At 39.1% G+C, this 46,949-nt stretch carries 38 protein-coding genes and 1 tRNA gene; 23 read left to right on the forward strand and 16 right to left on the reverse strand.

Annotated features, from left to right (window positions below):
* Both DK861_RS05145 and DK861_RS05150 read left to right on the forward strand, forming a co-directional pair.
* The coding region (locus DK861_RS05145) for a hemagglutinin repeat-containing protein (RefSeq protein ID WP_204101249.1) at window positions 1-3,541 on the forward strand (3,541 nt) is incomplete at its 5' end.
* 10 nt (window positions 3,542-3,551) lie between these two features.
* Complete coding sequence (locus DK861_RS05150; protein WP_109399425.1) at window positions 3,552-4,019, forward strand: hypothetical protein; 468 nt, start codon at window positions 3,552-3,554, stop codon at window positions 4,017-4,019.
* Between the two features lie 229 nt (window positions 4,020-4,248).
* On the opposite strand, the gene DK861_RS05155 is transcribed toward DK861_RS05150, so the two are convergent.
* Entirely contained in the window at window positions 4,249-5,457 is a 1,209-nt protein-coding gene (locus tag DK861_RS05155; protein WP_109399426.1) for an integrase arm-type DNA-binding domain-containing protein, read from the reverse strand.
* Window positions 5,458-5,666: 209 nt separating this feature from the next.
* Window positions 5,667-5,761, reverse strand: a tRNA-Sec gene (locus DK861_RS05160).
* 241 nt (window positions 5,762-6,002) lie between these two features.
* On the opposite strand from DK861_RS05160, the gene prlC reads away from it, so the two are divergent.
* Entirely contained in the window at window positions 6,003-8,045 is a 2,043-nt protein-coding gene (gene prlC, locus DK861_RS05165; protein WP_109399427.1) for an oligopeptidase A, read from the forward strand.
* A gap of 3 nt (window positions 8,046-8,048) precedes the next feature.
* A complete protein-coding gene (gene rsmJ / locus DK861_RS05170) occupies window positions 8,049-8,795 on the forward strand; it encodes a 16S rRNA (guanine(1516)-N(2))-methyltransferase RsmJ (protein ID WP_006534419.1) in 747 nt (248 codons plus the stop codon).
* 73 nt (window positions 8,796-8,868) lie between these two features.
* Here the strand turns inward: rsmJ and DK861_RS05175 are convergent, their stop codons facing one another.
* The 3 genes from DK861_RS05175 to uspA all read right to left on the reverse strand — a co-directional run bounded on the left by DK861_RS05175 (window position 8,869) and on the right by uspA (window position 11,796).
* Window positions 8,869-9,618 (reverse strand): SDR family oxidoreductase, encoded by a 750-nt coding sequence (locus DK861_RS05175; RefSeq protein WP_109399428.1) that lies wholly within the window; start codon window positions 9,616-9,618, stop codon window positions 8,869-8,871.
* Window positions 9,619-9,767: 149 nt separating this feature from the next.
* Window positions 9,768-11,108, reverse strand: a complete 1,341-nt coding sequence (gene gdhA / locus DK861_RS05180) for an NADP-specific glutamate dehydrogenase (RefSeq protein WP_109399429.1) — start codon at window positions 11,106-11,108, stop codon at window positions 9,768-9,770.
* A gap of 256 nt (window positions 11,109-11,364) precedes the next feature.
* Complete coding sequence (gene uspA, locus DK861_RS05185) at window positions 11,365-11,796, reverse strand: universal stress protein UspA (protein WP_072065023.1); 432 nt, start codon at window positions 11,794-11,796, stop codon at window positions 11,365-11,367.
* 405 nt (window positions 11,797-12,201) lie between these two features.
* On the opposite strand from uspA, the gene uspB reads away from it, so the two are divergent.
* The gene (gene uspB, locus DK861_RS05190) at window positions 12,202-12,534 is read left to right on the forward strand and encodes a universal stress protein UspB (RefSeq protein WP_109399430.1); all 333 of its coding nucleotides are present in this window, start codon (window positions 12,202-12,204) and stop codon (window positions 12,532-12,534) included.
* A 66-nt stretch (window positions 12,535-12,600) separates the two neighbouring features.
* On the opposite strand, the gene pitA is transcribed toward uspB, so the two are convergent.
* The gene (gene pitA, locus DK861_RS05195; RefSeq protein WP_109399431.1) at window positions 12,601-14,100 is read right to left on the reverse strand and encodes an inorganic phosphate transporter PitA; all 1,500 of its coding nucleotides are present in this window, start codon (window positions 14,098-14,100) and stop codon (window positions 12,601-12,603) included.
* A gap of 309 nt (window positions 14,101-14,409) precedes the next feature.
* Here pitA and DK861_RS05200 point away from each other — a divergent pair, with 309 nt between their 5' ends.
* Window positions 14,410-15,624: an NAD(P)/FAD-dependent oxidoreductase gene (locus tag DK861_RS05200; protein WP_109399432.1), complete on the forward strand. Its 1,215-nt coding sequence runs from the start codon at window positions 14,410-14,412 to the stop codon at window positions 15,622-15,624.
* 599 nt (window positions 15,625-16,223) lie between these two features.
* Window positions 16,224-16,925, forward strand: a complete 702-nt coding sequence (locus DK861_RS05210; RefSeq protein ID WP_109399433.1) for a pirin family protein — start codon at window positions 16,224-16,226, stop codon at window positions 16,923-16,925.
* Window positions 16,926-17,100: 175 nt separating this feature from the next.
* On the opposite strand, the gene pckA is transcribed toward DK861_RS05210, so the two are convergent.
* The 4 genes from pckA to umoB form a co-directional block, all read right to left on the reverse strand.
* Complete coding sequence (gene pckA / locus DK861_RS05215) at window positions 17,101-18,720, reverse strand: phosphoenolpyruvate carboxykinase (ATP) (protein ID WP_109399434.1); 1,620 nt, start codon at window positions 18,718-18,720, stop codon at window positions 17,101-17,103.
* 204 nt (window positions 18,721-18,924) lie between these two features.
* Window positions 18,925-19,809, reverse strand: a complete 885-nt coding sequence (gene hslO, locus DK861_RS05220; RefSeq protein WP_109399435.1) for an Hsp33 family molecular chaperone HslO — start codon at window positions 19,807-19,809, stop codon at window positions 18,925-18,927.
* Between the two features lie 26 nt (window positions 19,810-19,835).
* Window positions 19,836-20,249 carry a ribosome-associated heat shock protein Hsp15 gene (gene hslR / locus DK861_RS05225; RefSeq protein ID WP_072065031.1) on the reverse strand — a complete coding sequence of 138 codons (414 nt, stop codon included), beginning with the start codon at window positions 20,247-20,249 and terminating at the stop codon, window positions 19,836-19,838.
* 71 nt (window positions 20,250-20,320) lie between these two features.
* Complete coding sequence (gene umoB / locus DK861_RS05230; protein WP_109399436.1) at window positions 20,321-22,429, reverse strand: flagellar biogenesis regulator UmoB; 2,109 nt, start codon at window positions 22,427-22,429, stop codon at window positions 20,321-20,323.
* Window positions 22,430-22,782: 353 nt separating this feature from the next.
* Here umoB and nudE point away from each other — a divergent pair, with 353 nt between their 5' ends.
* Entirely contained in the window at window positions 22,783-23,334 is a 552-nt protein-coding gene (nudE, locus tag DK861_RS05235) for an ADP compounds hydrolase NudE (RefSeq protein WP_109399437.1), read from the forward strand.
* Between the two features lie 46 nt (window positions 23,335-23,380).
* On the opposite strand, the gene mrcA is transcribed toward nudE, so the two are convergent.
* Window positions 23,381-25,915: a peptidoglycan glycosyltransferase/peptidoglycan DD-transpeptidase MrcA gene (gene mrcA / locus DK861_RS05240; protein ID WP_109399438.1), complete on the reverse strand. Its 2,535-nt coding sequence runs from the start codon at window positions 25,913-25,915 to the stop codon at window positions 23,381-23,383.
* A 115-nt stretch (window positions 25,916-26,030) separates the two neighbouring features.
* Between mrcA and DK861_RS05245 the strand changes: the two genes are divergently transcribed.
* The 11 genes from DK861_RS05245 (at window position 26,031) to trpS (ending at window position 35,750) form a co-directional block, all read left to right on the forward strand.
* Window positions 26,031-26,855 (forward strand): hypothetical protein, encoded by an 825-nt coding sequence (locus DK861_RS05245; RefSeq protein ID WP_109399439.1) that lies wholly within the window; start codon window positions 26,031-26,033, stop codon window positions 26,853-26,855.
* Window positions 26,843-27,412, forward strand: coding sequence for a fimbrial assembly protein (locus DK861_RS05250; protein WP_109399440.1), 570 nt, complete (start codon window positions 26,843-26,845; stop codon window positions 27,410-27,412). Before DK861_RS05245 ends, DK861_RS05250 begins: the two co-directional genes overlap by 13 nt.
* Window positions 27,409-27,939, forward strand: coding sequence for a hypothetical protein (locus DK861_RS05255; RefSeq protein ID WP_109399441.1), 531 nt, complete (start codon window positions 27,409-27,411; stop codon window positions 27,937-27,939). Before DK861_RS05250 ends, DK861_RS05255 begins: the two co-directional genes overlap by 4 nt.
* Window positions 27,936-29,039: a type IV pilus secretin PilQ gene (pilQ, locus tag DK861_RS05260; RefSeq protein ID WP_109399442.1), complete on the forward strand. Its 1,104-nt coding sequence runs from the start codon at window positions 27,936-27,938 to the stop codon at window positions 29,037-29,039. The genes DK861_RS05255 and pilQ overlap by 4 nt, the downstream gene beginning before the upstream one ends.
* 578 nt (window positions 29,040-29,617) lie before the next feature.
* Window positions 29,618-30,139, forward strand: coding sequence for a shikimate kinase AroK (gene aroK / locus DK861_RS05265; RefSeq protein ID WP_036914409.1), 522 nt, complete (start codon window positions 29,618-29,620; stop codon window positions 30,137-30,139).
* A gap of 54 nt (window positions 30,140-30,193) precedes the next feature.
* Entirely contained in the window at window positions 30,194-31,288 is a 1,095-nt protein-coding gene (gene aroB, locus DK861_RS05270) for a 3-dehydroquinate synthase (RefSeq protein WP_072065037.1), read from the forward strand.
* A 169-nt stretch (window positions 31,289-31,457) separates the two neighbouring features.
* Window positions 31,458-32,396 carry an SPOR domain-containing protein gene (locus tag DK861_RS05275; RefSeq protein ID WP_109399443.1) on the forward strand — a complete coding sequence of 313 codons (939 nt, stop codon included), beginning with the start codon at window positions 31,458-31,460 and terminating at the stop codon, window positions 32,394-32,396.
* 82 nt (window positions 32,397-32,478) lie between these two features.
* Window positions 32,479-33,294 carry an adenine-specific DNA-methyltransferase gene (gene dam / locus DK861_RS05280; protein WP_072065039.1) on the forward strand — a complete coding sequence of 272 codons (816 nt, stop codon included), beginning with the start codon at window positions 32,479-32,481 and terminating at the stop codon, window positions 33,292-33,294.
* Window positions 33,295-33,338: 44 nt separating this feature from the next.
* Complete coding sequence (gene rpe, locus DK861_RS05285) at window positions 33,339-34,010, forward strand: ribulose-phosphate 3-epimerase (protein ID WP_109399444.1); 672 nt, start codon at window positions 33,339-33,341, stop codon at window positions 34,008-34,010.
* Complete coding sequence (locus DK861_RS05290) at window positions 34,010-34,720, forward strand: phosphoglycolate phosphatase (protein WP_109399445.1); 711 nt, start codon at window positions 34,010-34,012, stop codon at window positions 34,718-34,720. Before rpe ends, DK861_RS05290 begins: the two co-directional genes overlap by 1 nt.
* 1 nt (window position 34,721) lies before the next feature.
* Window positions 34,722-35,750, forward strand: coding sequence for a tryptophan--tRNA ligase (gene trpS / locus DK861_RS05295; protein WP_109399446.1), 1,029 nt, complete (start codon window positions 34,722-34,724; stop codon window positions 35,748-35,750).
* Window positions 35,751-35,825: 75 nt separating this feature from the next.
* On the opposite strand, the gene yiiM is transcribed toward trpS, so the two are convergent.
* Window positions 35,826-36,500 carry a 6-hydroxyaminopurine reductase gene (gene yiiM, locus DK861_RS05300; protein ID WP_006534376.1) on the reverse strand — a complete coding sequence of 225 codons (675 nt, stop codon included), beginning with the start codon at window positions 36,498-36,500 and terminating at the stop codon, window positions 35,826-35,828.
* A gap of 114 nt (window positions 36,501-36,614) precedes the next feature.
* Window positions 36,615-37,238 (reverse strand): superoxide dismutase [Mn], encoded by a 624-nt coding sequence (sodA, locus tag DK861_RS05305; protein WP_072065043.1) that lies wholly within the window; start codon window positions 37,236-37,238, stop codon window positions 36,615-36,617.
* Window positions 37,239-37,610: 372 nt separating this feature from the next.
* Between sodA and acs the strand changes: the two genes are divergently transcribed.
* The 4 genes from acs to DK861_RS05325 all read left to right on the forward strand — a co-directional run bounded on the left by acs (window position 37,611) and on the right by DK861_RS05325 (window position 43,709).
* Window positions 37,611-39,569: an acetate--CoA ligase gene (gene acs, locus DK861_RS05310; RefSeq protein WP_109399447.1), complete on the forward strand. Its 1,959-nt coding sequence runs from the start codon at window positions 37,611-37,613 to the stop codon at window positions 39,567-39,569.
* Window positions 39,570-39,728: 159 nt separating this feature from the next.
* A complete protein-coding gene (locus DK861_RS05315) occupies window positions 39,729-40,040 on the forward strand; it encodes a DUF485 domain-containing protein (protein WP_109399448.1) in 312 nt (103 codons plus the stop codon).
* Window positions 40,037-41,692, forward strand: a complete 1,656-nt coding sequence (locus DK861_RS05320; protein ID WP_072065045.1) for a cation acetate symporter — start codon at window positions 40,037-40,039, stop codon at window positions 41,690-41,692. The genes DK861_RS05315 and DK861_RS05320 overlap by 4 nt, the downstream gene beginning before the upstream one ends.
* A 433-nt stretch (window positions 41,693-42,125) precedes the next feature.
* Window positions 42,126-43,709, forward strand: coding sequence for a phosphoethanolamine transferase (locus DK861_RS05325; protein ID WP_109399449.1), 1,584 nt, complete (start codon window positions 42,126-42,128; stop codon window positions 43,707-43,709).
* Between the two features lie 24 nt (window positions 43,710-43,733).
* Here DK861_RS05325 and DK861_RS05330 read toward each other — a convergent pair whose 3' ends face one another.
* Genes DK861_RS05330 through DK861_RS05340 form a run of 3 tightly spaced genes read right to left on the reverse strand, consistent with a single transcriptional unit; the run spans window position 43,734 to window position 46,573 of the window.
* Complete coding sequence (locus DK861_RS05330) at window positions 43,734-44,423, reverse strand: lactate utilization protein C (RefSeq protein WP_109399450.1); 690 nt, start codon at window positions 44,421-44,423, stop codon at window positions 43,734-43,736.
* A gap of 3 nt (window positions 44,424-44,426) precedes the next feature.
* Window positions 44,427-45,845 (reverse strand): LutB/LldF family L-lactate oxidation iron-sulfur protein, encoded by a 1,419-nt coding sequence (locus DK861_RS05335; RefSeq protein WP_109399451.1) that lies wholly within the window; start codon window positions 45,843-45,845, stop codon window positions 44,427-44,429.
* Entirely contained in the window at window positions 45,836-46,573 is a 738-nt protein-coding gene (locus DK861_RS05340) for a (Fe-S)-binding protein (protein ID WP_072065048.1), read from the reverse strand. Before DK861_RS05340 ends, DK861_RS05335 begins: the two co-directional genes overlap by 10 nt.
* Window positions 46,574-46,949 lie beyond the last annotated feature (376 nt).

The following is a 46,949-nucleotide window of genomic DNA, read 5'->3' on the forward strand; positions in this document are numbered from 1 at the left end:
AAGTTACAGTCGTCTTGTGGATACCGCCCAAGAAAACGTGGTTGGAAGCACCTTTAGCGGACAGCAAGGTGTTGAAATTACCGCCCGTGAGGGTGATATCAATTTAACAGGTAGCACTTTACACAGTGAAAAAGGGGCTGTTGATTTAAGCGCCACACAAAATATTAATCTCAATACCGCGACAGAAACCCATACGGAGTTTTTAGAAGAACATTCAAAGAGTAAAGGATTTTTAAGTTCTAGTCAGACTCATACTCTCCAAAATGATCATGTGACACGTGAGCAAGGTAGCGTCGTCAGTGGAGAGCAAGTCAATATTCAAGCGGGTAAAGATATTCAAGTTACAGGCTCTTCGGTGGTCGCAGAAAACGATGTAAGCTTAACCGCTGGTAACAATGTCGATATCACCGCTGCGACCGAGACCGACTCGCATTATCTCCTCGAAGAGAAGAAAAAAAGCGGTCTAATGAGTAGCGGTGGCATTGGCTTTAGTGTGGGTAAACAATCCTCCCGCCATGAAGTGGATGAAAAAGGCACCACCCAAAGCCAAAGTGTCAGTACCATTGGCAGCACACAAGGTAATGTCAATATCACCGCAGGTAACAAACTGCATGTGGGCGGCGCTGACCTGATTGCTCAAAAAGACTTAACCCTCAGTGGTGACAGCGTACAGATTGACCCGGGCTATGATAAACGGACTCGCACTGAAACCTTTGAAACCAAGCAAAGTGGGTTCGGTGTTGCACTCTCTGGCAGTGCAGGCGGCGCTCTCAATACCGCCGTCAACACTGCACAACAAGCTCGCAAAGAAAGTGACGGCCGTTTAAGTGCCCTGCAAAACACCAAGGCAGTATTATCAGGTGTCCAAGCTCAGCAAGCGATTGAGTTAGATGGGCTGAAAACCGATGCAGCCAATGCACACAACCTTGCCAACAACCTCAAACCGGGCGATGAAAACTATCAAAAAGGCGCCACCAATACAGTTGGTGTCAGTGTGTCTTATGGCAGTCAATCGTCGAAAAGCGAAACCCACACCGACAGCCGTCAATCCCAAGGCAGTACCTTAAATGCCGGACAAAATCTGTCGATTACCGCAACGGGTAAAAATAAAGACAGCAACCCAGACAGTGGCAACATCACTGTCGCCGGCAGTGAGCTCAAAGCCGGCAAAGACTTATCACTGTCTGCCATGCAAGATATCAACCTTGTTTCTGCCCAAAATACCGAGCAAACCACCAGCCAAAACAACAGCAAAGGTAGCAGTGTCGGCGTTGGCGTAGGCGTGGGTGCTGGTGGCTACGGGGTCAATGTCTCCGCCTCCGTCAACCAAGGCAAAGGCCATGAAAAAGGCAATGCCCTCACCCACACTGAAACCACACTGGATGCAGGTAATAAACTCACCTTAAACAGTGGGCAAGATGCCACCCTCAAAGGCACACAAGTCAGTGGCGAACAAGTCACCGTCAATGTCGGTCGTGATCTCACCCTCCAAAGTGAGCAAGACAGTGACCGCTATGAGGCCAAACAGCAAGAAGTCAGCGTCGGTGGCGGTTACACGATAGGTGGCACGCCAAACATCAATATCAGTGCCAGCAAAGACAAGATACACAGTAACTACGACAGTGTGAAAGAACAAACCGGTATTTTTGCCGGCAAAGGTGGTTTTGATGTCAACGTCAAAGACCATACTCAGCTTGATGGTGCGGTGATTGCTTCTACCGCCGACAAAGGCAACAATCACCTTGAAACGGAGACGTTAGGCTGGAAAGATATTCACAATAACGCGGAATTTGAAGCGTCACATTCCGGGGGGACTATCAGCACCGGTGGTCCTGTCGGTGAACAGCTCCTCACCAATGCCGCCGGCGGATTATTATCAAACGCCAACAACAGCGGACAGGCTGAAGGCACTACCCACGCTGCCGTCTCTGAGGGGAAATGGTTAATTCGTGATACAGATAACCAAAAACAGGATATTACGCAATTAAGCCGCGACACCGAACATGCCAATGACGGCAGCATCAACCCAATATTCGATAAAGAAAAAGAACAAAATCGATTAAAACAAGCGCAATTGATAGGTGAAATTGGCAATCAGGCGATGGATATTATTCGCACGCAAGGGGATATCGCGGGCTTAAAAGAAGCTCAAGCGAAACATCCCAACTTAAGTGTGAGTGAACTGCGTGAAACCAAAGAATACAACCATGCGATGGAGCGCTTTGGCACTGGCAGTGATTTACAAAAAGCCGCCCAAGCCGTCACTGGTGCATTAACGGCATTATCGGGCAATAACCTGTCAGGTGCATTAGCCAGCGGCGCATCACCTTATCTCGCCACTAAAATCAAGGAACTGACTACCGTCAATGGTGAAGTGAATGTCGCCGCGAATGCATTAGCCCATACGATTTTAGGTGCTGTCACCGCTGAGTTGAATAATCAATCCGCTGTGGCGGGCGGTTTAGGTGCAGGCGGTGGTGAATTAGCCGCAAGGGTTATCGCCAAAGAGCTTTTCCCTAATAAAGATATCAGTGAACTGACTGAAAGCGAAAAACAGCAAGTCAGTGCTTTGAGTCAACTAGCCGCAGGGCTTGCAGGCGGTATCTCCACAGGTAATATAGAAGGCGCTGTCACCGCCGCACAGACAGGGAAAAATGCGGTTGAGAATAACCTCATGAGTGCCGAAGTTATATTTGGCACTAATGGTGCGAATTACGGGCAATCTGCATTCACACTTGCTGAGCATTTGGATAAGAATGGTTACGACATTCAAGATATTAATGCTGCGCTCAATGATTTTGTGAAAGGCGATCATCCTGAAGGGCAAGACCCTGCGCGAGGATTCCTAGAAGCTTGGGGGAGTATGGTCGGTGTTCCATTAGATGTATTTTGGTCTAATGAGCAAATGACCCCAGAAAAAGCGGCTGAAATATTAAGTGGCACGCCTCCAACAACAGAAGCGAAAGCATTACAATTTGTGGCTGCGAAGGCATATTTAGCTTTTGCGAAAAGTGGGCAATTAGTTCCTAGATTAGAATCTGGGAAAGATGTTGCAAAACCAAATGTGACAACGCTGAAAGGAAATAATGTAGGTTCTATAGATAAAGATGGTGTGTATAGTCCGGAAAATACGGGTACAGTAACTAGTGTTGAAAGAGGCAATGGTAAGTTTGATGGAAATTTATTAGCGGATGATAAAATACCCATAATTAATCCAGCTACTAACCAAGTTGTTACTGAACATATTGTAGTATCTTCTGGAAAAGCACCAAAAACCTCTATGCCAAATTCAGTTTATGAAGTTTCTCGTGCTGATGGAACTAAGAGTGTTACCTATTATGACTCAAGAGGGAATATGTTCTCTAGAGAGGATTATGGGCAACAACGAACTCATGGTGCTTTAGGTTATGATGCTAATGGTAAAGTTCCTCCACATGAGCATAAAGTTGAATATAACTCTAAAGGGCAACCAATAGGTAAGTATTATCGAGAGATTGATAATAATGGTAATGCTGTTGGAGGTTGGGTTAAGGAAAAATGAGAGATTAATTATGTCTAACGATATATGTGGTTATATTGAACCACCATTGAACAAAAAAGCTAGTGATAATTTGAAACGTTATATTGAAAGTCAAAATATAGGGATAACAAATATCTCTAAGGACGAGCTATATAACTTTCCTGATGAGTTTTTACCATCAAAAGATTCTTATATATTTTTAATAAGTGATAGAACAGATTATCCAAATGCAACTTATTTGATTGATTATCTTGATTATGCTCCTGAAGCTGAAATAGGTTTTCCCTGTGGGGCGAAAGAGCGTCTTAATATTCTCCTTGATGTGCTGAATGATATTTTCATAGTAACAAACATACAAAAAATGGTTATTGCGTTGACAGAATGTAACCAAATAGAAAAAGTAAAAAGAATAAAATTATCTGAAATGAGAAAGATTATCCATGCCGATTTTGAAGAGTATCAAGCTCCACCGGATACTCTTTACGAAATAATGGTTTAAACAATTATTTGGTCTTACTTCTCTTTTCACTCCTCAGCTAGCCGGATAATCAACAGTCCGGTTTGGTGAGTGAATGTGTAGTGGGTTACTACCTCAAACCCCGGTTCGTCCAACCATTCTGTGTTCTTACCATATACACTACGTGTAGACCCAACTATCGCTTAAATGTATAAAAAAATAATCAGCATAATAACCTTCTTTACGTCTAGACGTAAAGAAGGCTATTTTGTTATTTAAATTTTACACTCACCACATTATCCAAGCTCGTCTCCAACTCATCCATGTAATCCGCATACCACTGCATCATTTTTCTGCGCCCATCCATATACTGAGCATGATTATACGTACCACGGATCGCGTTCTTATCGATATGCGCGAGCTGAGTTTCAATCCATGCCGAGTTATATCCTTTCTCATGCAATATCGTGCTCATCGTGTGGCGAAAGCCATGTCCTGTCAGCCTACCTTTATATCCAAGCAACTCAATAACCTGGTTTACACTTTCCTTACTGATCGGCTTCCTGTGGTCATTACGGCCTATAAAGACAAGTTCATAATGCCCTGACAGTGGTTTGAGTGAATTAAACAGCTCGATCACTTGTTTTGATAATGGCACAACATGAGGTCGCTTCATTTTCATTACTTCAGCAGGTATCTCCCAAATCCCTTTTTCTAAATCAATATCCTGCCAACGAGCAAAACGTAGCTCCTGTGTTCTGACTGCGGTTAGCAAAATAATTTTAGTCGCTGTTTTAGTGATCACGCTACCTGTATAACTTGCTAAATCTTTCAGGAAATATGGTAACTCTTCAGCGGTTAAGAATGGGAAATGTTGTTTCTTCGGTGGGGTTAATGCTGTTGCCAGATCAGGAGCTGGGTTATATTCCGCTCGGCCAGTAATAATTGCATAGCGAAAGACCTCACCGCAACGCTGACGAACTTTACGCATCTTCTCTAAAGCTCCGCGTTTCTCCATCTTACGCAGAGCTTCAAGTAATTCTAGGGGCTTAATCTCTGCTATCGGACGCTTACCGATATAAGGAAAGATATCCTTTTCAAAAGTATCAATAATTTCATCACGATAACGCAGTGACCAGCGATCCGCTTTAGAAGTGTGCCATTCACGAGCTACTGCTTCAAAGGTACTTTCAGAAGCTAAGTGCTTTTCTAATCGTGCTAATTGCTTTTGCTCACTAGGATCTTTATTTTGAGCTAACAATTTTTTCGCATCATCACGCTGGTTTCTTGCTTCTGCTAATGTCACTTGCGGGTAAACACCTATAGAAAGCATTTTTTCTTTACCTGCAAAGCGGTACTTCATTCTCCAATATTTAGAACCATTGCTATTAACGATCAGATATAACCCACCTGAATCAGAAAGTTTGTAGGGCTTATCTAGCGGCTTTGACGTTTTAATTTTTATATCACTCAGAGCCATAATAAAACCTCCGTAAGCCCTATCTGTTACAAAGAAAATGAGAATTTGGGGGTGCAAGATATACCATACATAAATGCACCCCCGATTAACACCCCCAGCTGGAGGTTGATGTGAGGTAACTCCAGTTGAACCGAGTTGACTATGAATTACTTTTATATTTTGAATTTAAAGGATTTAATTGACTTACGTAGAGTTGTATTGAACTTAAGTGGCGGAAGATCACAGGAGTCGAACCTGCCAAGGACCGCTGGCGGCCCCATCTGGATTTGAAGTCCAGCCGCCCCACCGGGGACGATGATCTTCCATTTTTAAATAGGTCAAAAGGAAATAACAGGATGATTATACGCTGAATTATTTTTAATCCCAAGTGCATCAAATCAATAAAACCCCTTTCAAATAAAATAATCCCGTTTTTGAGTAAAACCTCGGATAATTACCGCGATACTATTGAACTTATACAGTTTCATCCTCATCTTACTATCTATAACGAATAAACTCAGTGGTGTGTTTTACGTCACTGCAAACCCAAATACAGGATGTTTTTTATGTCAAATCCATTACTTAGCACAACGGGATTACCTGCATTTTCCCAGATCAAACCAGAACATGTTGTTCCTGCATTAAAAGAAGTGTTAACAAATTACCGCGAAACAGTTGAAAGATTACTAGCTGAAAATACTCAATTTAATTGGAATAACCTTTGCCAACCCTTAGCAGAAGCAGGCGATAAACTTTCTCGTGTTTGGTCCCCCGTTAGCCATTTAAATTCTGTTAAAAACTGTGCTGAACTGCGTGAAGTGTATGAACAAAGTTTGCCGTTGCTATCTGAATTTAGTACATGGATGGGACAACATGAAGGCTTATATCAAGCTTATAAATCAATTAAAGAAAGTGCTGATTTTAATGCGTTAACTCAACCACAGAAAAAAGCGATTGAAAACGCATTACGTGACTTTGAATTATCAGGTATCGGTTTACCAAAAGAGAAACAACAGCGTTTTGGTGAAATTAGCGCGCGTATGTCTGAGTTAAGCGCTAAATATGGAAATAACGTATTAGACGCAACGATGGGTTGGTCTAAATTAATTACTGATGTAGAAGATTTATCGGGTATGCCTCAAAGTGCTATTGATGCCGCAAAAGCTATCGCACAAGCAAAAGAACAAGACGGCTATCTGTTAACACTTGATATGCCTAGCTATCTCCCTGTTATGACCTATGCGGATAATCGTGAACTTAGAAAAGAGATGAGCATCGCTTATAGCACGCGCGCATCAGATCAAGGCCCCAATGCAGGCCAGTGGGATAACAGTGAAATAATGGCGGAGATCCTCGCATTACGTCACGAACTCGCCCAACTGCTTGGTTTTAAAAATTATGCTGAAAAATCACTTGCTACTAAAATGGCTGAGTCTCCAGAGCAAGTTCTTAGTTTTTTAACTGACTTAGCACAACGCGCTCACCCACAAGGTAAAGAAGAGTTAGCGGAGTTAACTCAATTTGCAAAAGAGCATTATGGCATTGATAAATTAGAATCTTGGGATCTGGCTTACTACAGCGAAAAACAGAAACAACACCTGTTCTCAATCGATGATGAGCAATTACGTCCTTACTTCCCTGAACAGCGTGCTTTAAGTGGTTTATTTGAAGTTGTTCATCGTATCTATGGTTTAACAGCCAAAGAGCGTAACGATATCGACACTTGGCATGATGATGTTCGTTTCTTTGAGCTTTACGATGACAGTAACACCTTGCGCGGTAGCTTCTATCTTGATTTGTATGCACGTGAACACAAACGTGGTGGTGCTTGGATGGATGATTGCATAGGAAGAATGCGTCATGCCGATGGCAAGCTACAAAACCCTGTTGCTTATCTCACCTGTAACTTCAATAAGCCTGTAGGTGATAAACCAGCACTGTTTACTCATAATGAAGTCACCACACTGTTCCATGAGTTTGGTCATGGCTTACATCATATGTTAACGCAAATTGATACTGCCGATGTTGCAGGTATTAACGGTGTACCATGGGATGCTGTTGAATTACCAAGCCAATTTATGGAAAACTGGTGCTGGGAGCCAGAAGCATTAGCCTTTATTTCTGGTCATTATGAAACTGGCGAACCATTACCACAGGCAATGCTTGATAATATGCTTAAAGCAAAAAATTATCAGTCTGCAATGTTTGTGTTACGCCAACTAGAATTTGGTTTGTTTGATTTCCGTTTACATGCAGAATATGATCCAGCAAAAGGGGCTTGTGTAATGGAAACCTTAAACCGTGTGAAAGAACAAGTTTCCGTTGTTCCTTCAACACCTTGGGCGCGGTTTCCTCATGCCTTTAGCCATATCTTTGCCGGTGGGTATGCTGCCGGTTATTACAGCTATTTATGGGCTGATGTACTGGCAGCTGATGCCTTCTCTCGCTTCTCCGAAGAAGGCATTTTTAACCGCGAAACGGGTCAATCATTCCTTGATAATATTTTAACTCGTGGTGGTTCAGAAGAACCAATGGAGCTATTCAAGCGCTTCCGTGGTCGTGAACCGAAACTTGATGCTATGCTCAAAGGCTACGGCATTAAAGGATGATATGTGAATATCTGTTTACTTTGTGAAGAAGGCGCTGATAACAGCGCCTTATCTGATTTAGCGCAACGTTGGGGACTCGTGCACGACGAAACGCAAATCATGGCTTTAGTATTAACATCGACCCACCTTGAATTACGCAAACAAGATGAACCTAAATTAGGTGGCATCTATGTGGATTTCGTAGAAGGCACCATGGCGCATCGTCGTAAATTTGGCGGAGGTCGAGGTGAGGCGGTAGCAAAAGCGGTTGGGATCAAAAAAGACTATCTGCCTGATGTTGTTGATGCGACAGCCGGACTTGGTCGAGATGCATTTGTATTAGCATCTATTGGTTGCAAAGTCAGAATGGTAGAGCGTCACCCTGTCGTTGCTGCATTACTTGAAGATGGCCTAAAACGAGCTTATCGTGATGCTGATATTGGTGAATGGATGCAAGAGAGAATGACATTAATTCATGCCTCTTCGGCTCAAGCACTCACTGAGATCACACCTCCTCCTGATGTTGTCTATCTTGATCCTATGTATCCCCATAAGGCGAAAAGTGCATTAGTAAAAAAAGAGATGCGAGTATTTCAGTCTTTAGTTGGTGCTGATGAAGATGCAGATGCGCTATTAGAACCCGCAATGACTTTGGCGAAAAAACGTGTCGTTGTAAAAAGACCCGACTACGCAGAACCCTTAAATAATCAGGCTGCACATGCCAATGTAACAACCAAAAATCACCGTTTTGATATTTATCCTTGTATTTAAAGTTATCCTTTTATAATAAAGGGGCTATAGAGCCCCTTTATTACACCACCACCGCTTTTCTTCTAATTTCTGATTATTGAATACTATACCCACCATCAATAACAAGATTATGACCATTTATCATATCTGAAGCATTACTTGCTAAAAAAACAGCAGCAGCGGCAATCTCTTCAGGTTCTGCAAAGCGTTGGGCTGGAATTTGAGCTTTCATCTTTTCACCTTTCTCACCTTCCCAAGCTTTTTTACCTAAATCGGTCATCACAATTGTGGGTGATATCGCATTGATTTGTAAGCCTTTAGATGCCCATTCTAATGCAAGAACTTGTGTCATACCGATAACGCCCGCTTTGGTAGCACAATAGGCGATATGCTCGGGCAGTGCTATCACCCCCGCTTGAGAAGCAAGATTGATTATCTTACCTTGTCCTCGCTGTAACATGTGTCGCCCAACTTCTTGGCATAACAAAAAAGTCCCCGTTAGATTCACTGATAGCGTTTTATTCCAATCTTCAAGCGAGAGAGACTCCGCGGGTGCTAATGCTACAATGCCTGCACAATTAACTAAAATATCAATACGATCAAATTCTTCTAATACAGAATGTACAGCTTTTTTTACCGAGTCTTCGCTTGAGATATCACATTGAATACCTACTGCACTATTTAATTGCTGAGCAACCTGTTCCACTTGCTCTGATCTATCTAATAGCGCAACTTTTGCTCCTTTCTCAATAAACATTTTCGCAATAGATAACCCAATTCCTGCTGCTCCCCCCGTAATAACAGCGACTTTATTTGGTAAAGTAAAATCTATCTGCATAGCCATAAATACCTCCCACAAAAATAATCACTTTATAAAGTGCCTCTTTTTTAAGGATAGCAGATGAAAAATGAGATAAAGATAAGATAGGTAAACTAAGGATGGTTCGTCGGGGAGCTGACGGGTGTTAAACACCCGTTCAGAATTAATAAATTTTACAGTACGCCTTGCGCCAGCATTGCATCAGCGACTTTAACAAAACCTGCAATGTTCGCGCCTTGAATATAATTAGTCTGCTTACCTTCACCACCATAATTCACACAAGCATGGTGAATATCTAACATGATGTGATGTAAGCGAGCATCCACTTTCTCAGCTTTCCAGCTTAAACGTGCCGCATTTTGCGCCATCTCTAAACCAGAGGTTGCAACACCACCGGCATTAGCGGCTTTTCCTGGTGCAAAAAGGACACCCGCTTCAATAAAGGCATCTGTTGCTGCAATCGTTGTTGGCATATTCGCACCTTCCGCAACGGCTTTAACGCCATTGTTGATCAAGACTTTTGCAGCCTCTAGATCTAATTCATTTTGTGTTGCACAAGGTAGAGCAATATCAACAGGAACAGCCCAAGGTTGTTGCCCTTCAAGATAGGTTAAACCAAATTCTTTGGCATACTCTTCAACACGACCGTAATTATTTTTAATTTCAGTGAGTCGTGCGAGTTTTTCTGTCGTAAATCCAGCTTCATCAACCACAGTACCAGCTGAATCTGATGCTGTTATGACTTTAGCGCCTAACTCTAAACATTTTTCAATCGTGAACTGTGCAACATTACCTGCACCAGAAACCGCCACACGCATTCCCTCAAGAGACATACCATGACGTTTAAGCATTGCATTAGTAAAGTAGACTAAACCGTACCCAGTAGCTTCTGGGCGGATTAAACTGCCCCCGAATGAAAGACCTTTACCTGTAAATACACATTCATTGCTATTAGACAGTTTTTTCATCATGCCTGCCATAAAGCCGACTTCTCGCGCACCCACACCAATGTCACCAGCAGGAACATCTGTGTTAGCCCCTAAATGGCGATAAAGTTCAGTCATTAAAGCCTGACAAAAACGCATCACTTCCCCATGACTTTTACCTTTAGGATTAAAATCAGAGCCACCTTTTGCGCCCCCCATCGGCAATGTCGTTAATGCATTTTTAAATGTTTGCTCAAAACCTAAGAATTTTAGGATGGAGAGATTGACTGATGGATGGAAACGCATACCACCTTTGTAAGGTCCAATGGCTGAGTTAAATTGGATACGCCATGCACGGTTAACTTGTACTTGCCCTTTGTCATCTAACCAACAGACGCGAAACTGAATAATACGTTCAGGCTCAACTAAACGCTCAAGTAATGATTGTTCACGATATTGTGGATTCTTCTCTAAAAAAGGCCACAAAGTGGTAAAAACTTCACGAACCGCCTGATGATACTCAGGCTGATGAGCGTTATATTTTTCTACCCCTTCTAAAAACGAAGATAAAGAGCCAGATCTATTCATTCAGCTATTCCTTTTTTGTGTAATGTGATGATGATATAACCTCATTTATTCAGAATATTTTTGGGTTTTTGTGAGGTTGATATTGTTTTGCTTCTTGAATATATCATTAAAATGTATTCACACTTCAAGACATTTTTTTCATAATTAGACAAAAAAAAAAGATTGACTCAGTTTAACTGTAAGAAAAATAGGAATTTTAGGCAAAAAAATACCTGCATAAGCAGGCATTTTTTTTGCTTAAACAAGCAATCGATTATTATTCATCATCTTTCAGAGGAACAATTAGCATATCAACATGCACAGTATTAATTAATTGGCGTGCCGATGACATCAATTTGCTCCAGAAGTCTTGGTGATGACCACAAACGACTAAATCCATATCGTATTTCTTAATCGCATCAACCAAAACTTGACCTAAATCACCGCTACCGCTCAGGGTTTCTTGAATTTCATAACCCGATTGATCAGAAAGGTTTTTTAACGCGTTACGGGTTTCATCAGTAATACGTTGTTGCATATCACCGAGGTTGACATCAATAAGACCGGTATAAAGATCAGAGTAGTTAACATCAACGTGAATTAAGGAAACTTTGGCATTATAGGGTTTTGCCATAGATACAGCTTTCTGTACCAAGACGTTACTCTCAGGGGATAAATCAACTGCCACTAGAATATGCTTATAAGCCATCGTGAACTCCTTCCATAAGCTGATTAATCGGTTGGAAAGGCGGTTAAGCCTAAATCCTATGTATTAAATATAACGTTTTAAGATGAAAGTTAGATGTTGCCTTGATCACAACTTATGTCAAATTCATCAAGAAAGCATCTATCGATGAATAACAATATACACCATTTTAGATTAGCACGATGTCATTCACCGATAATATCATCATAATAATGAGAATTGAGTAGAAAAAACAACAAAAACACCCTTTTAGAGTTATTTTTTATTTTTTTTTCTAAAAAAGGAAACAACTTGAAAAAGTCACTTTTGTTTATTGCTTAATTTCACCTAAACTTAAATTAGAGAAAAAGTAACCTTTATTGGTAAAGATTTTCTCATCTCAGAATCTATTATTCTAGGGAGGGGATTATGTTTAATGTCATTGTTGTCTTTTGGGCGCTATGTATTCTTTGCCTGATCAATATGATGCGTTATTTTTCATCTATTAGGGTGTTACTCACAATACTGCGCCAATCCGATCCTTTGCTCTACCAATCGGTGGATGGTAATGGATTTTTTACTATGCATGGGCAATTTTCAAAACAGTTGCGGCTTATCCGCTATATCAACCAACGCCAATACATCAATCATCATAATCCTGAAGTTATTATGCGTTGCGAGCGAATCTATCGGCAATTTTATCTTGTTAGTCGTTTTTGTATTTTGGCTATCGCAAGTTTAATTGCGATGCTTTTCTGGTAGAGACAAAAACAAAAAACGGTGACTAAAAGTCACCGTTTATAAACAAACTTAGGTAAGTTACCGCTATTAGCTATTCACAATAAATGTCAGTGATATCCAATAAAGTAAACCTGATAAACCAATGCTAACTGGTAATGTTAAGATCCAAGCCAGTGCAATGTTTTTCACTGTCTTAGTTTGAACACCACCACCATCAACAATCATCGTACCTGCAACTGCAGATGACAGAACTTGTGTTGTTGATACAGGCATACCCGTATAACTTGCTACACCAATGGAAACTGCTGCTGTTACCTGAGCAGAAACCCCTTGTGCGTAAGTCATACCTTTTTTACCAATTTTCTCACCAATAGTTACTGCAACGCGTTTCCAACCTACCATTGTCCCGATAGAGAGCGCTAATGCCACAGCGATAATGATCCAAATCGGAGCATATTCCACCGTGTTTAGCAGGTCACGACTCAATGTTTTTAAGAACCGTGCATCTTGGGCGCTAGTTTCTGGTAATTTAGCCACTTCTGTTGCGGTATCAGCGATACACATAAGTAATCGACGCATTTGAGCACGCTGGTCTGCTGTTAGCTCGTCATAAGAGCTAATATTTGCAATCATCTGTTCTGTTTGATTCAGAACAATTGGCGTTCTTGCGCTATTACAATGAAAATCTGTATCACTAGCATCAGTTTGTGCTGGTACTACTGGTGTATTATCAATAGCATGCTGTAGCGCTGGCTGATGTTTCTCATAATATTGTTGTAAGTGTACAACTGCATCATGAGTTTTGGTGATATCGTATCCGCTCGCATTCATATTGACGACAAAGCCCGCAGGCGCTACGCCAATTAATACCAACATGATAAGACCGATACCTTTCTGCCCATCATTTGCACCATGAGAGAAACTCACCCCAACTGCTGATAAAATCAGTGCAGTACGGGTCCAAAATGGCGGTTTACGCTTACCATCTTGCTTCTCACGTTCGGCAGGTGTCAGGTGAATACGACGACGCTTTTTCGTACCACTCCAGTAACGGCGCAGTAAGAAAATCATCGCACCTGCAATAATCAAGCCGATAATTGGAGAAAGAATGAGTGACAGGAAGATACTGATCATTTTAGGTATGTTTAACGCATCAACGATAGACGAATCTGTCACGATAGCATTTGTTAAACCAATACCAATGATAGCACCTATTAGCGTATGTGAACTTGATGCTGGGATACCAAAATACCATGTACCTAAATTCCAGATAATGGCAGCTAACAGCAACGAGAAGACCATAGCAAGGCCATGACCTGAGCTCACATTCAGCAGAAGATCTGTCGGTAACAAGTGAACGATAGCATAAGCTACGCTCAAACCACCGAGCAAAACTCCAAGGAAGTTAAATACACCCGCCATCACGACCGCAAATTGCGCACGCATAGCACGAGTATAGATAACAGTTGCTACCGCATTTGCGGTATCATGGAAGCCGTTAATAGCTTCATAAAATAGCACAAAAATCAGTGCTAAAACCAACATTAAACCTGTATGAAATTCTAGGTCAGTAAACAAATGTAGCATAGACGTTAAGCCAGTTAGTTGGACATGAACGCGGCGCATTATCAGCGACAAATGCGAACGGTGGAAGCGAAATTTAACCTTTTTTTGATTTGATAACCAACAAAATCAGAGTCTTTTTAAGATAATTCCTTATATATCATCCAATTAATAAAAATAAAAAAAAAGTAAATTTCTGACAAATTTTTTCCTTGCTAATACGAATTTAGGTGAAAAATACAGATTTCTCCATATAATTTTACAAAAACATGCTGATCTTACGCGAAAATCATTGATTAAGTAGTCAGTAAAAACTAAGAACGAGGCATCATTGTGGGATCATACGATACAGTAATTATAGGTGCAGGTGCCGCGGGGCTTTTTTGTGCATCTTTAGCAGGGCAAGCGGGGCTATCTGTTTTAGTCCTCGATAATGGCAAAAAAGCAGGCCGTAAAATTCTAATGTCAGGTGGTGGACGTTGTAATTTCACCAATATGTATATCGAACCTTCAGCGTATTTATCAGAGAATCCTCATTTCTGTAAGTCAGCGCTTGCTCGCTATACACAATGGGATTTTATTGAATTAGTGCAAAAATATAACATCGCCTACCATGAGAAAACGTTAGGACAGCTATTTTGTGATGATTCAGCACAACAAATTGTTGATTTATTACTTACTGAATGTCAAAAAGGGAAAGTAAGTATTCGCTTACGTAGTGAAGTTACGCAAATCGAGAAAACTGACGTAGGCTTCATTGTTTTTGTTAATGGAAAAACTATCACAACATCTTCAGTAGTCATTGCCAGTGGTGGGCTTTCTATGCCCGGTTTAGGTGCTACTCCTTTTGGCTATAAAGTCGCAGAACAATTTGGCCTTCCTGTTTTACCCACTCGTGCCGGATTAGTGCCTTTTACATTACATAAACCCCAGCTTGAGCAATTAAGCCAACTATCTGGCGTAGCTGTACCGGCCATTGTGACAGCAAAAAATGGGACGAATTTTAAAGAAAATATTCTTTTTACGCATCGTGGTCTTTCAGGCCCTGCTATTTTGCAAATCTCTAGTTATTGGCAACCAGGTGAGTATGTAAGTATTAACTTACTTCCAAGTATTGACCTTGAAAGCCTTCTACAAGAAAAACGTCAAGAGCACCCAAATCAATTATTAAAAAATATGCTTTCTCGCTTATTACCAAAGCGTTTTATTGAAATAATGATAGAAAATAAACAGTTACCTGATATTTCTCTGACTCAACTTAGTAATGAACGCATTACGCAAATTGCAACGTTATTACAAGAATGGCAAGTTCAACCTAATGGCACTGAAGGATATCGCACCGCAGAAGTCACTCTAGGTGGCGTAGATACTCGTGCCCTTTCCTCTAAAACAATGGAAGCCACAAAAGTCAAAGGACTCTATTTTATTGGAGAAGTGGTTGATGTGACGGGGTGGTTAGGTGGATATAATTTTCAGTGGGCATGGAGCTCAGCTTATGCCTGTGCACAGAGCCTTATCTCAACATCAAAATCGACTTTTGTTGAGTAATAATAATTGTGTAAATACTAAAGTTATAAATATTGGTTTTGTAATTCTATAAACTTATAAGCCATATATAATGGAAACTAGCCATCATTAATCAGTGATGGCTTTTTCTTCTGGTATTGCCCTGTAGCGACTCAAAATGCTTTATCCCCCTCCATTTTCTCTGGTTTTTTGCCATATTTTCTCTTCTTTTTCCTATAAATGACCCCATAAAGAATATTGTTAACTATTTGGTTATATTACTATTTTAAAAAATTATTAAAATAAAATAACTCGTTAATCAGTGAGTTAAGACTTTTTTGGCTCTTTTTTCTAATTTGATTAAAAAAAAGGCTTTACAAATGATACTGAGAACCATTATCATTACCATCACTTTCAGATGCACCTCCTTCAGGGTCATATGAAAGAACGACATTGCTCACATTGCTTCCAGTGTTTTACTTTAGCCAGCCGGGTGCTGGCTTTTTCTTTTCTAAAACTTATTCGATGTTTTTATTTTCTCTTATTCAAATTATTTGGATCCTCAGGTTAAATTCCTCCGCTTTTTTACTTTGCGCTATTGAGTAAACTGTGTTCAACAACTTCAGAGAAGGAAACACATTATGATTTATCTACGCAAAGCAAATGAAAGAGGACACGCTAATCATGGTTGGCTAGATAGTTGGCATACCTTCTCTTTCGCAAATTATTACGATCGTGATTTTATGGGATTTTCTGCACTACGCGTTATTAATGAAGATCGCGTAATACCCGGTGAAGGTTTCGGTACTCACCCACATAAAGACATGGAAATTTTAACCTATGTGCTTGAAGGTAATATTGAGCATAAAGACAGCATGGGTAACAAAGAAAATGTTCCCGCAGGTGAGTTTCAAATCATGAGTGCAGGTACAGGCATTACTCACTCAGAATATAATCCAAATAGTGATAAAGGACTGCATTTTTACCAAATTTGGATTATGCCAAATACCGTCGGTATCACACCACGTTACGATCAACGTCGTTTTGATACGACAGCAAGCAAACAGCTTATTTTATCGCCTGATGCTCGTGATGGCTCTTTAAAAGTCTTTCAAGATATGACGTTATGGCGCTGGAACCTGAAAAAAGGTGAAGAAGCACAATATCAAGCCGAAACAGGTCGTCATATTTGGCTACAAGTTGTGAAAGGCAAGATAGCAATTAATGACATTATTGCGACCACAAGTGATGGAATAGCAATTGCTAATGAAGATATGATCCGTTTCGTTGGTGATGAAGATAGTGAAGTTTTACTGTTTGATTTACCTCCTGTAACAGCATAGTTGGGTTATCCACCCTCTAAAGTCACTTTTTCTCTAATAATCTATTTCACTTTATTTTTCTATTCCCTGAAAGCTACTCGCATTTCAGGGATTTTTTTATCTAAGAGATCTCAAATAAAAAAACACCAAAATCACATCCTATGAGATTGGTGTTTTTTATTCATACTAATAAAAATTAACGTTTTGGCCCAACTTTAGTTAACGCTTGACCCGCAGGGGTATCCGTATATTTATCGAAGTTTTTCACAAAACGATCGGCAAGATCATCTGCTTTAGTATCCCATTGCGTTTTATCCGCATAAGTATCGCGAGGATCTAAGATTTCGCTGTTAACGCCTGGTAATGCTGTTGGGATCTCTAAATCAAACACGGGTAATGTTTTCGTTGGTGCTTTATCAATATCACCATTTAAGATGGCATCAATGATAGCGCGTGTATCTTTAATCGAAATACGCTTACCCGTTCCGTTCCAACCTGTATTAACCAAGTAGGCTTTTGCACCTGATGCTTGCATACGTTTTACTAATACTTCAGCATATTGTGTCGGGTGCAGTGATAAAAATGCCGCACCAAAACAAGCTGAGAATGTTGGCGTCGGCTCAGTCACACCACGTTCGGTCCCCGCAAGTTTAGCGGTGAAGCCTGATAAAAAGTGGTATTGCGTCTGTTCTGGTGTTAAACGTGAAACAGGAGGTAGCACACCAAAAGCATCCGCAGTTAAGAAAATAACTTTCTTAGCGTGACCAGCTTTGGAAATTGGTTTAACGATATTATCGATGTGATAAATAGGGTAAGAAACGCGGGTATTTTCTGTTTTCGAACCATCGTCAAAATCAACAGAGCCATCCGCTAAAACAACCACATTTTCTAATAGTGCATCACGTTTAATTGCACCGTAGATATCGGGTTCAGCTTCTTTTGATAAATGGATAGTTTTCGCATAACATCCACCTTCAAAGTTAAACACGCCATCATCATCCCAACCATGTTCATCATCACCAATCAGCTTACGCTTAGGATCAGTTGAAAGTGTTGTTTTGCCAGTACCAGATAAACCAAAGAAAATAGCAACATCACCACTTTCGCCAACGTTTGCGGAACAGTGCATAGAAGCGATGCCTTTAAGAGGAAGGAAGTAGTTCATCATAGAGAACATACCTTTCTTCATCTCGCCACCATACCAAGTACCGCCAATTAACTGAATGCGTTCAGTTAAATTGAAAGCAACGAAGTTTTCTGAATTCAGACCTTGCGCCTTCCAATTTGGATTTGTACATTTCGCTCCGTTCATCACAATGAAATCTGGTGTGAAATTCTCCAGCTCTTCTTGTTCAGGACGAATAAACATATTTTTAACAAAATGTGCTTGCCAAGCAACTTCTGTGATAAAACGAACTTTTAAACGTGTATCCGCATTCGCACCACAAAAGGCATCGACAACAAACAAACGTTTGCCTGATAGCTGGTTGGTTACTAATGATTTTAAGTCATCCCACACTTCTTGTGAAAGTGGCTTGTTATCATTCTTACCTTTCCCCTGATCAGCCCACCATACGGTATCACGAGTAACATCATCACGAACAATGTATTTATCTTTCGGAGAACGTCCAGTAAATATACCTGTATCAACGGCAATGGCGCCTAACGAGGTTTGTGTACCTCGTTCATAACCTGTTAATTCTGGTTTAGTTTCTTCATCAAATAACAGCTCATAGCTTGGGTTATAAATGATTTCACTTGTGTCCTTAATACCGTACTGCTGGAGATCCTTAGGGGTAAGACCTTTAACGCTCATAGTTTCGCTCCTGATAAATAGACCTTTCTACGAATAATATTAAGGTGTTACAAGTAATTAACAGCGATTGTTATCAATATTTTGAAAATTTATAATTTTTTTATGTTAAGAACGAGAACTAATGCACAAAACTAAAGAAAAATTATTGAATAAAAAAGGACGCAAAATAGCGTCCTTTTGATAAAACAGTCTTGCTAAATCGAATCAGTGTAATTCAGAATCATCTAAAGCATTGATATTATTAATATCACTTTCAGTGAAGATGTAATGTGTTCCACAATATTCGCATTCCATATCAATATTTCCCTGTTCTTGCAACAGGTGTTTTACATCTTCTTTAGACAATGTTACTAATGTATTTTCACAGCGTTCACGCGAACAAGTGCAATGAAATTCAACAAGTTGAGGATCATAAAGAGTGACATCTTCTTCGTGATATAAACGATGTAAAATCTCTTTAGTTTCTAGCGTAAATAGCTCTTCAGCTTTGATGGTGTGTGTTAACTGTGTGAGCAGTTCAAAATGTTCCGCTGTATGTTCTGCTGTGAACTCTTCTGAAGCAGGCAATACTTGTAATAACATCCCCGCTGCAGCTGGCTTGCCCGCTTGCATACCACTACGAATAAATACTCGTGTAGGTAACTGTTCTGACTGCTTAAAGTAGTTATCAATACATGCTTCAATAGTTTCACCATCAAGAGCAACAATACCTTGATAACGTTCACCTTTTTCTGGCGTCACCGTGATGACCATAAAACCATTCCCGATCATCTCTTTTAAGCTACTACCTGCTTTAACATCATCCCCAATACGTGCAACACCACGCATTTGTTGATTGTTATTTCCATTGATCACAGCTAATCGCACAGGACCATCACCTTGTATTTGAACTGTAATATCACCTTCAAATTTAAGCGTAGCTGTTAACAAACTGGTTGCCACCAGCAAATCACCCAGAAGGTGTTGAACTGGCTCAGGATAATGGTGATTTTCAAGCATTGATTGATAGGTTTCAGTCACATTGACCAATTCACCACGTACCGCGTTTTTTTCGAATAAAAAACGTGATAAAGAGTCTTTTTTAGACATGATTTTCTCTCATTTCAGGGAATCGGTTAATCCGATTCTTGTAAATTTGTCTGTTTGAAGCGAAGTAAGGTGCGTCTTTCCTTTTTATCTGGGCGACGCTCAGGATGAGGCATTGTTAACGCATTCATTTTTCTTGCCAGAGCCATTTTTTCTCTTTTAGCAATACTCTCTGGTGTTTCACAATAAAGTGCTTGAGCTTGGGTAGCACCTTGTCGCTGTGAACTTACCATAAGAATGGTTACCGTCCGTTCATCATTACCTTGTCGTAGGCGTATTTCAGCGCCCTCTTCAACGATTTTACTTGGCTTACCTCTCACACCATTGTAGTGAACTTTGCCACCTTCAATCATTGTACGAGCGATAGCACGCGTTTTATAAAAACGTGCGGCCCAAAGCCATTTATCTAAACGGACGCCACTTTCTTGCGATGGTTGACTCATCCCTTTCTCCTTAACTTCAACTTCTTTATGAAGGCGATAGTGTAAACACATAGCCTTCCGCAACAAGGGACTTACTGGGGAGGGCGATAAAAACAGTGCTCATAGTAGAGACTGATTTTATTCATGCGTTGGTTATTTTGTCGCCGACGCCGGATGATAAGAAATAGGTTCAATATTAAGAACCCAATAGCGATAAACAATAATAACGTATTACCGATGTAATATAACATCGTCATCGAATCTGGCAGGCTATGTAAAAATATCTGTAACGTACCATTCGCATCAACAACCATGCCCGTTATTACTCCACCCGTATCAAAAGGTGTATGTAATAAAATATCGGATAAACGTTGTAGTTCTCGCCACTGCTCTAACGGAGTAGGTTCAAACACGGAGTTTGAACTTGAAGCGTAATCAACAAGCTGTTTTCTTTCATCACTGATTAACAGCACTCCACCTGGTGGCGGACTGTTTAACAGTATTGCGGCTTTATCTATTTCTCGGTAGATAAAAGAAGATGTGGTGGTGTCGATAAGCTTTTCCAAGGCCTCAGCACTCACTGCACGTAATAAAACATTAGTTCCAGTTAATTTACCACTTTCAGCTCGTTGAACCAATGCATCCCAATCATTGACATTACTTAAGTTAACTAGTGCCATTTTCAGGCGAATACATTCATTTTCTCGTGGACATAAATCCTGTGTTTTCAACACAATACCATCAAAGTTATCTAACAGGTTCATCCCTGATTTAGTGATCGCTTGGCCTAAACTTGGGTTAACTCGGTTATTGGAAACAGGATGTAATTGCTCTTCGACCATATGTAATAAAGCGGCAGCTTTTTCTATCGTGCTCGATTCAGGCATTGGCATTGGATTACTGTTATTCCAGTAAATCCCTGAGCAATCAAAAGGTGCAAAAATTGTTTTATTATTCTTACTTGATAAATTAGGTGGCATGTAGCACATCCCAACCCCTTTCGCTTGGATAATATCCCCGACATGCAAATCAGTTGTTTCCAGCTCAGTAAAATTGGTGACTAAATGAGGTTCTGTATCTTTAAGCCATGAAAAACTGAGTTTCATTGAAAGAGACAGTGGTTGATAAAGATACAACATGCCAATAATAAACAGGCTCCAGAAAACGAAAATAATATTTTTAATATAGCGTTTATATGGATAATTTTTTTCTTCATCATGCAATGAAAGGTAGTTTCCTTGCTTTACAACATGATGATTGGGATACATTTCTAAATAAGTCACCTTATCAATATCGCTTTGAATATAAGGCTCCCAATGAGGCGGATAAACAAGATCAATCCCCCCCAAAGAAACATTCTTTACCTGCCCATGATCAAAATTGCCAAAAAGTCCCCAGCGCTTTAAGCGCCCTTTAAAACAGTGGATTTCTTGTTTACGTGGTTTGATCAGAGGGTTGTGGATCAAAAAAATACCCACAGCAAGAAAAGCCCCCCCAGTCGCCAGGATCCACGGAAGAAAAACTTGGGGCATCATTAAAGCAGTTAAACACAACGTGAACCCTATACAAATAAAAGAGCCATCCCAAAAACCAGATGAGTTATGTAATCGATATTCTTCGTTGGTTTCTTCTCGGATTTGTAATAAGTGAGCCGCATCACCTTCATTCTTTTGAATTGTTGATGAACCATTTGCCAATATAGGTTCAGAGCGCTGTTTTAAACTTAAAGCAGAAAAATGAATTTTTTCATCTTTTAAGAAATGCCCATTCACACCAACAACGATGGGGATCGAAGGGGTACAAACAACATCGAGAACGTTTTCTTGCTGAAGATAAGGAACAAGTAGCGGGGGAATATGGATTTCTACAGCATCAATATAATAACGCCAATGATTTAATCCTTCACTAGAGCCAGCAAAGCGATTGACGATATTTCTTAAAGTCGTAACGACTTCACCTTTAATCGGCATCTCGGGGAAGTTTTGTAATGAATAGCCAGAAGAGAAATCAGAGGTGCCAAAATAAGATAAATAATCACTAATAAGCCCATAGTCATCAGAAGTGAGCTTGCGATAAGTAGGTTTAGCGAGAGAGGGTAGGTGATGTGAGCCATCAAGCCGCCTTCTTTTAAAGAATAGAAAGGCGGCCATTATAAATAGGCTTATCATCAAGATAGCCAATATAATGACTGATAGTCTCATTTTTTCCCCATACTTATACTGATGCTGCGTAGTAACAATAACAAATTTAAAACCCTGCCTAACATAAGGCAATTCCTATTCTTTTGTTCTATTTTTTATTTAAATACAATAGATTATATTCTTTTTGGCGCGTTATCATTTATTTATTTTATCAACTTTATATCCACTAACAACGCGATCTTCAGGTAAAATAGCGGATCAATAAATAATAATATTCTCAAAAAATCAATAAATAACTAGGTTTAGTTGCGGAGTGTACTCAATTTTCACTTAAAAGCTAAATCTAATTGTTAGATTTATTTTGTCATTAATGTGTTAAATTCAGGTTAATCTCTATTCTGCCAGGGGCTGTTATGAAAGAACTTAAAAAACCCAATATATTAAACATTGATAACATCGCCCGTTCTCGATTATTTCAGATCCAATCCGTTAATCTGGAGTTCAGTAACGGGGAAAAACGCATTTATGAACGCATGAAACCAGCAAACCGTGAAGCAGTGATGATTGTTCCGATCATTGATGACAACCTTATCCTTATTCGTGAATACGCTGTAGGTATCGAAAATTACGATTTTGGTTTTCCCAAAGGCGCAATTGATCCTGGTGAAAATGCCCTACAAGCCGCCAACCGTGAACTAAAAGAAGAAATTGGCTATGGTGCCCACTCATTAATAGAAATTGCAAAGCTTTCTATGGCGCCATCTTACTTTTCTAGCAAAATGAACATAGTCATTGCGCATAATCTTTATCCAGAGCAACTCAAAGGGGATGAGCCTGAGCCACTGATCCAAATACGTTGGCCTATTGCAAAAATGATGGACTTACTCGATCACCCCGATTTTACAGAAGCTCGTAGCGTCAGTGCTCTTTTCTTAGCTCACCGCTATCTATTACAAAATAAATAGATAATAAAAAACCGGACTTTAACATCCGGTTTTTATTTTCGATTAATTAGAATAACTCGTTAGATTCGCCATTATCCTCAAAAATCTGTGTTCCTACTTCATTTTTTGCTCTTTCTGTCGGTTGAGTACCTTCAATAAAATATTCTTTCATTGAAGGACCATCACCCGCCAGTTTCCCTGTTTTTCTATCAATTTGAACAGCCACAACACCTTGTGGCATTGGCATCATATTAACAGGTACACCATCTAGAGCCACTTTCATAAAGTCGTTCCAAATAGGTTGAGCTGTTTTAGCCCCCGCTTCGCCACCACTAGCGGCAGTTCGACCTAAACTACGACTACTGTCATCAAAACCAATCCAAGCTGTGGCAACAATATTGGCACCATATCCAGAAAACCATGCATCTTTAGAACTGTTGGTGGTTCCTGTCTTACCACCAATATCTTGACGTTTAAGATCACGAACTGCACGCCAACCTGTACCAGACCATCCCGGTTCACCCACTAGGTTTGTTCTTAATGCATCATGCATTAAGAAAGCCAGTGGTGTACTGATAACGTGTGGCGCATAAGGGCTTTCTTTTACAGTCTCAGCTAACGGTGCTTGTTCTAATTCAATTTCAGGCGTAGCAACTACTGGCTGAGATTTATTAGATTGAGCAACGTTTTCCATATAGTCATCAGATAGAGCGATAGAACGCATGGTATCACCATAAATAACCGGTATATCTGTACAGTCTGGGCATGCTACTTTTGGCTCTGCAGTAAACAGCACTTCACCTTCTGCATTTTCAATACGTTGGATATAGTAAGGTTCAATTAAATATCCACCATTCGCCATCACAGCAAAACCGCGTACCATTTGCATTGGTGTAAATGATGGTGATCCTAATGCTAAAGATTCTGTTCTATCGATATTTTGATTAGGGAAACCAAAACGTAATAGATAATCAGCAGCATAATCCACTCCCATTGCGCGCATTGCACGTACCATCACCACATTTTTAGACTGGCCTAAACCTTGACGTAAACGAATAGGACCGGCATAAGTTGGCGGTGAGTTTTTAGGACGCCAATCGGTACCTGCGCCCGCATCCCAACGGCTAATCGGTAAATCATTAAGCAGCGTCGATAACGTCAATCCTTTATCTAATGCTGCCGCATATAAGAAAGGTTTAATATTTGAACCAACTTGGCGTAACGATTGAGAAACTCGGTTAAATTTACTGATCTCAAAATCAAAACCACCAACAAGCGCAATAATCCCACCATTAATAGGATCTAATGCAACAAACGCCGCATTTACTCCTGGAAGCTGTGCTAATACCCAATTATTTTCGTTATTTTGACGTACCCATATTTGCTCGCCCACATGTACAACGGCATCAACTTTTGTGGGTGTTGGGCCTTGCGAGGTGTCAGAAATAAATTTACGTGCCCAACGCACCGCTTTTAAATCTAGCGTAATATTCTCGCCCGTTTTTAAGATAACTTTGGCTTCTTTCGCATCAGCGGCTAACACAACAGCAGGAATTAAAGGACCATAAGTTTGGATCCCTTTTAATTTTTTGTTGATAGCTTCGTTATCCCATGGCGTTTGCCCTTCACGCCACAGAACTTCTTGAGCACCACGGTAACCATGGCGCATATCATAGTCTATCACATTGTCACGCAAGGCTTTTTCTGCTGCTAATTGATCTTTACGAATAATGGTAGTGTAAATTTTATAGCCATCGGTATAAGCATTTTCACCATAGCGCTCATACATTTCCATTCTCACCATTTCTGTTAGATAAGGTGCAGAGAAATCAATTTGCGGTGCATGGTATTTAGCAACAATAGGCTCAGCTCTTGCACTTTCATATTGTGCACGAGTGATATAGTTCTCTTCATACATGCGCTGTAAAACGATATTACGACGTTTTAAAGCACGATCATAAGAATACAGTGGGTTAAGCGTAGATGGCGCTTTCGGTAAACCAGCAATCACGGCCATTTCATTTAAGCTAAGCTCATGAACACTTTTACCAAAATACACATAAGCCGCAGCACCCACACCATAAGCTCGATTACCTAGATAAATTTTATTTAAATACAGTGCTAAAATTTCATCTTTAGTGAGCTCTTTCTCAATGCGGATCGCCAAAAAGGCTTCTTTTATTTTCCGCATTAATTTCTTTTCAGGTGTTAAAAAGAAATTTCGAGCTAATTGTTGCGTAATGGTACTCGCGCCTTGAGAGGCTTGTCCTGATGTTAATGCCACTACAACAGCACGCGAGATCCCAATAGGGTCAATACCGTGGTGTTCACGAAAACGTGTATCTTCTGTTGCAATAAAGGCATTAATCAGTTGAGGAGGCATCTCCTCCAATGTTAGCGGTAAGCGACGTTTTTCGCCGTATTGCGCGATCAACTCTCCGTCTGCACTAAATACCTGCATAGGGGTTTGTAAACGAACATCTTTTAATGTCGCGACATCGGGTAACTGAGGCTCAACATACTTATACATACCATATATCGAGGCTGCTCCCAAAATTATGCAAGCAAAAACGAAGATGAAAAAATATTTTAAGAACTTCACCTTAAATTTCCCATGTAGTGTGAATTGGGCGGTTTATCAACAAACAGTGTGTAGTATAAAGGTAACGCCTCTTTGAAAATAGGCAATTACTCATCAATAGATATGGATATCTCTTATGGAAACACACAACTATCAGATTGGTATTGAAATTAACACTCATCATATCAATGCAATTTTGATATTTCAGCAGAATAAACAATGGAAAATCAGTACATTTTGGCAATTCCCTTTACCTCTTAATGACGATTTTAATGATATAAAATTAAGAAAAATCCTAATGAGTTGGCGTAAAAATTTACCTTTTATTAATAATGTCACGCTTTCTCTACCAGATAGTTATGAAAGCTATCAAATTATCCCACTGCCTCATGCAATTTCCCTTACATCAGCAGCATGTTATCGATTAGCGCAACTACGAGCCACATCTTACACACAAAATACGAAAATCCCTGTTAATTTTGATTATCGACAGAATAAGGATAAACTCGCCATTCATCTGTGCCATAAAACGATTTTAGATAAGTATATTGACTTATTCTCTCAAATAAATTTAACAATAACGGCGATTGATACCCCTGCATGTGCACTGCGTTATTTAGCAACTTACCTTGACCTATCACCCCAAGATCCACTTTTACACTGTAAAAACAAAACACTACTCTGGGTATCATCTGATGAAAATATGCCTCATTACGGTACTCTCACCTATGAAAACCAACAAGAGCAACAAACTTGTATTTACCAGTTAGTAGAAAAATATCATTGGTCACTAAAACAGTGTTACTTAGCAGGCGATAACGAAGAATATTTTAGCCAGTTGATGCCTATTTGGCCCAATCGTTCCCACAGCTTATTTGAAACAACGTCAGATAAAGATCTCATTCCACTTGTTGCATTGGGTTTAGCATTACGCCCTGAAGAGGTGTTATGTATCAAATAAATTATCTCCCTTGGCGCCACAATTTATTTAAACAAAAAGCATTGTTATGGCTTTATCAAACGCTATCATTGGTCACAATCACTTTCGTTGTATGTAGCTATTACACCTACCATTTGGCACAAAAACGAACACTCATAACAGCGCAACAGCACCAGACTCAACAACAAGAAGATTTATTACTAAAACAACTCGATATATATCAAAAACAGAAAAAACAGACACTTTTACGCTATCAACACTATTCACTCTATTATCAAAACTGGTTACGCTATTTACATTACATTCGCTTCTTTCGAGCTATCGAAACGCATCTTCCCGCAACCGGTTGGATTAGCCACTATGATGAGGCAGATAATCAACGTTCACTGCATCTCACTCTTCCCAATACACAATCACTCTCTTTTATTACCAACCTTAAAAGCCACCCTGTTTTAGCCTCTTTAGCGTTGAATTATTTACAACAAAGCAAAACTGATCCGTCTTACACAGAAGTACATTTAAACGGAAAATTAGAAAAACAAGAGCAATGGAGTGAAGAAGATGGGGAACATCCATGAAAATAAATGCACAATGGTTGTTACTTATTGCGTTTTTACCTAAGTGGAAACTCACTTTACTAAGCTTAATTATACCTTTTATTACCCTGCTAGTTTATTACCTCTTTATCTACACGGACTACCAGCAAGAAATAACCCAACAACACGTAGAAATGGCTCAAAGACGAAAGCGAATAGATCATCATCAAAACACGTTAAACACAATGCCATCAATTAATTCACTAATCACACAACAAATAGATTATGACATTCCATTCGATAACTCACCGGTTAGTGAGCAATTACAACGCTTACTGATGACTTATCATTTTATACCAGAAATTTGGGAAAACACGCCCAACTCGTTATATAAACTCACATTTACTTTGTCTTATTCTCAGTTTTTAACACTGTTGGAATGCCTCAATCAAACAAGTTTAGCACTTATTTCTCTGAATATTTTTCCAATAGAAAACCATCTAATTTCAGTACAAATGAGCCTTATAGAACTAAGTTATCCTCACACAATACAGGATGATATATCATGAAAATAGGTATTTTAATCGCCATATTATCTATGACAACTACCATTTGGGCTCACACCCGAGATCCCTTTTTTCCTCAGAATATCAATAATGAAAAGATATCATCTACCTTTATTGAAGAACGAACATCAGCGACAGAGCAATCTGAAGAATTGCATCACCAACTTTATCCTTTAAATTATGCTGATGCTGAGAGACTAGGTGAGCAACTCACTAATCACACTATTCCATTACTGAGTCAGCAAGGGCGGGTTATTATTGATAGAGAAGCGAATAGTCTTTTAATTATTGATAATAGTAAAACACTGTCTGAAATAGAAGATTGGCTAAAACTACGGGACACCCCACAACAACAAGTTCATATCACAGCGCATATTGTCAGTAGCAGTCAGGATGCTTTAAATGAATTAGGCACTCAATGGGGGTTACAAGCATTAAAAACACAAACCGAAGCAACATCTACAACAGTATCTAATACGATTTCAGCAACCTCCTCACTTAATTCGGCGCTATCAACACCTTCACTCTCTGCATTATCACTCCATCAAAACACCAAAAATCCCCTTCACTATATTGCATTCAACATTGCCAGAATCAATGGACGCCTATTAGAGCTTGAATTAAGCGCGTTAGAACAAGAGAAACAATTATCTATTATTGCAAGTCCACGGCTAACAACCGCTCATGAAAAAACAGCATCCATAAAACAAGGAACGGAGATCCCCTATGTCAGTCGAGATAATGAAATTACACAAGTTCAATTTAAAGAGGCTGTCTTGGGTATGGAAGTCACTCCCATTATTCAAAGAAATAAAAAGATAAGGTTAATACTTAAAATTAGTCAAAACACACCGGGCATTGCACTTGTTCAAAGTGGAAGTGAACATCTGTCTATTGATAAACAAGAGATCAGCACAGAAGTGGCGATTCGTGATGGAGAAACCATTATGTTAGGAGGTATATTTCAGCAGAAACAGCAAGAACACACGGCAAAGATACCCTTCTTATCCTCGATTCCTTTACTTGGCGTACTTTTCAGTCATAAAAGAGATCAACACAGTCGTCATGAATTGGTTATTTTTATTACACCCAAATTAATCTAATTATTTATGTGAAAAATAATTTTCTTATTAAATACAATTAATTATATGTTTTTTACTAAGATTAAATTGAGAGTTATTCATTGTTTTTTCTTATAATCTGTATTTATAGATTTGACGATGAGGACGATTTAGCTTACAAGGGTTAGCTAATTTGAGTGAGCCTGAAACATCACAATAAAAATACGGATACATTTTATGCACTTCCTCTATTCTTGGAGGTAGGGCTTTTTATATGTAATATTGATCGCTTGATGACGAAAAAGACAATATTATCAGATGCGGTTTTCCGACTAAATTGTGTTAGAATCTCCGCATTGCCAACAAAGATAATTACTTTTTAGTAGTTTTTGTTATGTACTGTGGGCAAAGGGATTTTTATCCTATGTTGTCACTTATGACAGCATGTGGTTATTTTATAGCGATCTACTGAAAGAACTCAGTCTTATTATGAGAGTAGATAACAAATGTTATCAGGCGTGAATTAGATAAACACTCATAAATTTCAGTTTAGGTCCCGTCGCTGAATGAATTTGGCGGGGCGGGTTATCATTAACGAATATCTTAGTAATACCAAAAACATGGCAGAGAAACGTAATATCTTTCTGGTTGGGCCTATGGGTGCCGGCAAAAGCACTATTGGTCGTCAGTTAGCTCAACAACTTAGTATGGAGTTTTATGATTCCGATCAGGAAATTGAGCGGCGTACAGGTGCGGATGTAGGTTGGGTATTTGATGTTGAAGGCGAAGAAGGCTTCCGTCAACGAGAAGAGAAAATAATCAACGAACTTACTGAAAAACAAGGCATTGTACTTGCAACAGGTGGTGGTTCGGTGAAATCGCGAGAAACCCGTAACAGACTATCTGCACGTGGTGTGGTTGTTTATTTAGAAACCAACATTGAAAAACAACTCGCTCGTACCCAACGTGATAAAAAACGTCCTTTATTGCAAGGTGTTGAACCTGTGCGTGATGTCTTAGAGACATTAGCTGAAGAACGTAATCCTCTTTATGAAGAGATTGCTGACATCACTATTCATACTGATGATCAGAGTGCAAAAATTGTAGCCAATCAAATAATTGAATTATTAGAACAAAACTAATACATTCAGCTATTTATAAGGTTAAGTAAAGACAATAAGAAAAAGGCCACTGTTATGGAAAAAATCACTGTCACATTAGGTGAAAGAAGCTATCCCATTACCATCGCTTCTGGCCTTTTTCATCAAGAAGATACCTTTTTACCATTAAAGTCAGGGCAGCAAGTGATGATCGTCACAAACGTGACGCTTGCTCCACTCTATTTAGAAAAGGTAACAGACACCTTAAAAAAACAAGGTGTTTTGGTTGATAGCGTAATTTTGCCTGATGGCGAACAATATAAATCGCTTGAGATCATGAATGATGTCTTTACTGCATTATTAGAAAAAAATCACAATCGAGATACAACACTTATCGCATTAGGCGGTGGTGTTATTGGTGATCTAACTGGTTTTGCTGCAGCAAGCTATCAACGTGGTGTTCGCTTTATCCAAGTACCAACAACACTATTGTCACAAGTCGATTCTTCTGTAGGTGGAAAAACCGCGGTTAATCATCCTCTTGGCAAAAATATGATTGGTGCGTTTTATCAGCCCGCTTCTGTGGTTATCGATCTCGATTGTCTTGCCACATTACCACCTCGAGAGCTTTCATCGGGTTTAGCTGAAGTTATTAAATATGGCATCATTTTAGATAAAGACTTTTTTATCTGGCTTGAAAATAATATTGATAAACTCTTAGCTCTTGATCCTAAAGCCATGGCATTTTGTATCCGTCGTTGCTGTGAGCTAAAAGCTGACGTTGTTGCCGCTGATGAAAAAGAAACAAGTGGTTTGCGCGCACTACTCAACCTTGGCCATACCTATGGACACGCCATTGAAGCGCATATGGGATATGGTGTTTGGTTGCATGGTGAAGCCGTTGCCGCAGGCATGGTAATGGCGGCAAGGACATCTCAAGCACTTGGTCAATTCACTGAAGAAGAGACTCAACGTGTTATTCAATTGCTTGAGAAAGCCAACCTCCCCGTCAATGGCCCTATTGAAATGACACCTGATGACTATTTACCTCATATGATGAGAGATAAAAAAGTATCTGGTGGCAAATTACACCTTGTTTTACCAAAAGGTATCGGTCAATCCGAATTACGTGCCGATATTACTCGCGAACAAGTCCACAAAGCGATAACATCTTGCATTAATGCAAATTAAGCACCCCATTACCTGACCAGAAATAAACCAGAATATTCATTTAAGGAAAATTCTGGTTAATATTGTCAAATGCAACGTTTCAGAAAAAGCGTTTCATCCTTATACTATGAGGTAATGGCTAAGCTGAATAGAATATTTTTCGCTTTTTGACGCTCTGACGGAGGGCATAATGGACGAGTTCAAACCTGATAATGAAACCAAGGGTAATAATTCACTCAAACCTGATACATCGGATAGGCCTGAACGTCGAACCAATCGACCTCGTAGCAATCCATTAAAAAATGCTCGATTCTCTGTATCCCGTCAACAGATGATGATTGGTGTCGGTGTTTTAGTCCTGATTCTGCTAATTATCGCAATAAGCTCAGCATTAAAATCACCAGAAACAACTGAACCAGCGCCTTCAACCAATACAGAAAGAAATATCGATCTATCTCAACAACCGTCATCCGTTACGCCTTCAGAAAATGGTCAGCCATCGACTCCTCAATCTATTTCTGGGCAAGAGATACAGCCAGCAACACCACCTTCACAAAACTTACCACCAATGATTGACTCACAAGGTCAACGTGTTGAGATCCCTGGAGATATCGTTGATTCTTTAAATCAACAACAAGCGGGCATCAATCAAGCGGCTAATCAGCAATTAAACGCACAACAACCAAAACCGGAACAACCTGTTACACAAGCCCCCGTCACCAAACCAGTACAACCCGTACAGAAACCGGCTGAAGTAAAAACACCACCGACAAAACCAGTAACACCACCAGCAACAACGCAACCTAAACCAGCAACAACTAAATCGGTTGTTTCAGGCTCATTATCTGCTGGCAATTTAAATTCTATTCCAGCTGCAAATTATACATTGCAATTAAGTGGCGCAAGTCGCCAAGATACCTTAGAAGCTTTCGCTAAAAAGAACCTAAATGGAAACTACGCTATCTATAAAACTCAGCGTAATGGTAACCCTTGGTATGTACTCATCTATGGTAACTATCGTAATATAAGCGAAGCTAAACAGGCTGTTTCTTCATTACCAGCACCGGTACAAGCGAAACAACCATGGGTTAGACCGATGAAACATGTTCATCAGGATCTAAAAAAATAATTAAGACGAGGTTCACCGCTGATATGCTGTCTGAAACAGAGTACAATCGGCGACTCTGAAACGATTGAGAAATTTGGACGGCATGAAAAAAAAACGCGCATTCCTAAAATGGGCTGGTGGTAAATATCCTTTGGTAGATGACATTAAACGTCATCTGCCTGAGGGTAATTGTTTAATTGAACCTTTTATGGGTGCCGGTTCTGTTTTTCTAAATACAGAATACGATTCATATATTCTTGCCGATATAAATAGTGATCTAATTCATCTCTATAACACGGTAAAGCAATATCCTGAAAAATTTATGAAGGATGCCCGCTTATTATTTACCCCTCAAATGAATATCGCAGAGGAATTTTATCAACTACGACAAGAGTTTAATCGCTCAACTGATCCTTATCAGCGTAGTGTCCTATTTCTCTATCTTAACCGTCATTGCTACAATGGGTTATGTCGTTATAATTCCAAAGGTGAATATAACGTCCCTTTTGGCCGTTACAAAAAACCTTATTTTCCTGAAATAGAGTTAATTTGGTTTTCTGAAAAAGCACAAAAAGCCGAATTTGTTTGCCAAAGCTATTCATCAACGATGACTAATGCAGAAAAAGGTGCTGTCGTTTATTGCGATCCGCCTTATGCGCCATTATCACCGACTGCAAATTTCACGTCATACCATACAAATAGCTTTAGTTTTCAAGAGCAAGAACATCTGGCTCAACTTGCCTCAATGCTGGCTTACGAGAGACAGATACCCGTGTTAATATCAAACCATGAGACTGCATTGACAAAAACGTGGTATGTGAACGCAAAAGAGCTACACAGTGTGAAAGTCCGAAGAACAATCAGTAGCAACACACTTGGTCGTAGCAAAGTGAACGAATTACTTGCCTTATATAAATAATCGTTAACACTTCCCGACAATGGGAGTGTTGTCTGGAGAATGCGATGAAAGATTTTCTGATTGCCCCTTCTATTTTATCTGCTGATTTTGCTCGTCTGGGTGAAGATACTGAAAAAGTACTCGCTGCGGGCGCTGATGTTGTCCACTTTGATGTTATGGATAACCACTATGTTCCTAATCTGACCTTTGGTGCGCCAATTTGTAAGGCATTGCGCAACTACGGTATTACAGCCCCCATTGATGTTCACCTAATGGTAAAGCCCGTTGATCGCATCATCCCTGATTTTGCAGAAGCAGGCGCAACTTATATTTCATTTCATGCAGAAGCCAGTGACCACGTTGACCGTACCATTCAATTAATCAAAGATTGTGGTTGTAAAGCGGGCTTAGTGCTTAATCCAGCAACCCCATTAAACTATCTCGACTATGTTATGGATAAATTAGATCTTATCCTGCTGATGTCTGTTAACCCTGGTTTTGGTGGCCAATCATTTATTCCTAACACTCTCGATAAATTACGCCAAGTTCGTAAGATGATTGATGATGGTGGTTATGACATTCGTTTAGAAATAGATGGCGGTGTCAAAGTCGATAATATTGCTGAAATTGCCCAAGCGGGTGCAGATATGTTTGTTGCAGGTTCGGCTATTTTCAATCAGCCTGACTATAAACATGTTATCGACAATATGCGCCATGAATTAAAAAAGGTATCGTAATGACAGATAAAAAACTCAAAGGTATCCGTGCTATCGCCTTCGATCTCGATGGCACACTCACCGACAGCGCAGTGGGGCTTACAGAAGCAACAGATTACGCATTAAAAGCAAAAGGCTTTCCTCCTGCTGGAAAACATAACGTCACTATTTGGGTGGGTAATGGCGTTGATATGCTACTTACGCGTGCTTTGCATAATGCTGGCGTTGAGGATGTCACTGAAGCCTTATTAAAAGAAATGCGTGATCTTTTTGATGAACATTATGCAACTTCCGTCAAAACAGGCAGTGATTTATTCCCACACGTTAAAGAAACCCTTGAAGTATTAGCTTCACATAATATTCCATTAGGTATCGTCACCAATAAACCGTCACCATTTATCGCTCCACTATTACAACAACTGGAAATTGATAAGTATTTCTCCTTGGTGCTAGGAGGAGACGATGTTAAAGAAAAAAAACCGCATCCAGCACCATTATATTTAACAATGGGTACATTTGGTGTTAAAAAGGAAGAACTCCTTTTTGTTGGGGATTCTCGCAACGATATTATTGCAGCACAAGAGGCACAATGCCCTTGCGTAGGTTTAACCTATGGCTATAACTACGGCGTATCTATTGCAGACAGCAAACCTGATTTTACTCTCGATAATTTTGCTGATTTGCTCTCTATCCTCGATATCACGCCAATGACAACTGTGGAACAGAATTAAAATGACGACTTCAGTAGAAAAAACGGCACAAAAGCCAATTGTATTCAGTGGTGCACAACCTTCTGGTGAATTAACTATCGGAAATTATATGGGTGCGCTACGTCAATGGGTACAAATGCAAGATGACTATGATTGTATTTACTGTATCGTTGACCAACACGCTATTACAGTACGCCAAGATCCTAAAGAGCTAAGAAAAAGAACCTTAGATACACTCGCTCTGTACCTCGCTTGCGGTATTGATCCAGAAAAAAGCACTATTTTTGTTCAGTCACATGTTCCACAACATGCACAATTAAGCTGGGCACTTAACTGCTATACCTATTTTGGTGAATTGAGCCGAATGACTCAATTTAAAGATAAGTCAGCGCGTCATGCTGAAAATATCAATGCAGGGTTGTTCGATTATCCTGTATTAATGGCAGCCGATATTCTGATTTATCAAACAAACCAAGTCCCTGTTGGTATCGACCAAAAACAACATCTTGAATTAAGCCGTGATATTGCTCAACGCTTTAACGCTATTTATGGCGATATCTTCACTGTACCCGATCCTTTTATTCCAAAAGGTGGTGCGCGCGTGATGGCATTACAAGATCCAACTAAAAAAATGTCTAAGTCTGATGATAACCGTAATAACGTTATCGCATTGCTTGAAGATCCTAAATCAGCAGCTAAAAAGATCAAACGTGCAATGACAGACTCAGAAGAGCCACCTCGTGTTATTTACGATCTTGAAAATAAAGCGGGTGTATCTAACTTATTAGATATTTTAGCGGGTGTAACGGGTAAAACTATTCCTGAATTAGAAGCTGAATTTGAAGGCAAAATGTACGGTCATCTAAAAGGTGCTGTCGCAGATGCGGTCTCTGAAATGCTAACCAACATTCAAGAACGATTTAACACATTCCGTAATGATGAAGCATTACTTAATAAAATAATGAAAGAAGGTGCAGATAAAGCTAAAGCTCGCGCTCAAGCAACCTTAGACAAGGTTTATGACGCAATCGGGTTTATTGCTCATCCGTAATTTCCTTTTAATACATAAAAAACACCTCTCCTATTTTGAACTGACCCCAGTTCATTTTTAGAGAGGTGTTTCTTTTTATTCCTTAAACAAGCGTCGATTAAAACTTTCAATAGTTTGATTTTGCAATCTTAACTGCATAGTCTTGCTCCAACTCGCAGATAATCCTGCGGCACTTAATAACCGACGATAAAGTTCTTCATCAAAAGGCATATGAAAAGCAATTGAAATCGCCTCTTTCACAGAGACATCACTGTTTCTTGAAACCAAAATAAGAGGATGATGACTACCTGTTTCTCCTGTACTCACAACTCGGTATAACCAACCACAATAACCACTATCTTGCATAATTTGCGAAAAATTACTGACGTCTGTCACCGTGTTAAGTTTATAGCAAGGAGAGCGAGGCTGAGTAACTTGAATTAATGTGGTTCCCCATTGATAAATATCACCAATAAAAACATTTTCTTCTGTCATGCCTGTTGTTGAGATATTTTCACCAAATGCAGGAGCATGAAAAAAATCCGTCAATTGTGGGAATTGCTCAGCCCAATAAAGATAGTGTTCTTTAGGATAGTGACAAAGTGCGCGATCAGGGCCACCGTGAAAACTCTTTTCAGCTTGCTCATCTCCTTCTAATCCCAATGAAGTGAGTTTGATATGACCGTCCACCAGCCTTTTGGTGATCGCACTGGTAAATCCATTAGACGTTGTTGTGATGCTGCCGATAAAAACACTAGGAAAATAACGCATAGCTCACTACCTAAACAGAAAACAATGTCCCATAGTAAAGAGAGTGTTCAAAAGAAACAATGCCGACATATGTCGGCATTGAAAATATAAAAAGAAAGGAAGCTATTTACTCAATTATGCTTTACTTTGAAAACGTTTTTGCGCTTCATCCCAGTTAACAACGGACCAGAACGCTTTAATATAATCAGGACGGCGATTTTGATATTTCAAGTAATAAGCATGCTCCCACACATCTAACCCTATAATTGGGTAACCAGATGCGCCAGCTAACTCTTCACCCATTAATGGGCTATCTTGGTTTGCTGTAGAAACTACCGCAAGTTTGCCATCGTCTTTTAATACCAGCCAAGCCCAACCAGAACCGAAACGGCTAGCTGCTGCTTTTTCAAATAACTCTTTAAAAGCCTCAACGCTACCAAAATCGCGCTCAATTGCCTCTTTTAGTGAACCTTGTAATTGAGTACCTAGCTTCAGCCCTTTCCAGAATAATGAATGATTAGAGTGACCACCTGCGTTATTACGTAAGAATGTACGTTGATCAGCAGGTACTTTATGAAGATTTTTAACTAATTCATCAATTTCTAAGCCAGCAAGCTCAGGTAATTTTTCTAATGCTGTATTGGTATTATTCACATAAGTTTGATGATGCTTAGTGTGGTGAATTTCCATTGTACGCTCATCAAAATGAGGTTCTAACGCATCATAAGCATAAGGCAGTGCAGGTAATGTATAGCTCATATTAATCTCCAGTGCTGTTTTATCTTGGATCACACCATGTGATTTATCTTTTCATTTCATTATAGTGAAAAAAACGTTAATGAAAATCATTATCATATCCATGTTGTTATTGTGGTTTTTTTATCCAGCACGGTTAAATTAATTTTCATAGTATATTATTTTAATTATAAAGCCTTCTATTAAACAATAATCCTATTAAACGAGAAAATAGTAGATTAATCATTCATCACTAGCTTTCGCACTATTTGAACATTCCATAAAAAGCATTTCCATTAATTCGTGATCTTCTGCGCAAAAAAGAAACAATCTTTATTTCCCCTCTTTTGTTAACGACTTTTTGACATAGTATTAACAATAGTGAGGAGAACTATTATGACAAAAATAAACCAACATCATATTCCTGCAAGCATTGCAGAACACGCCCTGATCAATAAAGAGCAATACCAAAAAGACTATGAATTATCTATCAAAAACCCTGAGGCCTTTTGGGCAGATAAAGGGAAAATCGTTGACTGGATAAAGCCATATACTGTGGTAAAAAATACATCCTTTGACCCAGGCCATGTACGCATTCGCTGGTTTGAAGATGGACAACTAAACATCAGCCAAAACTGCCTTGATCGCCATCTTAAAACACGAGGTGATCAAGTCGCCATTATTTGGGAAGGTGATTCACCTAATGAGTCAAAAAAAATTACTTACCGACAACTTCACCACGATGTTTGCCAATTCGCTAACGTATTAAAAAACTTAGGTATTAAAAAAGGCGATGTCGTGGCGATTTATATGCCTATGGTGCCAGAAGCCGCAGTCGCTATGCTTGCTTGTACTCGTATTGGTGCTATCCATTCTGTTATTTTTGGTGGTTTCTCCCCTGAAGCGGTTGCTGGCCGGATCATAGACTCAAAAGCTAAATTAGTCATTACAGCTGATGAGGGATTACGAGCGGGTCGCGCTATTCCTTTAAAGAAAAATGTTGATGATGCATTAAACCACGCTGATATTCCGCCGATTAATCACGTAGTGGTATTTCGCCGCACAGGACATACCGAACAATGGATTGATGGACGTGATGTTTGGTGGGATGAAATCATCCAAGATGTCAGTACAGAATGTGAAGTCGAAGTTATGGATGCAGAAGATCCTCTCTTTATTCTGTATACCTCAGGTTCAACAGGCAAACCTAAAGGTGTACTGCACACTACAGGGGGCTATCTCGTTTATGCTTCAATGACCTTTAAATACACCTTTGATTATCATGAAGGCGATATTTATTGGTGTACCGCTGATGTGGGTTGGGTAACAGGCCATAGCTACTTACTGTATGGCCCACTTTCAAATGGTGCGACTACGGTTATGTTTGAAGGTGTTCCTAATTACCCATCAGTTAACCGTATGGCTCAAATCGTTGATAAGCACCAAATCAACATTCTGTACACAGCCCCTACCGCAATTCGTGCGCTAATGGCTGAAGGCGATAAAGCGATTGAAGATACTCAACGCACCTCTCTACGGATCCTTGGCTCTGTAGGTGAACCTATTAATCCGGAAGCCTGGGAATGGTTCTATCAGAAAATGGGACGTAGCCAATGCCCGATTGTTGATACATGGTGGCAAACAGAAACGGGTGGTTTCATGATAACCCCACTACCGGGTGCTATGAATTTAAAACCAGGTTCAGCAACACGTCCATTCTTCGGCGTTCAACCTGCCATTGTCGATAATATGGGAGAAGTACAGCAAGGGGCTTGTGAAGGCAACTTAGTGATTACTGATTCTTGGCCGGGTCAAGCAAGAACACTTTTTGGTGATCACGACCGTTTTGAACAAACTTACTTCTCAACCTTTAAAGGTATGTATTTCTCTGGTGATGGAGCGCGCCGAGATGAAGATGGTGACTATTGGATAACAGGACGTGTTGATGATGTCTTGAATATTTCAGGTCACCGTTTAGGAACAGCAGAGATTGAATCTGCTCTTGTTGCACATCCTAAAATTGCAGAAGCCGCAGTAGTGGGTATTCCTCACAATATTAAAGGACAAGCCATTTATGCTTATGTCACTTTAAATCACGGTGAAGAACCAACCCCTGAACTTTATACTGAAGTTCGCAACTGGGTACGTAAAGAAATTGGACCAATAGCGACACCAGATATCCTACATTGGACAGATTCCTTACCTAAAACACGATCAGGGAAAATTATGCGCCGAATCTTGCGCAAAATTGCCTCTGGTGACACAACTAACCTCGGAGATACCTCAACACTCGCTGATCCGGGTGTTGTAGAGAAACTGTTAGAAGAAAAACAGTCTCTATCACTCACCGCTTAATACACAACAAAATAGCTGTCATTTAAAAAACGTAATACGACAAAGCAAAGACATGAAAATGTCTTTGCTGGGCGCTCTTACCTAAAAATCATGAAATGCAGGGGATTGAAGCCTCTAAATCAAGTGATAAACCAAACAATTATATAGAGGAGAACTCTGATGAATGCCAATATTTATCAAGAGATAGAAAACAACCCTCGCTTTAAAGAACTGGTTAATAAACGTAGTCGTTTTTCATGGACACTTTCAATTATTACGCTCGTTATGTATGTCTTGTTTATCTTACTTATTGCATTCTATCCACAGTGGTTAGGTACACCACTATATGAAGGAAGCTACATTACACGAGGTATTCCTATTGGTATTGGCTTAATTATTGCCTCATTTCTATTAACAGGTATTTACGTAATCAAAGCTAATACTGAATTTGACAAACTTACCGCTGAAGTTATTGAAGAGGTAGAAAAATGAGAAATTTACTCTATGCAATAAGCTTATTTTTCCTTTCTTCAACAGTGGTTTATGCTGCTGCAATAACAGAAGGAGGTGAAAAACAACCGATGAATATTCAGGCTATTATTATGTTTCTGATATTTGTCGGATTAACGCTTTATATTACTTATTGGGCCTCTAAACGTACTCGTTCACGTTCAGATTACTATACAGCTGGAGGGAAAATTACTGGCTTTCAAAATGGGATGGCAATTGCCGGTGATTTTATGTCTGCCGCATCCTTTTTAGGGATCTCCGCTCTGGTTTATACCTCGGGTTATGATGGACTTATCTATTCAATTGGATTTCTAATTGGTTGGCCTATCATTCTTTTTATCATTGCTGAACGCTTACGTAATTTAGGGCGTTATACCTTTGCGGATGTTGTCTCGTATCGCTTAAGCCCTAAACCTGTAAGAACTCTCTCTGCTATTGGATCACTGGTTGTCGTTGCCCTTTATCTAATTGCACAAATGGTGGGTGCCGGAAAATTAATCGAACTCCTTTTCGGTTTAAACTACCATATTGCTGTTGTGCTTGTTGGTATTCTAATGGTGCTATATGTTTTATTTGGAGGCATGTTAGCCACCACTTGGGTTCAAATCATTAAAGCTATTTTATTACTTGCAGGTGCAAGTTTTATGGCTGTTATGGTGATGAAAGCTGCCGATTTCAATTTCAATACCTTATTTAAAGAAGCCGTTAGTGTTCACTCAAAAGGGTTCTCTATCATGAGCCCTGGTGGATTGGTTTCTGATCCTATATCGGCTCTCTCTTTAGGTCTTGCTTTAATGTTTGGTACAGCGGGACTTCCTCATATCATCATGCGCTTCTTTACTGTTAGCGATGCAAAAGAAGCCCGTAAGAGTGTTTTCTATGCAACAGGTTTTATTGGTTATTTCTATATTCTTACTTTTATCATTGGTTTCGGCGCTATCTTACTCGTTAGCCCTAATCCTATGTTCAAAGATGCCACTGGCGCTTTAATTGGCGGAACCAATATGGCGGCCGTTCACTTAGCGGATGCAGTCGGCGGTAATTTCTTCTTAGGCTTTATTTCAGCTGTTGCCTTCGCCACTATTTTAGCCGTTGTTGCGGGACTAACTTTAGCGGGCGCATCTGCGGTATCGCATGACCTCTACGCTAATGTAATTAAAAATGGCCATGCAGATGAAAGACAAGAGCTAAAAGTATCTAAAATTACTGTAGTTATCTTAGGTATCGTCGCTATCGGCTTAGGTATTTTATTTGAAAAGCAAAATATTGCCTTTATGGTAGGGCTAGCATTCTCAATTGCGGCAAGCTGTAACTTCCCAATTATATTGTTATCTATGTATTGGAAAGGACTTACAACACGAGGAGCTGTGGCGGGAGGATGGTCTGGTTTACTCGTTGCTGTCACGTTGATGATCTTAGGGCCAACAATTTGGGTTAGTATTTTAGGTCATGAAAAACCAATCTACCCTTATGAATATCCGGCATTATTTTCAATAATTATTGCTTTTATTATCTCATGGCTTTTCTCTATTACAGATAAATCATCTTTAGGTGAGCAAGAAAAAGCAAAATTCCAAGCTCAGTTTATCCGTTCTCAAATTGGCTTGGGTATTGAGCAAGGTAAACAGCACTAACAGCCAGAAATAATGTAATCTTTCTTAATAAAAAGAGCCGCAAAGTGAATTCCAACTTTGGGGCTCTTCAATTCCAATCATTTTTATTAATTATCATAAAACCTTGCCCCTATTTCTATCATTTACTTATTTATAATATTTTTAAGCTTTAACTACATATCTATACGATTTTTATATAACTTATTATCAACTACTCTACCGGTATAAAGAGAAAAATAAAATAAATTAAAATCAATTAATTACAAACAAAAAGTAAACATAATTTATTTGTCACATGACTTATTAATAAAGCTAAAGTGCCCAAAATAATGAGAAAGAAGCATAATAATATCAATTTCAGACACACTTCAGACAAACAAGGCTTGTATTATCAAAAAGTAAATGATTAACTTTTTATTTTATATAAAAAGAGATGGTAGTTTTTAAATAGATTATGTCTTGGCAAACTCATTACGCACTTTTATTTTTCTTATCTATAGCACCTGCAGCATTGGGTGGTTCAACGCTGTATATAGAACAAAAAATCTATATTGTTCTTATTGGTTGGCTACTTATGCTGATGTGTAGTGGCATTTATCGTTACTTTTTGGGGAAAATAATAACCTTTGTTATTAGTGCACTATGGTCTTTAAACCTTTCTATTTCTCTATTTTTCTATCGTGAACATGATATTGCCTTTTCATCATCCATTGCTGAAACTTTTATTAATACTAACAGTAGCGAAACTGTCGGTATGCTCTCTTATAATAAGTACTATGTCTTATTTTATATATGTGCTTTTGCCGTTTACTATTTTTTTATCCATAAAGCGGCTCAAGTATCTGATCTAAAAACGACAAAAAAAAGTGTAACTGCTTTTGTTATATTAATCGCCATTATTCCATTTTATAAAAGCTTAGCATTAAGAAACGATAACAACAGTAAACTACTAGCAGAATATACTCTTCTGAATACACCTTTTTATAATGCAGCAGCACTTGTCCGAACTCTCCACGAAAATCGCAAAATTAGAAGAATTCCCGCTCAAAAAGTTGAGTTCCAATATAATAAAAATAATGATAATACAGAAATTTATATCCTGATTATTGGAGAATCCGTTCGCAGAGATCATCTAGGAATTTATGGCTATCAGCACAATACAACACCTAATCTAATGAAAGAAAAGAGTCATCTTATTTTATTCAATCAAGTTTATTCTCCGGCGCCAGTAACCATTCTTTCTGTACCAATTTCACTCTCAAATATAGGATTAGAACAGTTACAAGATAAAAATCATTATGCTGATAATATTGTTTCCCTTGCCAATCATGCCGGATTTAAAACATATTGGCTAAGTAACCAAGGTAAAGGTAATCAAAAAACCAGTGTTATTTCTGTCATTGCTAATATGGCCCAAAATAAAAAGTGGAATGAATTTATCGGTTATGATGAAGAGCTACTTCCTTATTTAGATAGCGCTCTGAAAGAACCCTCTGCACAGAAAAAATTAATCATCTTACATACATATGGTAGCCATGAGCCGGCCTGTAATCGATTTCCAAATCAGTATTTAAAGAAGTTCACGCAAGAAGATGATGATAATTGCTATGACAGCTCTATCGCTTATACAGATAAATTAATTAATGACATCATTGAAAGAGTCAAAGATAAGCCAGCTTCTATTCTCTACTTTTCCGATCATGCTTTACAGCGTCTCGATAAGAATAGAGAGGTTCGTTATCATCATGGCGTAAATACACCACGTAAAGAAGCTTACGATATCCCGTTGTTTATTTGGTATAGCCCCTCAACCACAAAACCAATCATTAGTAATGAGGTGTTAAGCAAACCTTATTCGACAGCAAATAATTATTGGTTATTAAGTAGTTGGCTTGGTATAGAACATCACTCACCAAATAAATGCTATTCACCCTTAGCTGATTGTTATCAGCCGAGATCCCCCATCATGGTCATTGATGGTAATAAAAACCTCTTAAAATATGATTTATTAAGTTCAGAAGAACAAGAGCCACAATAATATATGGCTCCTTACAAAGAATTATTAGCAATCTTCAATCACTATATAAATGGCATTTAAAGAACCATGAACACCAACAACTTTAATTAATTCAATATCAGAGGTACAACTTGGTCCACTGATAATATTAATACAAGAAGGCATTCGGACATCTTTTACTGCTAGTTGATGAAGTTTTTCCGCTAATTGTGCAACTCTCGGTAAAATGGTACTCCTCTTAATAACAAAGAGTGTTGTTTCTGGGATCAAACTAACACTACGTCCTTTATCTGCCCCAGAAAATAAAACAACGCCCCCTGATTCAGCAAGTCCATATTCGGCAAAGACAATCCCCACTTTAGCATTTTTTACATGTTCAATATTTTCTGCACCAACATGGTGATCCCACACACTAACATCACAATGTTGAGATAATAAATCAATAACACCACTTTCTTTTAAACGAGGATCACCCGTCAATATCACTGATGAACCATATTTATTACATAGTGCAAGTAAGCACTGAGGTAAGGCTTCTTGTGTCGTTGTCTCATAATCACTGCCTGCTAATTTAGCGGTATTAAGAAAATATTGATATCGTTCCTCTTCCGATAATTCAGTTAATCTTTCTTCCGGATATGTATTTATTGGTGTTGGTAATGAGTCAGGTATTGTTTTTAATGGTCTTCCTAACTGAGAAGCTAAATGAGATAGGAATGTATGTTTATTATTCATCTCTTATTTCTCCTCTTTTTGATGTTTTTTAAACCAACTACGGAAACTTTCACCATCACCTTGTGGCAAATTTCTTGCTTCAGTCCACGCTTTTAATGCACCTATATTTAAAGGCGTTTTCCCCTCTTTAATAAACCACCTTGCAGCATGAGCTCCCCAATTCATACCAACTTTCCATAATGTAGGATGACGATTTACATAGTTAAATATATCGGTGATCGTACGCTCCGTTGTTGGTGTGATTTTTTCCTTAACCATCACATCTCTATGTTTTTTAATTAAGTTGGATAGTGGGATTTTTACAGGACATACAGAATCACAGGCGGTACATAATGAACACACATAAGGAAGGTTTTTAAAATCTTTATAACCACCTAATAAAGGGGTTAAAACAGCACCAACTGGGCCTGGATAAATAGAGCCGTATCCTTGGCCACCAATATGGCGGTAAGCAGGACAAGTATTCATACAGGCCCCACAACGAATACAACGCAAAATATCTTTAAATTCGGAGCCGATAATTTTTGAACGCCCATTATCAACAATAACAAGATGAAAATCTTCAGGGCCATCAACATTATCTTTTTCTCTAGGCCCTGTAAGCCATGTGTTATAGCCCGTTAAACGTAATCCAACGGCACTGCGTGCTAACATGGTAATAAGAATATCCACCTCTTTAAATGTCGGTGCGATACGCTCCATACCCATCACAGCTATATGTGTTTTAGGTAATGTAGTGCTTAAGCGAGCATTACCTTCATTAGTCACTAAACAAACTGAACCCGTCTCTGCAACTGCAAAGTTACAACCCGTTACACCAATATCGGCAGTAAAAAAATCGTCTCTAATATTTTGACGAACAAAACGAGTCATTTCTTCTGGTGTATCAGAGCCGTTATATCCCAATTTATCATGGAATATTTGACGAATTTGTTCTCTATTTTTATGAATAGCAGGTACAACAACATGCGAAGGCGCATCTTTGGCTTGCTGGAGTATAAATTCTGCTAAATCGGTTTCAATAACTTTAATACCTGCATTCTCTAATGCGGTATTCATACCGATTTCTTCAGTTACCATTGATTTAGCTTTAACAACTTTCTTTGCTTTTTTTTCTTTAGCTACACTGAGAATATATTGCGTTGCTTCTTCTTTTGTTTTAGCAAAGAAAACATGCCCACCATGTTCTTCTACTTTTTCAGATAATTGGTATAAATAAGCATCCAAGTTAACAAGCACATGATCTCGAATTTGCGCTGCTCTATCTCTCCAATCCTCCCAATGTCCAAGATCATCAACCATCTTTTGCCGATTTTTACCAATAGTTTCTTGTGCATTAGCAACGGCTTTTTGCATAACTTCATCATGTACTTGGCGATCGATAAGATCTTTAAAAGGAATAGAACTCGTTCTTAACGACATAATTCCTCCTCATGACTCATCAAGACCTGTGCAATATGTAACACTTTAACAGGGCGTCCTTCTCGCTCTAAACGTCCACCAATATTTAGAAGACAGCTAACATCTGCACCAATTAAATAATCAGGTTTAACATCCATAATATGGTGTACTTTTTCTTTTACCATTTCTCCTGAAATTTCGGCCATTTTGACTGAGAATGTCCCCCCGAAACCACAGCACGTTTCCATATCTTCAAAAGGTAATAATTCAAGACCTTTTACATGCTGTAATAATTTAATAGGTTCTTCTTTAACGCCCATTTTACGAAATAGGCTACAAGATGGGTGATAAACAGCTTTACCTTTAAGACTGGCGCCGACATCAAGAACACCAAGCTGATTTACAATAAAAGAAGTTAAATCAAACATTCTGTTAGCTATTTTTTCAGCTCGCATTGCCCAATCAGGTTCATTAGCTAAATATTTGGAATAACCTTTGATTGCATAAGTACAAGATCCCGCTGGAGAAATAATTGGATAATCATTAACTTCGAAGGTTTCAATAAATTTTTTCATAGCTGGTTTTGCGTTCTCGATATAACCACTATTAATAGCGGGTTGACCACAACAACCTTGTTTTTCAAGAAAATGAACCCGACAACCTAATTTTTCTAGCAGTAATACGCTGTCTCTTGCCATATGGGATTTTAGAGCATCCCCAATACATGTGACATAAAAATTAATATCCATACATTTGCTCCTATTGCTTATCTTTTATACAAAATAGTTTACTGACCGCCATTTATTTATCGTTATATTTGTATGACAATTAATATTGTCACAAAAATGATGTTAAATATATGTTTAATTCTATGTTTTTTTATAATTTGAATCGGTATATAAAACTAACCTAGGTATAGAAATAGGATGGAATAAATTATTTTAAATAAAAACAATTTATTAAAAAGAAATGGAATAGAGGATTAAAAAATAAAAACTCCAAACGCAAAAAAGCCAACCCATTGGGTTGGCTTTCTCGTCTTAATTAATGCCTGGCAGTTCCCTACTCTCACATGGGGAGACCCCACACTACCATCGGCGCTACAACGTTTCACTTCTGAGTTCG

The organism is Proteus sp. TJ1640 (assembly GCF_003144445.1).
Classification (GTDB): domain Bacteria; phylum Pseudomonadota; class Gammaproteobacteria; order Enterobacterales; family Enterobacteriaceae; genus Proteus; species Proteus penneri.

Excerpts from the sequence above, each read along its gene's own strand:
- DK861_RS05150 (WP_109399425.1), top strand. The coding sequence starts at position 3,552 with ATGTCTAACGATATATGTGGTTATATTGAACCACCATTGAACAAAAAA.
- DK861_RS05155 (WP_109399426.1), bottom strand. The coding sequence starts at position 5,457 with ATGGCTCTGAGTGATATAAAAATTAAAACGTCAAAGCCGCTAGATAAG.
- prlC (WP_109399427.1), top strand. The coding sequence starts at position 6,003 with ATGTCAAATCCATTACTTAGCACAACGGGATTACCTGCATTTTCCCAG.
- DK861_RS05175 (WP_109399428.1), bottom strand. The coding sequence starts at position 9,618 with ATGGCTATGCAGATAGATTTTACTTTACCAAATAAAGTCGCTGTTATT.
- gdhA (WP_109399429.1), bottom strand. The coding sequence starts at position 11,108 with ATGAATAGATCTGGCTCTTTATCTTCGTTTTTAGAAGGGGTAGAAAAA.
- uspA (WP_072065023.1), bottom strand. The coding sequence starts at position 11,796 with ATGGCTTATAAGCATATTCTAGTGGCAGTTGATTTATCCCCTGAGAGT.
- uspB (WP_109399430.1), top strand. The coding sequence starts at position 12,202 with ATGTTTAATGTCATTGTTGTCTTTTGGGCGCTATGTATTCTTTGCCTG.
- pitA (WP_109399431.1), bottom strand. The coding sequence starts at position 14,100 with ATGCTACATTTGTTTACTGACCTAGAATTTCATACAGGTTTAATGTTG.
- DK861_RS05210 (WP_109399433.1), top strand. The coding sequence starts at position 16,224 with ATGATTTATCTACGCAAAGCAAATGAAAGAGGACACGCTAATCATGGT.
- pckA (WP_109399434.1), bottom strand. The coding sequence starts at position 18,720 with ATGAGCGTTAAAGGTCTTACCCCTAAGGATCTCCAGCAGTACGGTATT.
- hslO (WP_109399435.1), bottom strand. The coding sequence starts at position 19,809 with ATGTCTAAAAAAGACTCTTTATCACGTTTTTTATTCGAAAAAAACGCG.
- hslR (WP_072065031.1), bottom strand. The coding sequence starts at position 20,249 with ATGAGTCAACCATCGCAAGAAAGTGGCGTCCGTTTAGATAAATGGCTT.
- umoB (WP_109399436.1), bottom strand. The coding sequence starts at position 22,429 with ATGAGACTATCAGTCATTATATTGGCTATCTTGATGATAAGCCTATTT.
- nudE (WP_109399437.1), top strand. The coding sequence starts at position 22,783 with ATGAAAGAACTTAAAAAACCCAATATATTAAACATTGATAACATCGCC.
- DK861_RS05245 (WP_109399439.1), top strand. The coding sequence starts at position 26,031 with ATGGAAACACACAACTATCAGATTGGTATTGAAATTAACACTCATCAT.
- DK861_RS05250 (WP_109399440.1), top strand. The coding sequence starts at position 26,843 with ATGTATCAAATAAATTATCTCCCTTGGCGCCACAATTTATTTAAACAA.
- DK861_RS05255 (WP_109399441.1), top strand. The coding sequence starts at position 27,409 with ATGAAAATAAATGCACAATGGTTGTTACTTATTGCGTTTTTACCTAAG.
- pilQ (WP_109399442.1), top strand. The coding sequence starts at position 27,936 with ATGAAAATAGGTATTTTAATCGCCATATTATCTATGACAACTACCATT.
- aroK (WP_036914409.1), top strand. The coding sequence starts at position 29,618 with ATGGCAGAGAAACGTAATATCTTTCTGGTTGGGCCTATGGGTGCCGGC.
- aroB (WP_072065037.1), top strand. The coding sequence starts at position 30,194 with ATGGAAAAAATCACTGTCACATTAGGTGAAAGAAGCTATCCCATTACC.
- DK861_RS05275 (WP_109399443.1), top strand. The coding sequence starts at position 31,458 with ATGGACGAGTTCAAACCTGATAATGAAACCAAGGGTAATAATTCACTC.
- dam (WP_072065039.1), top strand. The coding sequence starts at position 32,479 with ATGAAAAAAAAACGCGCATTCCTAAAATGGGCTGGTGGTAAATATCCT.
- rpe (WP_109399444.1), top strand. The coding sequence starts at position 33,339 with ATGAAAGATTTTCTGATTGCCCCTTCTATTTTATCTGCTGATTTTGCT.
- DK861_RS05290 (WP_109399445.1), top strand. The coding sequence starts at position 34,010 with ATGACAGATAAAAAACTCAAAGGTATCCGTGCTATCGCCTTCGATCTC.
- trpS (WP_109399446.1), top strand. The coding sequence starts at position 34,722 with ATGACGACTTCAGTAGAAAAAACGGCACAAAAGCCAATTGTATTCAGT.
- yiiM (WP_006534376.1), bottom strand. The coding sequence starts at position 36,500 with ATGCGTTATTTTCCTAGTGTTTTTATCGGCAGCATCACAACAACGTCT.
- sodA (WP_072065043.1), bottom strand. The coding sequence starts at position 37,238 with ATGAGCTATACATTACCTGCACTGCCTTATGCTTATGATGCGTTAGAA.
- acs (WP_109399447.1), top strand. The coding sequence starts at position 37,611 with ATGACAAAAATAAACCAACATCATATTCCTGCAAGCATTGCAGAACAC.
- DK861_RS05315 (WP_109399448.1), top strand. The coding sequence starts at position 39,729 with ATGAATGCCAATATTTATCAAGAGATAGAAAACAACCCTCGCTTTAAA.
- DK861_RS05320 (WP_072065045.1), top strand. The coding sequence starts at position 40,037 with ATGAGAAATTTACTCTATGCAATAAGCTTATTTTTCCTTTCTTCAACA.
- DK861_RS05325 (WP_109399449.1), top strand. The coding sequence starts at position 42,126 with ATGTCTTGGCAAACTCATTACGCACTTTTATTTTTCTTATCTATAGCA.
- DK861_RS05330 (WP_109399450.1), bottom strand. The coding sequence starts at position 44,423 with ATGAATAATAAACATACATTCCTATCTCATTTAGCTTCTCAGTTAGGA.
- DK861_RS05335 (WP_109399451.1), bottom strand. The coding sequence starts at position 45,845 with ATGTCGTTAAGAACGAGTTCTATTCCTTTTAAAGATCTTATCGATCGC.
- DK861_RS05340 (WP_072065048.1), bottom strand. The coding sequence starts at position 46,573 with ATGGATATTAATTTTTATGTCACATGTATTGGGGATGCTCTAAAATCC.